The 57,671-nt window shown below is 41.7% G+C and carries 62 protein-coding genes and 1 other annotated feature (1 of these 63 running past the window's edge); of the genes, 7 read left to right on the forward strand and 55 right to left on the reverse strand.

Translation table 11 applies throughout. The features are described 5' to 3' along the window. The 4 genes from ACQKL6_RS06625 to ACQKL6_RS06640 all read right to left on the reverse strand — a co-directional run. Positions 1 to 535: transposase (locus ACQKL6_RS06625; RefSeq protein ID WP_427650877.1), on the reverse strand; the 535-nt coding region annotated here is incomplete at its 3' end. 134 nt (positions 536 to 669) lie between these two features. Continuing rightward, on the reverse strand, positions 670 to 1,092 hold the full coding sequence (locus tag ACQKL6_RS06630; RefSeq protein WP_402869538.1) for a Fur family transcriptional regulator: 423 nt from the start codon (positions 1,090 to 1,092) through the stop codon (positions 670 to 672). Between the two features lie 13 nt (positions 1,093 to 1,105). Next, positions 1,106 to 1,939, reverse strand: coding sequence for a metal ABC transporter permease (locus ACQKL6_RS06635; RefSeq protein WP_402869540.1), 834 nt, complete (start codon positions 1,937 to 1,939; stop codon positions 1,106 to 1,108). Between the two features lie 21 nt (positions 1,940 to 1,960). After that, on the reverse strand, positions 1,961 to 2,725 hold the full coding sequence (locus tag ACQKL6_RS06640) for a metal ABC transporter ATP-binding protein (protein WP_402869541.1): 765 nt from the start codon (positions 2,723 to 2,725) through the stop codon (positions 1,961 to 1,963). Positions 2,726 to 2,931: 206 nt separating this feature from the next. Between ACQKL6_RS06640 and ACQKL6_RS06645 the strand changes: the two genes are divergently transcribed. Further along, positions 2,932 to 3,192 (forward strand): DUF2624 family protein, encoded by a 261-nt coding sequence (locus tag ACQKL6_RS06645; protein WP_402869544.1) that lies wholly within the window; start codon positions 2,932 to 2,934, stop codon positions 3,190 to 3,192. Between the two features lie 81 nt (positions 3,193 to 3,273). On the opposite strand, the gene ACQKL6_RS06650 is transcribed toward ACQKL6_RS06645, so the two are convergent. After that, positions 3,274 to 4,170 carry a deoxyribonuclease IV gene (locus tag ACQKL6_RS06650; RefSeq protein WP_402958431.1) on the reverse strand — a complete coding sequence of 299 codons (897 nt, stop codon included), beginning with the start codon at positions 4,168 to 4,170 and terminating at the stop codon, positions 3,274 to 3,276. 14 nt (positions 4,171 to 4,184) lie between these two features. Next, entirely contained in the window at positions 4,185 to 5,498 is a 1,314-nt protein-coding gene (locus ACQKL6_RS06655) for a DEAD/DEAH box helicase (protein ID WP_402869550.1), read from the reverse strand. A gap of 421 nt (positions 5,499 to 5,919) precedes the next feature. Between ACQKL6_RS06655 and vrrA the strand changes: the two genes are divergently transcribed. Both vrrA and ACQKL6_RS06665 read left to right on the forward strand, forming a co-directional pair. Beyond that, entirely contained in the window at positions 5,920 to 6,615 is a 696-nt protein-coding gene (gene vrrA, locus ACQKL6_RS06660) for a VrrA/YqfQ family protein (protein ID WP_427650878.1), read from the forward strand. A gap of 123 nt (positions 6,616 to 6,738) precedes the next feature. Next, positions 6,739 to 7,686 carry a 4-hydroxy-3-methylbut-2-enyl diphosphate reductase gene (locus ACQKL6_RS06665; RefSeq protein ID WP_402869554.1) on the forward strand — a complete coding sequence of 316 codons (948 nt, stop codon included), beginning with the start codon at positions 6,739 to 6,741 and terminating at the stop codon, positions 7,684 to 7,686. A gap of 45 nt (positions 7,687 to 7,731) precedes the next feature. On the opposite strand, the gene ACQKL6_RS06670 is transcribed toward ACQKL6_RS06665, so the two are convergent. From ACQKL6_RS06670 to rpsU, 26 genes are all read right to left on the reverse strand, one after another. Next, the gene (locus tag ACQKL6_RS06670; protein WP_403121958.1) at positions 7,732 to 8,850 is read right to left on the reverse strand and encodes a Nif3-like dinuclear metal center hexameric protein; all 1,119 of its coding nucleotides are present in this window, start codon (positions 8,848 to 8,850) and stop codon (positions 7,732 to 7,734) included. Beyond that, positions 8,847 to 9,554, reverse strand: coding sequence for a tRNA (adenine(22)-N(1))-methyltransferase (locus ACQKL6_RS06675; protein WP_427650879.1), 708 nt, complete (start codon positions 9,552 to 9,554; stop codon positions 8,847 to 8,849). Before ACQKL6_RS06675 ends, ACQKL6_RS06670 begins: the two co-directional genes overlap by 4 nt. Positions 9,555 to 9,746: 192 nt before the next feature. After that, positions 9,747 to 10,115: a cytochrome c550 gene (gene cccA, locus ACQKL6_RS06680; protein ID WP_402869559.1), complete on the reverse strand. Its 369-nt coding sequence runs from the start codon at positions 10,113 to 10,115 to the stop codon at positions 9,747 to 9,749. A 234-nt stretch (positions 10,116 to 10,349) separates the two neighbouring features. Then, on the reverse strand, positions 10,350 to 10,880 hold the full coding sequence (locus ACQKL6_RS06685; RefSeq protein ID WP_427650880.1) for a hypothetical protein: 531 nt from the start codon (positions 10,878 to 10,880) through the stop codon (positions 10,350 to 10,352). Positions 10,881 to 11,047: 167 nt separating this feature from the next. Beyond that, complete coding sequence (gene rpoD / locus ACQKL6_RS06690) at positions 11,048 to 12,181, reverse strand: RNA polymerase sigma factor RpoD (RefSeq protein ID WP_402869563.1); 1,134 nt, start codon at positions 12,179 to 12,181, stop codon at positions 11,048 to 11,050. 35 nt (positions 12,182 to 12,216) lie between these two features. Then, a complete protein-coding gene (gene dnaG, locus ACQKL6_RS06695; RefSeq protein ID WP_402986291.1) occupies positions 12,217 to 14,025 on the reverse strand; it encodes a DNA primase in 1,809 nt (602 codons plus the stop codon). 31 nt (positions 14,026 to 14,056) lie between these two features. Then, a complete protein-coding gene (locus tag ACQKL6_RS06700) occupies positions 14,057 to 14,530 on the reverse strand; it encodes a YaiI/YqxD family protein (protein WP_402987336.1) in 474 nt (157 codons plus the stop codon). 490 nt (positions 14,531 to 15,020) lie between these two features. Next, complete coding sequence (locus ACQKL6_RS06705) at positions 15,021 to 15,842, reverse strand: pyruvate, water dikinase regulatory protein (RefSeq protein ID WP_402869568.1); 822 nt, start codon at positions 15,840 to 15,842, stop codon at positions 15,021 to 15,023. 16 nt (positions 15,843 to 15,858) lie between these two features. Next, a complete protein-coding gene (locus ACQKL6_RS06710) occupies positions 15,859 to 16,497 on the reverse strand; it encodes a helix-turn-helix transcriptional regulator (RefSeq protein ID WP_402869892.1) in 639 nt (212 codons plus the stop codon). Positions 16,498 to 16,641: 144 nt separating this feature from the next. Next, on the reverse strand, positions 16,642 to 18,711 hold the full coding sequence (gene glyS, locus ACQKL6_RS06715) for a glycine--tRNA ligase subunit beta (RefSeq protein ID WP_402986293.1): 2,070 nt from the start codon (positions 18,709 to 18,711) through the stop codon (positions 16,642 to 16,644). Further along, positions 18,698 to 19,594 carry a glycine--tRNA ligase subunit alpha gene (gene glyQ / locus ACQKL6_RS06720; protein ID WP_402869572.1) on the reverse strand — a complete coding sequence of 299 codons (897 nt, stop codon included), beginning with the start codon at positions 19,592 to 19,594 and terminating at the stop codon, positions 18,698 to 18,700. The genes glyS and glyQ overlap by 14 nt, the downstream gene beginning before the upstream one ends. 116 nt (positions 19,595 to 19,710) lie before the next feature. Beyond that, positions 19,711 to 19,886: a binding site (T-box leader), on the reverse strand. A gap of 57 nt (positions 19,887 to 19,943) precedes the next feature. Next, entirely contained in the window at positions 19,944 to 20,696 is a 753-nt protein-coding gene (gene recO, locus ACQKL6_RS06725) for a DNA repair protein RecO (RefSeq protein WP_402958417.1), read from the reverse strand. A gap of 34 nt (positions 20,697 to 20,730) precedes the next feature. Beyond that, a complete protein-coding gene (locus ACQKL6_RS06730; protein WP_402869576.1) occupies positions 20,731 to 20,874 on the reverse strand; it encodes a YqzL family protein in 144 nt (47 codons plus the stop codon). Positions 20,875 to 20,978: 104 nt separating this feature from the next. Then, positions 20,979 to 21,908 carry a GTPase Era gene (era, locus tag ACQKL6_RS06735; RefSeq protein ID WP_402869578.1) on the reverse strand — a complete coding sequence of 310 codons (930 nt, stop codon included), beginning with the start codon at positions 21,906 to 21,908 and terminating at the stop codon, positions 20,979 to 20,981. Then, positions 21,901 to 22,299: a cytidine deaminase gene (locus ACQKL6_RS06740; RefSeq protein ID WP_402869580.1), complete on the reverse strand. Its 399-nt coding sequence runs from the start codon at positions 22,297 to 22,299 to the stop codon at positions 21,901 to 21,903. Before ACQKL6_RS06740 ends, era begins: the two co-directional genes overlap by 8 nt. Positions 22,300 to 22,337: 38 nt before the next feature. Further along, positions 22,338 to 22,715, reverse strand: a complete 378-nt coding sequence (locus ACQKL6_RS06745; protein ID WP_402958411.1) for a diacylglycerol kinase family protein — start codon at positions 22,713 to 22,715, stop codon at positions 22,338 to 22,340. Beyond that, complete coding sequence (gene ybeY, locus ACQKL6_RS06750; RefSeq protein WP_402986295.1) at positions 22,693 to 23,169, reverse strand: rRNA maturation RNase YbeY; 477 nt, start codon at positions 23,167 to 23,169, stop codon at positions 22,693 to 22,695. The genes ACQKL6_RS06745 and ybeY overlap by 23 nt, the downstream gene beginning before the upstream one ends. Beyond that, complete coding sequence (locus tag ACQKL6_RS06755) at positions 23,166 to 25,316, reverse strand: HD family phosphohydrolase (protein WP_402986297.1); 2,151 nt, start codon at positions 25,314 to 25,316, stop codon at positions 23,166 to 23,168. The genes ybeY and ACQKL6_RS06755 overlap by 4 nt, the downstream gene beginning before the upstream one ends. Positions 25,317 to 25,496: 180 nt before the next feature. Then, entirely contained in the window at positions 25,497 to 26,459 is a 963-nt protein-coding gene (locus ACQKL6_RS06760) for a PhoH family protein (protein WP_402869587.1), read from the reverse strand. A 3-nt stretch (positions 26,460 to 26,462) separates the two neighbouring features. Further along, a complete protein-coding gene (gene yqfD, locus ACQKL6_RS06765) occupies positions 26,463 to 27,650 on the reverse strand; it encodes a sporulation protein YqfD (protein WP_402958405.1) in 1,188 nt (395 codons plus the stop codon). 15 nt (positions 27,651 to 27,665) lie between these two features. Then, positions 27,666 to 27,950, reverse strand: a complete 285-nt coding sequence (yqfC, locus tag ACQKL6_RS06770; protein ID WP_402869591.1) for a sporulation protein YqfC — start codon at positions 27,948 to 27,950, stop codon at positions 27,666 to 27,668. 123 nt (positions 27,951 to 28,073) lie between these two features. Then, complete coding sequence (locus ACQKL6_RS06775; protein ID WP_402986299.1) at positions 28,074 to 28,574, reverse strand: hypothetical protein; 501 nt, start codon at positions 28,572 to 28,574, stop codon at positions 28,074 to 28,076. Between the two features lie 22 nt (positions 28,575 to 28,596). Next, positions 28,597 to 29,574: a flotillin-like protein FloA gene (gene floA / locus ACQKL6_RS06780; protein WP_402869894.1), complete on the reverse strand. Its 978-nt coding sequence runs from the start codon at positions 29,572 to 29,574 to the stop codon at positions 28,597 to 28,599. Between the two features lie 41 nt (positions 29,575 to 29,615). Continuing rightward, entirely contained in the window at positions 29,616 to 30,941 is a 1,326-nt protein-coding gene (locus ACQKL6_RS06785; protein ID WP_402986301.1) for an NfeD family protein, read from the reverse strand. A 271-nt stretch (positions 30,942 to 31,212) separates the two neighbouring features. Then, on the reverse strand, positions 31,213 to 31,656 hold the full coding sequence (locus ACQKL6_RS06790; protein ID WP_402869597.1) for a GatB/YqeY domain-containing protein: 444 nt from the start codon (positions 31,654 to 31,656) through the stop codon (positions 31,213 to 31,215). A 14-nt stretch (positions 31,657 to 31,670) separates the two neighbouring features. Then, entirely contained in the window at positions 31,671 to 31,844 is a 174-nt protein-coding gene (gene rpsU / locus ACQKL6_RS06795) for a 30S ribosomal protein S21 (RefSeq protein WP_028391853.1), read from the reverse strand. A gap of 223 nt (positions 31,845 to 32,067) precedes the next feature. Between rpsU and ACQKL6_RS06800 the strand changes: the two genes are divergently transcribed. After that, positions 32,068 to 32,997: a Na/Pi symporter gene (locus ACQKL6_RS06800; protein ID WP_402958399.1), complete on the forward strand. Its 930-nt coding sequence runs from the start codon at positions 32,068 to 32,070 to the stop codon at positions 32,995 to 32,997. 30 nt (positions 32,998 to 33,027) lie between these two features. Here the strand turns inward: ACQKL6_RS06800 and deoC are convergent, their stop codons facing one another. The 13 genes from deoC to gpr all read right to left on the reverse strand — a co-directional run bounded on the left by deoC (position 33,028) and on the right by gpr (position 48,194). After that, positions 33,028 to 33,699, reverse strand: a complete 672-nt coding sequence (gene deoC, locus ACQKL6_RS06805; protein WP_402986302.1) for a deoxyribose-phosphate aldolase — start codon at positions 33,697 to 33,699, stop codon at positions 33,028 to 33,030. Positions 33,700 to 33,853: 154 nt separating this feature from the next. Continuing rightward, positions 33,854 to 35,191, reverse strand: coding sequence for a tRNA (N(6)-L-threonylcarbamoyladenosine(37)-C(2))-methylthiotransferase MtaB (gene mtaB, locus ACQKL6_RS06810; protein ID WP_402869602.1), 1,338 nt, complete (start codon positions 35,189 to 35,191; stop codon positions 33,854 to 33,856). Positions 35,192 to 35,197: 6 nt separating this feature from the next. Continuing rightward, the gene (locus ACQKL6_RS06815) at positions 35,198 to 35,950 is read right to left on the reverse strand and encodes a 16S rRNA (uracil(1498)-N(3))-methyltransferase (protein ID WP_402869896.1); all 753 of its coding nucleotides are present in this window, start codon (positions 35,948 to 35,950) and stop codon (positions 35,198 to 35,200) included. A gap of 149 nt (positions 35,951 to 36,099) precedes the next feature. Beyond that, on the reverse strand, positions 36,100 to 37,041 hold the full coding sequence (prmA, locus tag ACQKL6_RS06820) for a 50S ribosomal protein L11 methyltransferase (RefSeq protein ID WP_402869603.1): 942 nt from the start codon (positions 37,039 to 37,041) through the stop codon (positions 36,100 to 36,102). Between the two features lie 36 nt (positions 37,042 to 37,077). Beyond that, positions 37,078 to 38,199, reverse strand: a complete 1,122-nt coding sequence (dnaJ, locus tag ACQKL6_RS06825) for a molecular chaperone DnaJ (protein WP_402869605.1) — start codon at positions 38,197 to 38,199, stop codon at positions 37,078 to 37,080. Positions 38,200 to 38,471: 272 nt separating this feature from the next. Beyond that, on the reverse strand, positions 38,472 to 40,313 hold the full coding sequence (gene dnaK, locus ACQKL6_RS06830) for a molecular chaperone DnaK (RefSeq protein ID WP_427650881.1): 1,842 nt from the start codon (positions 40,311 to 40,313) through the stop codon (positions 38,472 to 38,474). A 39-nt stretch (positions 40,314 to 40,352) separates the two neighbouring features. Next, entirely contained in the window at positions 40,353 to 40,949 is a 597-nt protein-coding gene (gene grpE / locus ACQKL6_RS06835; RefSeq protein WP_402869898.1) for a nucleotide exchange factor GrpE, read from the reverse strand. Positions 40,950 to 41,043: 94 nt separating this feature from the next. Continuing rightward, positions 41,044 to 42,072 (reverse strand): heat-inducible transcriptional repressor HrcA, encoded by a 1,029-nt coding sequence (gene hrcA, locus ACQKL6_RS06840; protein ID WP_402869608.1) that lies wholly within the window; start codon positions 42,070 to 42,072, stop codon positions 41,044 to 41,046. A gap of 125 nt (positions 42,073 to 42,197) precedes the next feature. Next, complete coding sequence (gene hemW / locus ACQKL6_RS06845) at positions 42,198 to 43,349, reverse strand: radical SAM family heme chaperone HemW (protein WP_427650882.1); 1,152 nt, start codon at positions 43,347 to 43,349, stop codon at positions 42,198 to 42,200. A gap of 82 nt (positions 43,350 to 43,431) precedes the next feature. Continuing rightward, positions 43,432 to 45,267 (reverse strand): translation elongation factor 4, encoded by a 1,836-nt coding sequence (gene lepA / locus ACQKL6_RS06850; RefSeq protein ID WP_402869612.1) that lies wholly within the window; start codon positions 45,265 to 45,267, stop codon positions 43,432 to 43,434. 177 nt (positions 45,268 to 45,444) lie between these two features. Beyond that, entirely contained in the window at positions 45,445 to 45,768 is a 324-nt protein-coding gene (locus ACQKL6_RS06855; RefSeq protein ID WP_402986315.1) for a YqxA family protein, read from the reverse strand. A 19-nt stretch (positions 45,769 to 45,787) separates the two neighbouring features. Then, positions 45,788 to 46,990: a stage II sporulation protein P gene (spoIIP, locus tag ACQKL6_RS06860; RefSeq protein WP_402958387.1), complete on the reverse strand. Its 1,203-nt coding sequence runs from the start codon at positions 46,988 to 46,990 to the stop codon at positions 45,788 to 45,790. A gap of 85 nt (positions 46,991 to 47,075) precedes the next feature. Beyond that, on the reverse strand, positions 47,076 to 48,194 hold the full coding sequence (gpr, locus tag ACQKL6_RS06865) for a GPR endopeptidase (RefSeq protein WP_402869619.1): 1,119 nt from the start codon (positions 48,192 to 48,194) through the stop codon (positions 47,076 to 47,078). Between the two features lie 271 nt (positions 48,195 to 48,465). On the opposite strand from gpr, the gene rpsT reads away from it, so the two are divergent. Beyond that, positions 48,466 to 48,732, forward strand: a complete 267-nt coding sequence (gene rpsT / locus ACQKL6_RS06870; protein ID WP_402869621.1) for a 30S ribosomal protein S20 — start codon at positions 48,466 to 48,468, stop codon at positions 48,730 to 48,732. 83 nt (positions 48,733 to 48,815) lie between these two features. Here the strand turns inward: rpsT and holA are convergent, their stop codons facing one another. Next, positions 48,816 to 49,829: a DNA polymerase III subunit delta gene (gene holA, locus ACQKL6_RS06875; protein WP_427650883.1), complete on the reverse strand. Its 1,014-nt coding sequence runs from the start codon at positions 49,827 to 49,829 to the stop codon at positions 48,816 to 48,818. Between the two features lie 324 nt (positions 49,830 to 50,153). Here holA and ACQKL6_RS06880 point away from each other — a divergent pair, with 324 nt between their 5' ends. Further along, a complete protein-coding gene (locus ACQKL6_RS06880) occupies positions 50,154 to 50,288 on the forward strand; it encodes a YqzM family protein (RefSeq protein WP_402869625.1) in 135 nt (44 codons plus the stop codon). Positions 50,289 to 50,356: 68 nt separating this feature from the next. Here ACQKL6_RS06880 and ACQKL6_RS06885 read toward each other — a convergent pair whose 3' ends face one another. The 3 genes from ACQKL6_RS06885 to ACQKL6_RS06895 all read right to left on the reverse strand — a co-directional run bounded on the left by ACQKL6_RS06885 (position 50,357) and on the right by ACQKL6_RS06895 (position 53,970). Continuing rightward, positions 50,357 to 52,663 (reverse strand): DNA internalization-related competence protein ComEC/Rec2, encoded by a 2,307-nt coding sequence (locus ACQKL6_RS06885; RefSeq protein WP_427650884.1) that lies wholly within the window; start codon positions 52,661 to 52,663, stop codon positions 50,357 to 50,359. A gap of 21 nt (positions 52,664 to 52,684) precedes the next feature. Further along, a complete protein-coding gene (locus tag ACQKL6_RS06890; RefSeq protein WP_402869629.1) occupies positions 52,685 to 53,242 on the reverse strand; it encodes a ComE operon protein 2 in 558 nt (185 codons plus the stop codon). A gap of 83 nt (positions 53,243 to 53,325) precedes the next feature. After that, positions 53,326 to 53,970, reverse strand: coding sequence for a helix-hairpin-helix domain-containing protein (locus ACQKL6_RS06895; protein WP_427650885.1), 645 nt, complete (start codon positions 53,968 to 53,970; stop codon positions 53,326 to 53,328). 109 nt (positions 53,971 to 54,079) lie between these two features. Here ACQKL6_RS06895 and comER point away from each other — a divergent pair, with 109 nt between their 5' ends. After that, positions 54,080 to 54,910 carry a late competence protein ComER gene (comER, locus tag ACQKL6_RS06900; RefSeq protein WP_407408692.1) on the forward strand — a complete coding sequence of 277 codons (831 nt, stop codon included), beginning with the start codon at positions 54,080 to 54,082 and terminating at the stop codon, positions 54,908 to 54,910. A 112-nt stretch (positions 54,911 to 55,022) separates the two neighbouring features. Here comER and ACQKL6_RS06905 read toward each other — a convergent pair whose 3' ends face one another. The 6 genes in view from ACQKL6_RS06905 to aroE are tightly spaced (at most 16 nt apart) and all read right to left on the reverse strand, a layout consistent with a single transcriptional unit that may run on beyond the window. Then, complete coding sequence (locus ACQKL6_RS06905; protein ID WP_427650886.1) at positions 55,023 to 55,766, reverse strand: class I SAM-dependent DNA methyltransferase; 744 nt, start codon at positions 55,764 to 55,766, stop codon at positions 55,023 to 55,025. Next, positions 55,763 to 56,119, reverse strand: a complete 357-nt coding sequence (rsfS, locus tag ACQKL6_RS06910) for a ribosome silencing factor (RefSeq protein ID WP_402869637.1) — start codon at positions 56,117 to 56,119, stop codon at positions 55,763 to 55,765. The genes ACQKL6_RS06905 and rsfS overlap by 4 nt, the downstream gene beginning before the upstream one ends. Further along, the gene (yqeK, locus tag ACQKL6_RS06915; RefSeq protein WP_427650887.1) at positions 56,119 to 56,691 is read right to left on the reverse strand and encodes a bis(5'-nucleosyl)-tetraphosphatase (symmetrical) YqeK; all 573 of its coding nucleotides are present in this window, start codon (positions 56,689 to 56,691) and stop codon (positions 56,119 to 56,121) included. The genes rsfS and yqeK overlap by 1 nt, the downstream gene beginning before the upstream one ends. After that, a complete protein-coding gene (locus ACQKL6_RS06920; RefSeq protein ID WP_402869641.1) occupies positions 56,681 to 57,250 on the reverse strand; it encodes a nicotinate-nucleotide adenylyltransferase in 570 nt (189 codons plus the stop codon). The genes yqeK and ACQKL6_RS06920 overlap by 11 nt, the downstream gene beginning before the upstream one ends. Positions 57,251 to 57,266: 16 nt before the next feature. Further along, the gene (gene yhbY / locus ACQKL6_RS06925) at positions 57,267 to 57,557 is read right to left on the reverse strand and encodes a ribosome assembly RNA-binding protein YhbY (RefSeq protein ID WP_402869643.1); all 291 of its coding nucleotides are present in this window, start codon (positions 57,555 to 57,557) and stop codon (positions 57,267 to 57,269) included. Beyond that, positions 57,551 to 57,671, reverse strand: partial view of a shikimate dehydrogenase gene (aroE, locus tag ACQKL6_RS06930; RefSeq protein WP_402958370.1) — the end only. Its footprint extends 722 nt past the window's final position; only the last 121 of its 843 coding nucleotides appear in the window; its start codon lies beyond the right edge, outside the window; the stop codon is at positions 57,551 to 57,553. Before aroE ends, yhbY begins: the two co-directional genes overlap by 7 nt.

Consider the following 57,671-nt stretch of genomic DNA (forward strand, 5'->3'; position numbering starts at 1 on the left):
CTTCAATCTTTGTTCCGTCTAGAAAATAGTTCTCCATTGTGACGTGCTTTTCTTCTATTAGTTGATGGATCATTTCTTCAAATAGCTTCGGAAGGAGCTTATCCATTTGTTGTGTGCGAAATCGATTAATCGTTCGATAATCCGGTTTTTGCAAGGCAGCCAGCCACATTGTTGGGATATTTTCTTTAACCAGTTTGGCGATTTCACGACAGGAATAGACTTTTTGAGAATAGGCATACAAAATGACTTTCGTCATCATTTTAGGATGGTAAGAGCTACGTCCGCCACCATTATAGTGCTCAAAAAAGACATTATCTTCTACTGATTCAATCATTTGATCAATCACACGCGCCACGTGGTGAACCGGAATGAGATCCTGAATGTCAAAAATAACAGTGGTTTGTTGGTTATCATAGGGAATAAAAGTAGGTGTAGAATTTCGTTTTTGAGGAACGGTAGTTTCCTCTTGAATGGTGAGTGGTAGTATAGTTTGTTCCATGTTATAATTTTCTGTAGTGATCTTTGGATTGCTCATAAAAAATCGTCCTTTCGTAAATGGTGTGTGGTAACTTCATTTTACTAAAAAGGGCGATTTTTTTGTGCATAAATTTCATAAAAAAAGGGTTGCCCTAAAAGTCATTTTCCTGACTTTTGGGACAGCCCCTTTTTTTACGATCCTACCGATATACAGACGGGACAACGACCATAAATTTCGAATTTATGACCTGAAACCTCATAGTCCTTCAAACTTTCCTGAAGCTCCTGCATCGGGCATACTTCGATTTCCTTTGTCTTACCACAATTCAAACAAATGAAATGGTGATGATGGGAAGAATGTCCACAAGTGAAGCGAAAATGCTTTTCACCTTCCAATTCAGTTGTCTCAAAGATTCCAAGCTCGACAAACAAGGAAAGATTTCGATAAATTGTATCGAAGCTTAAGCCAGGATAATCTCGCTTCATATTCTCCAGTACATCTTTAGCCGTTAAATATTTATCACTTGAAGAAAAAAGAGCCAGCATTTCCTCTCTTTTTCCTGTATGTTTAAACCCTTTATCTTTAAGTAATTGCATGGCAGTTGTTACGTTCAAAAAATCACCCCACCTATCGATTTTTCCACTTATCCAATAAAATTGATAAGACAAGTATTAGCACTGCGATGATCACGATCGTTCCTCCTGGAGCAAGATCCATATTATAGGATATGAATAGTCCTCCCACGACAGAAATTTCCCCGAATATGACGGAAAAGGCAATCATCTGCTTAAAGCCTTTTGCAAAGCGAAGGCTTGCTGCCACAGGCAATGTCATAAGTGAAGATACCAGTAATATCCCGATAATCTTCATCGATGCAGCAATCACCAATGCCACCATCACGATAAAAATAAAATGAATGGCTTGATATGGGATACCTGAAGCCTTGGCATGTTCTTCATCAAAGGATAGTAAAAATAATTCTTTATATAACAAGGCTAACATCAAAGCGACTGCAATGCCCACTCCCATGATGAGATACAAGTCTGTACGGCTTACTGCACTGACACTTCCGAATAAATAACTGTATAAGTCCGTATTAAAACCATCTGCAACGGAAATGAAAATGACGCTAAGCCCCATGCCGCCAGCCATGATGATGGGTATGGCAAGCTCTTGATAATGCTTGTACACCCCTCTTAACTTTTCAATGAATAACGATCCTCCAACAGAAAAGGCCATCCCTATATAAAGCGGATTCAATCCGGCAAGAGAAAGAAAACTTTTCTGAAGCAATAAACTGAATGCAATTCCTGCTAGCGCTACATGACTAAGTGCATCGGAAATCATCGACATCCGTCTTACCACGACAAAAACGCCTACAAGTGGCGCAATCGCTCCGATGATGATCCCAGTCAAAAAAGCGTTCTGCAGAAATTCAAATTGCAATATCCCCGATATCATTGGGCTATCCTCCAAAACTTATTAATGATTATGGTTTAAAAACTGAACGCCATGTCCGTAAATGGAAGACAATTCTTCCTCATTCAGGCCATTGTATTCGACGGCATCGCCATGAAAATGAAGCACCTTGTTCAAACAGGCAACATGTGTGACTTTATCGGTCACAGTGCCGACATCATGTGTAACCAATATTAGGGTAATCCCCAATTTTTTATTTAGCATCTCAAGCATTTCGTAAAACTGATGGACATTTTTTGAATCAACACCAACAGTTGGTTCGTCCAAAATCAACAATTCAGGCTCACTGACAATTGACCGCGCAATAAACACCCTCTGCTGTTGACCTCCGGATAATTCACCGATGTTTCGGTTTTGATACTCGAGCATATCCACTGATTCCAGAGCATCCTTCACCTTTTTCTTGTCTTCTTTGCTTGCAAATTTGAACAGGCCGATTTTTTTTGTCAAACCGCTTTGAACCACTTCAAAAACGGTAGCAGGAAAACCGGAATTGAAGGAATTTGCCTTTTGAGAAACAAACCCTATCTTTTGCCAATCCCTAAAGCGTCGGATATCTTCCCCAAATAAATTAATTTTTCCTTTTTGGAGTTTAAATACACCAAGTAACAACTTCAACAGAGTGGATTTACCGGATCCATTCGGACCGACGATAGCTAAAAAGGCCCCTTTAGGTATTTCAAGTGATACATGCTCCAGCACTAAATCTTTTGTATATTTGTAAGATATATCTTCTAATTTAACGATGGGGTTGATTACATTGTCCAAAACTATCACCTTTTTTTTAAGAATCATTACGATTAACAAAGGTTAGTATAAATCAAAGATGTTCAGAAGTAAAGAATTCGCTCCAGACTTCACATGGTCTAACTGTTTAACAAAAACCATACATCCGTAAATTTCCAACAATCCGTGAACTTTCGAGTTCACATACCCTATCTTTCTTCATATGTTTTAAAGGAGGAGGAGATCGTATGAAATTATTCGAAATGATGGTCAACCATAAAATAAATCAGATACGCCCGGATGAACTACTTTCCCTTGCTAAACAACATCAGATTAGTCTAACACAAAAACAGGCAAGTGATATTACTGCACTGCTGGCCGGTAGAAACATCAATATATTCGATATTCGCCAAAGGCAAAACGTTCTTGGTCAAATCACCCAAGTGGCAGGAGCGAATACGGCCCGGGCAATCGAAACCCTTTTCAACAACCTTACAGCCAATATGTAAACAAGGGTAGCCGGTATCATCTAATTTCCTATGTAAAATAAGGGACGATTCATCGACATGCCGATGGATCGTCCCTTCTACTTACATTTGCAACATGATTTTTTCCAGTACACCCTCGTCGAATTGCTGGTTCTTAAGCATATCGATTTCGAATTTATACGGAGCCTTTTTATCCTTCTTGTCTTCTCCTACATAAGGAGTTTCCAGGATTTTTGGAACTTCGCTTAACTGTGGATGATGGACAATGTAATTCAACGCTTTAAAGCCGATATGTCCAAAACCAATATTCTCATGACGGTCCTTATGCGCACCACGGACATTTTTGCTGTCGTTGATATGGAGCACCTTGATCCGTTCAACGCCGATCAACTTATCAAATTCATTCAGGACTCCATCGAAATCTTCGACGATATTGTATCCAGCATCATGTGTATGACACGTATCGAAACATACAGATAGCTTATCGTTATGGATTACACCATCCATGATCATTGCCAATTCTTCGAAAGAACGGCCACATTCCGTACCTTTCCCTGCCATCGTTTCAAGGGCAATTTGCACTTTGTCATCTGTAGAAAGAACCTCATTTAAACCTTCAATGATTCTTTTAATTCCGATTTCAGTGCCTGCACCGACATGGGCACCAGGATGAAGGACGATCTGACCCGAACCGATTGCTTCCGTCCGATCGATTTCACTGCGCAAAAAATTGATTCCCAAGTCGAAAGTAGCTGGATTTGTGGTATTGGCAATATTGATTATATATGGAGCATGTACAACAATATCCGTTATCCCATTCTCCTCCATATGCAGTCTACCTGCTTCAATATTCAAATCCTCTATTTTCTTGCGTCTTGTATTTTGCGGGGCTCCTGTATAAACCATGAATGTATTGGAACCATATAAAGCCGCTTCCTGACTCGCAGCAAGTAGCATATTTTTCCCGCTCATTGAAACATGCGACCCAATCTTCAGCATCCAATTACTCCCTTTTATTTCTTTCTTTGTATGCGGCGTTCGCGTTTTTTAAAGTTTTCCACGTCACGTTGAATTTTCTTCTTGTAACCAGGTTTAACTTTAGACGGCTTCTTAACATGCCTACTTGCCTTTACATCTATCTCTGATTTTTGTTTCTTACGATTTTTCCGTTTGTTACGTTCGTCTATATCTACCCAATCGCCATTTTGAATATCGGCATCATGGAATTCAATCCCCATCTTTTCAAGGCGGTTCAATGCATCTTCATCAGATGTACCATATATCGTTGCTGCAATTCCTGAGTATCCGGCGCGGGCAGTTCTTCCCGTTCTATGAATGTAGAAGTCCAGGTCCGTCGGTAATTCATAGTTAATGATATGACTGACACCTTCAATATCAATTCCACGAGAAGCCAAATCAGTAGCGACAATGAATTGATACTCCAGATCATTGATTTGCTTCATCATTTTCTTACGATCACGAGGCGATAAATCTCCATGGATCCGGCCCACTTTCAATCCCTTTTCAATCAGGGAGTTGGCTACATGATCCGCCATTTTTTTCGTATTGGTGAAAACGATAGCCAAATACGGATTATAACGAACGATGATATCATGTAATAACTGCTCCCTGTTACGGTGACGAAGAGGTATCAGAACATGTTCAATCTTTGCGGCTGTCGCCTGTTTCGGATTAACTTGAACATATTTCGGGTTTTCCATATATTTATTCAAGAATGGCTTTAACTTTTCCGGAATGGTTGCCGAGAAAACAAGCATTTGAATTTTTTCCGCCATACGGGAAGCAAATTGGTCAACATCTTCAAGGAAGCCCATATCGAGCATAAGGTCCGCTTCATCAACAACAAGCATTGTAGCCGTATATACCTGAAGGGCTTGAGCCTCAACCAAATCCTTGATTCTTCCTGGAGTCCCAATGACCAACTGTGGCTGGGTCTTCAATTTATCGATCATACGCTGTTTATCGGTACCACCGATATAGCAACGTACTTGAATTTGCTCATCTTCAGGGAAATGGTCCGCAATTTTCAAAGCTTCTTTGTAGATTTGATTCGCTAACTCACGGGTTGGTGCGGAAATAATCGCTTGAACTTCATTTTTCCCAGCATCAAGCTTGTTCATAATCGGCAGCAAATAGGAATGAGTCTTCCCTGTACCTGTCTGCGACTGTCCAATTAAGCTACTTCCCTTTAAAAGCGACGGGAGCACGCGTTCCTGTATTTCCGTCGGCTTATCGAACCCTAAAGTACGAACTGCATCTAGAATGTAGCTTTTCAAATTAAATCGTTCAAATTGGTTTTGTTTCATCAAATATCTCCTTTATTCTTGTCTTTCATTAGACACGTCTTATTATTATAATAAATTTCATACAAAAAGCGCAAGCGTCTTGGTAGCTCGTGAAGAAAATAGGGATTGGCCCATAAGGCGTTTTTTGCCTTATGTGGTCCGTCGTCTTTTTCACAGCGAGCTAGACGCTGGAGCTGGATTATACAAAAAGCGCAAGCGCCTTGGTCAGTTCTCTTAATGGACTCTTGCAAATGAAAAGCACCTGTCCTGGTCATAGCGTATCCCCCGCAGACATGGAGCAAAAAGACTACCGTTACCATCTTACCTTCTTTCCGACCACTTCACAACATTCCATCTATCCTTTCCTCAAACCTTTTTTACCATGCTGCATAATTTATAGGGAAGAACACATCAATACCTAAACCATAAAGAGGTGAAACCTATGTTCCAAGATAGAAACCGTTCCCCCGGTCCTGGATTCCAGCAACCTAATAATGGCCCAAGGATGCAGCAACCTAGACCCTTCAGGGGACCACAGTACCCAAACAGCAACCCTTTTCAGCCAATGAGGCCGCCTCAAGGAGGACCACAAGGACCACCGGGACCCCAACAAGGCTTCCGGGGAGGAGCCCCCTTCAATCAACAACAAAGACCAGAACAGCAACTTCCTAAGAAAGAAGGGATTTTAGCCAAGTTTCTAGGTAGGTCCAAACAACAAAATGCCGCTCCCCCAAACTTATTCGCACCAGCCAATTCCACTACCACTAGTTCTTCAAGAAGTAGTGGCGGCGGCATTCTGGAGAACTTAACCAAACCCGATTCACTCAACAATATGCTAAACAACACCCAAAAGGTATTGCAAGCGGCCGAGCAATTCACGCCAATGGTGCAGCAGTATGGGCCAGTAATTAAAAACCTCCCCTCCATGTGGAAGGTGTTCCGCAGCATATCATCAAGTGAAGAAACGGAAAAACCAGCAGAAGAAAACACCAATTTAACCACTTCTCCCAAGATTCAGGAACCCGAACCCGCTGTGAATAGCGATAAGCCAAAAATCGAATTAAACGTAGAACCGGCTGCCGAGGCTCTCCCCAAAAAGACAAGGAATCGATCATCCGGACCTAAACTTTATATTTAAACCATTATAAAATTGCGCCCGTGGCATCATTCATGAAATACGATATTTTGTAAAATCATCTATGGTCTTATATAATAGAAGGGAATACGCGTAAGTTTCTTGCCTTTGAAGGAGGACACATAGATGAAAGTAAATAAAATCTCCCCGCGGGGCTATTGCTATGGAGTAGTTGATGCCATGGTTATTGCCAGGAATGCGGCTTTAGATAAAACCTTGCCACGCCCTATTTACATTTTGGGAATGATCGTTCATAACAAGCACGTTACCGATGCTTTTGAAGAAGAGGGGATCATAACGCTAGATGGCAGTAACCGAAATGAAATCATCAATCAGGTGGAAACGGGAACTGTCATCTTTACCGCTCACGGCGTTTCCCCTGAGATTCGGAAGATTGCGAAGGAAAAAGGCCTTGTCACCCTTGATGCTACTTGTCCTGACGTTACCGCTACACATGACTTGATCAGGGAAAAAGAATCGGAAGGGTATCAAATCATCTATATCGGCAAAAAAGGACATCCTGAGCCAGAGGGAGCAGTTGGTGTAGCCCCTGATGTCGTTCACCTCGTGCAAAATGCTGAAGATGTCGAAGCCTTATCATTGAATAGTGAAAAGATCATTGTGACCAATCAAACGACAATGAGTCAATGGGATGTCCTGGACATCATGGAGAAGGTGAAGGAAAAGTTCCCCCATTCTGAGGTCCATAAAGAAATCTGTTTAGCCACACAGGTCCGTCAAGAGGCCGTAGCCCAACAAGCTGGAGAAGCGGATGTCCTTATCGTCGTCGGTGACCCAAAAAGCAATAACTCCAATCGGCTTGCACAAGTATCCGAAGAAATTGCAGGAACCACGGCTTATCGCATAGCCGATATTTCCGAGCTGAACCTCGAATGGTTAAAAGATGCCAAAACGGTGGCTGTCACTTCGGGAGCTTCCACGCCTACTCCTATAACGAAAGAGGTCATTAGATTCCTTGAACAATATGAACCTACTGACGAATCGACATGGGATACGGAAAAGAAAACACCCTTGCATAAAATCTTACCTAAAATCAAAGTAAAGAAAGCCTGAAAAAAAGGCAGCCACAAATGGTAGTGGCTGCCTTTTTCTGTCCTTTTATATAAATGTAAAAGGATCTGTATTGAGCTCAGAAGGTATGAATTCTACATCCAAATTTTTATTGACGCACATCTCATTCAAGATTCGAGCTACACCTTTTTTCATCACTTTCTCAACATTATGGCCCGGATCCACGATATTCAATCCAATCATCATGGCGTCGTGAGCCGTATGATAATACATATCACCCGTTACATACACATCGGCACCTTTAAACTTAGCGGTCGTGAAGTATTTATTTCCATCACCGCCAAGAACGGCAACTTTTTTTATGGTACTGTTCAGGTCTCCAACTACACGGACATTCTCCACTTCGAGAGTCTCTTTAACATGCTCGGCAAATTGTCCAAGGGACATTTCTTCTGCAAGAACCCCGATTTTGCCTAGCCCCAAGGATTCGCCTTTGTTTTCCAACTTATAAATATCATAAGCCACTTCTTCATATGGATGGGCTTTGATCATCGCAGAAAGTATTTTTTTTTCAATGGGTTCGGGGAATATGGTTTCAATTCGCACTTCTGAAACCCTTTCAATCTTGCCTCGTTTACCAATCGACGGTTCACTGCCTTCCCCGGGTAAAAACCTGCCTGTACCCTCAACTGTAAACGAACAGTAGCTGTAATTCCCTAGCGAACCGGCTCCTGCCTTACCCAAGGCATCCCTTACCTTTTGTTCGTCCTCTTTTGGTACATACACCACTAATTTTCTTAGAGGGATTTCATGGGTAGGGACAAGGACCTCTGTATTTTGTAATTGCAATGCATCAGCAAGTAAATCATTTACACCGCCCTTGGCTACGTCCAAGTTAGTATGTGCGGCATAAACGGCAATATCATGCTTGATCAATTTCTCGATGATTCGGCCACTAGCCTTAGCTGTATCTATTTTCTTCAACGGCCGATAAATCAAGGGATGATGGGCAATGATCAGTTCGACACCTTTTTCTATCGCTTCATCCACCACTTCTTCCAGGACATCAAGTGCAATCATCACTTTTGAAACGGGCTTATTCAATTCCCCGACATGTAGTCCAATTGGATCCCCCTCCATTGCGTATCGTTTCGGAGAGAACTGTTCGAACATTTCAATAATCTGCATACCATTAGCTGTTTTCATCGTTTAAGCACCTCCTCAATGAATGAAATTTGCACTTCCATTTCCTTGCGCTTCGTTTCTAAGCCACTTCGGCCACTCGCATCCAATTGCTCAATGATTCTTTCGAAGTGCGCCTTCTCATGTTGCCATTTCTTTATGAAAGTATCACTGAATTTCTTTAACAGGAATGGCCCGAACATAAGCCCAACTTGCTTATTTTCATGATAGGGCTGAAGAGGGTCCCCTTTTTTCGCAATCAAGATTTCATAGATCTTTCCATCTTCCTCCAGAATATCTTCATCGATTAATTCCCAACCGTTATCGATTAGCCAATTACGAACGTTTAGGGCTCCTACATTGGGCTGAAGAATGAGTCTCTCCACCTTCTCCAACTTTTTTTTCCCATTTTCCAATATACTAGCGATTAATGTACCGCCCATTCCTGCGATAGTAACACATGTAGCTTCATCCGGTTTTAATACCTCAAGCCCATCGCCTTTACGGACTTCTATGAGGTCCTCTAATCCCGTTCCCTTCACTTGTTTAAGGGCAGACTGATAGGGACCTTCCACAACTTCACCCGCTATCGCACGGTCACAGAGCCCATTGGCTACAGCATAGCAAGGCAGGTAAGCATGATCGGAACCGATATCGGCCAGAATGCTCCCTTTCGGTATATGTAACGCGACATGTTCTAATCTCTTTGATAATTTCTCGTGATTCATTATACTATCAACTCTCTTATTTCAAATTCATATTTATATCATTTCATTTCCCATTCGATTATAACAAGTTCCAAGGAAAAATTACAGAACGAGGACAACATGGGGGGATCCATCAGGGAAAAGGAGGAGAATACCGAAGATAAAAGAAAAGCTGATTCAAAAACGAATGTACGTTTTGAATCAGCTTCCTGCTTATTTTAATCCGTGAATATACTTTGCCATGGCATCGAGATTCGATTCGTCAACTAAACCAGCAGGCATAGCTCCTCGTCCATTAGCGATGACTTCTTTGACTTCATCTTCGGATAAACGGTCGGCAACACCCTTAAGGGCAGGTCCGACTCCACCTTGATAGGCATCACCATGACATGAAATGCAATTCTGTTTATAAATGTCTTCAGGTGAGGATGAGGCACTTTCCGTTTCCTCTGTTTTTTCTCCGCCTTCTTTTTCTTTAGCAAGATCTTTGGCATCTCCTAAACCTTTGAATGAAAGTAAAAACATAAGTCCAATACCAAAAACCATGATAATAATAAAAGGCATAACTGGATTGCGATTCATAGTATTTCCTCCTCTATGTAGAACCTAAACTTACCATATTTAATATTATATACAAATTACTATATATTATTTTACTTGAAAAGAGTTTCAAGTAAAACCCCAAAAATAGAAGATATTATATTTTTTCTCAAATTTGTCAAAAATTTATGTATATTTACGAACAATTTTGACTTTTCTTGGATTTTTTCCATAATACCCCTATTCATGATAAAACAAACAAGCATCTGTTTTTAATTATATCAATAAAAAGTAAGCTATTACAACTAATCCCAAAATTCCAGATATCGAAAAATAGAGCAGCTTATATTTTTGGCCAATCCATAACCATAACCCACAGTTGAAAAATAAGCCTATATACAGGATACTCCTCTTTCCAGCGGCGATTAGCTCGGTTACTTGCACTGTTTCCACTAACACTAACAATAACAATCCTATTAAAGATAATGGTAAAAGGAGTTTCGTGTTCTTGAAGCGTCGAAGAAAGAAAAGAAAAGCAAGGATGGAGAAAGTTGTCACGACTATTTGCATTGTGTTGGATATTTCAGTAAAATAATTCAAAAATATATTAATTAAAAAAAGAGCACCCATTGCAATCCCATTAATCCATTCTTTTTTACGGCTTTTGCTTTTCTGAGGGGTAACAGGTTGTGCCTCCCCCTGGCTATATAAGACTAGTAAGTAATTGCAATATTGTTCTGGGAGCATGCGACTTTGCTTCCAAGAGTTAATTTCTTGAATGATGATTTTCTTTCTTGTTTCATCCATGAATACACTTCCTCATGCGTACTGTGCTTTTTTATTTTTCGGTTAATCCTGCCTGTCGGATTTGGTGTTGATTTCCTTTAAAGGATTATTCTCCACACCAATGGCTGAAAAAAAGAGCCACTCCCGAACGCTGGGCATTCAAAGAGGGCTCTGTAAAGGGCGTTATTCTATTCTAGGAAATCTTTCAAGCGTTTACTGCGGCTTGGATGTCTAAGCTTTCGTAGTGCCTTAGCTTCGATTTGACGGATACGCTCGCGGGTTACGCCAAACACCTTACCTACCTCTTCAAGAGTGCGTGTACGACCATCATCAAGTCCGAAGCGAAGTCTCAAGACATTCTCTTCACGATCAGTCAGTGTATCTAACACATCTTCAAGTTGTTCTTTCAACAATTCGTATGCAGCATGTTCAGATGGAGAAGTCGCATCTTGGTCTTCAATGAAATCACCTAAGTGTGAATCATCTTCTTCACCAATTGGGGTTTCCAATGAAACAGGCTCCTGAGCAATCTTCAAGATTTCACGAACCTTTTCCGGAGTTAAATCCATATCCTCTGCAATTTCCTCTGGAGATGGTTCACGTCCAAGATCTTGAAGAAGCTGTCTTTGTACCCTGATTAATTTATTGATGGTCTCAACCATATGCACCGGTATCCTGATCGTTCTTGCTTGGTCAGCAATCGCACGAGTGATGGCCTGACGAATCCACCAAGTTGCATAGGTACTGAACTTGTACCCTTTGCGGTAATCGAATTTCTCTACCGCTTTGATAAGACCCATATTTCCTTCTTGAATCAAGTCAAGGAAAAGCATACCGCGTCCTACGTAACGTTTGGCTATGCTGACTACCAGACGTAGATTGGCTTCGGCTAGACGGCGTTTTGCCTCTTCGTCCCCTTCCTCGATTCGCATCGCTAAAGAGATTTCCTCTTCTGCAGATAAAAGGTCGACCCGACCGATCTCTTTCAAGTACATCCGGACAGGATCATTAATCTTAACACCAGGAGGAACACTTAAGTCATTTAAGTCAAACTCTTCTTCTTTAGCAAGTTTTTTGGAATCCGGATCATCTTCATCCTCTTCTTCCTCACCATCCGTGAGAATCTCGATTCCATTTTCAGCTAGCACCTCATAGAACTCATCCATTTGATCGGAATCTAATTCGAAACCGCCAATTTTTTCGGCAATTTTTTCTAAGGTCAAAGAGCCTCTTTTCTTACCTAGCTCTATTAATTTTTCTTTAACCTGCTCAAGGCTAAATTCATTATCAACTTGTTTGGAACGTGCTGGTTTTTCAGCCATTAGTTCCCCTCCTTCCAGGTCTTACACCTAAACAACTACAACATTTTGCGCAACTTAATGATTTCCATTGCAATTCTGGCGGCAGCTTTAGGATCGCTGCGTCTCACTGCATCTTTTTCTTCTGCCTGTTTTTCTTTTATCTTTAACATCTTTTCATATTTCAACACTTGATTTATACAATCAGTCAGTTCTTTATCGGAAACTTCCTCATTAACTGACATCATTTCTATTTCCGAAACGATCCTTCTCAAGTTTGGATCCGGCAAATAAGTAAGGAAAAAGCTTGGATCAGGCTCGTGTCCATCTTCATAGAAAGCATATAAATAGGTGATGATGGCCTGATGTTCATCTACATGAAAGAGTGTTTGTCCAAGCAACTGTTGAATCTTATAAGTCATTTCCCTGCTTTTCAGCATATGGGCCATCAACTTAATTTCAGCATTGTGATGAGCAGGTTTTAATTTATGCTCATACTGAAGGGTCATTTTCTTTTGAGCAGCAGGTTGTGGCAGTGTACCCTTTTTACGTTCCGCAAAAAATACCTGTCGTTGCTGCTGTTCAAGCGCATCCAACGAAAGTGTAAACTCGGAGGATAGCTGCCTAAGATAATGATCCCGCTCCACTGCACTTGGCAAACGAGAAATTTCTTTAAGGACTTCTTCGATATATTGAATTCGATCTCCTTCATTATTTACATTTTTTCCTCGACGTAAATAATGCATCTTGAATGCCATGTAGGTTAAACTGGCCCCTATTACCTCAGAAACAAAGCTTTTCTCACCAAATTCCTTTATGTAGTCATCGGGGTCCATATTATCAGGCATAAGTGCTACCTTAACGGTAAAATCCGTTTCCTGTAGCATGTTAACTGCGCGGTTAGCTGCATTCAAACCAGCCGAATCCGAATCATAACAGATTAAAACCTGGTCCGTATTTCTTTTTAAAAGTTGAATGTGCTGATCGGTTAGAGCGGTCCCCATCGTAGCAACCGAATTCTCCACTCCGGCACGGACTGCGGAAATACAGTCGGCAAAACCTTCGAAAATTACAACTTGTTCCTTCTTGCGAATGTGCGGTCTTGCTTGATGGAAATTATATAAAGTTTTACTTTTATTAAAGATTGGGGTCTCGGGGCTATTCAAGTATTTGGGCTCATCGTCCCCCATTGCTCTACCCGAAAACGCAATCGTATTCCCTTGATGATCCATAATTGGAAACATGACTCTATTTCTAAAACGGTCAAAGTATGACTCATCTTTTTCCCTGTAAATAATCAACCCAGCCTGCTCCATAAATTCTGGCGGGAAACCCCTTTTTAAAAGAAACTTGGAAACAAAATCCCAAGAATCCAGTGAGTAACCAATTTGGAACTTTTCAATCGTTTCTTCGGTAAATCCTCTATTAAGGAGATACTCCAAAGCTTCTTGGCCTTCCTTGGTATTTACAAGAAGATGATGGTAAAACTTTCGAAGCAAGTCATGGGCTTCAAGCATCTGTTGAGAACCAGCCGGCATATTAGACCGTTGGGAGTCCTTATTTATTTCAATGTCCAAAGGTATATTCCCTTTTTCAGCCAGGACCTTTGCAGATTCCACAAAATTATACCCTTCGATATCCATTAAGAAAGTGAAAATATTTCCGCCTGCACCACAGCCGAAACAATGGAAAATCTGCTTCTCTGCGGAAACAGAAAATGATGGTGAGTTTTCACCATGGAAAGGACAAAGCCCGAAATAATTCCGTCCTTGCTTCTTCAGCTGGACATATTCTCCAATCAAGTCGACGATGTCCACTGCTTCTCGGATCTGATTTATCTTTTCATCTTCTATACGACCATTTGTCATTTTTTCACCTTGCGATTTTGGTGATAGTTTTTTAATTCGATATTGAATTCTGATTCCCTGCAAAATTCGACAAAATTTTCAAAAGTTTATTTGTAAAACATATTTTGTCATCCTTTGTAAAGGCTTTCGGTCCTTTCGTATGCTTCCCCTGCCTGCGAAGTTTCGCTGACTGGTAGCGCATATCGAGAAGCATGAAAATATTCTCATTTGTATATTCTTTTCCCCTCGGAGATAGAACATAAACGCTTTTAGGAAGCAGGGTACCAGCTAATCCAATATCAGCAGTAATAACAATATCACCCTTTTTTACAGAATTCACTATATAAAGATCTGCTGCTTCTTTATCTGCATCGACGTATACCCATTTGCCTTCAGGGTTGTTCATCATATTTTTATATGATGCAACAAAACAGACATCGACATCGCATTGTCTTGCACAATGAAGAATCTCATCTTTCACCGGACATGCATCGGCGTCAACATGTATTATTGGTTTATTTATCATACCTTTTAATTCTACATCATTCTGCATAATCCTTTTTTCTCCCCTAAACTTTATCGAGATATAATGAAACTTCCAAACACTTATCCTGAAGTCATTCGCAAGAATATACAAACGGTATCCTCTAAACAAGTGTTACACCCTATTTTGCCTCATCAATTATACTGAATGTGTCGAATTTTTTTATGATAAAAAACTTGACTTCTTATAATCCTTAGTTTATTCCTTAATAACCAAGTCTAAACCTCAAGATTACTTTTTTCTCACAATTTTTTATTATAATCTATTTTTTAAAAAGATGCTACCAATTAGATTCTGAATTTCAAACATCTAAAAAGTGGGTTGTGAATTGTTTAACAAAAGAGGAATTATGTAAGTGTCATCCATGTTTTACATTTAAAACCCAATAAACCTTGAGCATGAAAATGTGAGCCGACACTAAAAGTGTCCAGCTCACATTTTGATTAATCTCAATTTTAAGAATAAGAGAAATCTACCGATTTTTATTTTGAAGAATATTCATAATTAAGTTGGCCGTTTCTTCGACAGCTTTATTCGTAACATCAATGATTGGGCAGTCGAGCCTTGAAATAATTTTATCAAAGTATGTCAACTCTTCTTTGATTCGTTCCACATTCGCATATATAGCATGATCATTGAGTCCAAGTGACTTCAATCGCTCTTTCCGAATATGATTTAACTTTTCAGGACTTATTTTCAACCCAATGCATTTTTCAGGCGGGACCAGGAATAGTTCTTCTGGCGGCTCTACCTCTGGTACTAAAGGAACATTGGCCACTTTATAGCGTTTATGAGCTAAATATTGGGACAAAGGTGTTTTGGACGTGCGAGAAACACCAACCAACACGATATCCGCACGTAAAATCCCACGTGGATCCCGTCCATCGTCGTATTTTACAGCAAATTCAATGGCTTCCACACGTTTGAAATAATCATCGTCAAGTTTTCTTACGAGCCCCGGCTCATTAAGAGGTCCTTTAGATGTTCTTTCCTGAAGGATATCCATGAGCGGTCCTAAAATGTCATAAGCAGACAGGTTTTCTTTTTCCACCTGTGCTTTCATGTAGTCTCTAATAGCAGGCTTCACAAGAGTGTAGGCGATGATTGCCCCATCTAATTTGGCCAGTGAAATTACTTCATCCACGTTATGTTCATCTTCAATATACGGAATTCGTTTAATAGTAAAAGCGGAACTAGAAAACTGACTAGCCGCAGCTTTAGTAACTAACTCCGCTGTTTCCCCAACTGAATCCGATACAACATATATAATAGAACCGTTCATATTCTCCGTCATTCCTTTGCAAGCCCCCCTAATAGCCTTCATCAGCTAAAGCTACGAATGCTTTTGTTATATTGGTTTTCGTCACTCTTCCAATTACCTCATAGCCTTTTTCTGTTTCTTTGACGACAGGTAATGAATCAATTTGTTTCTCAATCAATTTTTTGGCAACATCGATCAATAAATCTTCTTTAGTACACATTGTAATGTTAGGCATCCTTGTCATGATGATATTGACCGGGATGGAATTCAGTTCTTGTTTCCCAATACTTGCACGGAGCAAGTCTTTTCTGGACAGTACCCCTACGAGTAAAGCATGCTTATCCACTACGAACATAGTGCCGACATCTTCTAAAAACATCATGACAATCGCATCGTAAACAGATATACCCTCGTCCACAACGACAGGGATCGATTGATGGTCCCGAACATACAGATGGTTCAGACTATCTGTCAATAGCTGTGTACCCGAGCGACCTGTATAGAAATACCCGACACGTGGACGTGCATCTAGAAAACCGGCCATCGTTAAGATAGCCAAATCCGGACGAAGCGTCGCCCTCGTTAAGCTTAACCTATCTGCAATATGCTCTCCAGTAATCGGTCCATTCTCTTTAACAATTTGTAAAATCTGTTCCTGACGTTTATTCAATTGAATTGTAATCACCACCCTACTGCTTTTCGCAGAGTAAAGTAACAAAGGATCTTCATATAACGATTATATACTATATCATTTGATAAAAGCAGTTTTCATCTCTATTAGTTGTAATAATCGGAAACCCTTCATAAAAAGGGTCCCGATCATTTCATTGGATTAAGAAAGGATTATTTTGTTCACAGCCCCAAAGCTGGAAACTAAATCACTAATTTCTTTCATAAGGGATAAACGATTATTACGTACGGCTTCATCTTCCGCCATGACCATTGTATGCTCGAAATAAGCCTCTATTTCGCTTTGAAGCGATATAAGCTGTTCGAAATGCTCCATCTCATCATTCGTTTCGGCATAGGCTGAAGCAACCGTTCCAAATTTCTCATACAACGCTTTTTCTTCTACATTTTCAAAAGCAGCCGGGTTCACTGTCACCTTATTATCGCATTTCCCAGCGATATTCATGACACGGCTTAACGCCTCAAGACTTTCTTTAAAGCCGGCTTCCTCTTTCTTTGCTTCTAATACCTGAGAGCGTTCAACAACAGAATGGATATAACCAATTTCATTAACCAAAACAGCATCGATTAAATCATAGCGAATGTGTAGTTCCTGAAGCAAATGCTTCACACGGGCTTTAAAGAATGTATGCATATCCGCTTTTACATCATCCATATCACGTTTCAAGAGGCCTTTTGCTTCAAGTCCTTTAAGACCCAAAGTGATAAGTTCCTCCAGTGTGATATCCCACTTTTTCTCCGCTAGAATTTGAACGACTCCACTTGCTTGTCTTCTTAAAGCATATGGATCCTGAGAACCGGTAGGGATCACTCCGATGGCGAAGAATGATGCCAGTGTATCAATTTTTTCCGCTACGCTCACAAGTGCCCCGATTAAGGATGGAGGTACATCGTCATCTGCATGTCGTGGCATATAATGTTCATTGATCGCTGTCGCCACTTCTTTCGCTTCACCTTTTAGAAGGGCATACTTTTCACCCATGTACCCTTGTAATTCAGGGAACTCATAAACCATATGACTCACTAAATCAAACTTGGCTATTTTTGCAGCACGTAGCGCCAATTCTTTATCCACTTTCAGTTTCAAGGCATCCACCAATGCTCCGGTTACCTCTGTTACACGTTCAGTTTTCTCGGCTAGAGTACCGATTTCTTCATGGTAAACGATGCTATCCAGCTTTTTCAAAGCATCAGCAATCTCTTTTTTCTGATCTTCTTTGTAGAAGAAAGCTGCATCCGATAAACGGGCACGCAATACTTTTTCGTTCCCTTTCGATACCATATCCAGGTGACGGTCATCCCCATTTCGAACAGTCACGAAGAAAGGAAGCAACTCTCCATCTTGATCTTTTACAGGGAAATACCGTTGATGTTCCTTCATCGATGTAATCAGCACCTGAGAAGGCAATTCAAGGAATTCTTCTTCAAAACGGCCAAATAACACCGTTGGATATTCAACCAAGTTATTTACCTCTTCCAGAAGATTTTCATCGACCGGGATGATCCAGCCATTCTCCTGTTCCAGGTTTTTGATTTGATCTAAGATCACGGTACGGCGTTTGTCTGGATTGACCATGACAAATTGTTCGTTAAGTGACTTTTCATACTGGTCAGGAGTTTCGATAACTGTACTTTCACCTAAAAAGCGATGACCTTTCGTTTCTCGGCCTGTTTCTACTTCAGCTATGGTAAAAGGTACTACTTCTTTACCGAACAAAGCAATTAACCATTTAATCGGACGGACGAAGCGAAGGTCCTGGTTGGCCCAACGCATATTTTTCGGGAAGGTCATGCCAGTTATGATCTCTTGTAGCTCCGCCAATAACTGAGCTGTCGGTTGCCCCTTGATGAATTTATTCACATGGACATATTCCACACCTTTAAGTTCTTTGAAATAAATATCCTCAGCCGTCATGCCTTGTCCTCTTACAAAACCTAACGCTGCTTTAGACCAGTTACCTTCGGCGTCCAAAGCGATCTTCTTAGCCGGTCCTTTTGCTTCTTCTTCAATGTCCTTTTGTGATTCCGCAACATCTTTTACCAATATCGCCAAACGTCTTGGTGTTGAAAATGCTTCGACTTCACCAAATTCAATCGCTTTTTGTGTCAACCACTTTTGTACTTTGTCGGATAACTGTTTCATAGAAGCTGTAACAAATCGAGCCGGTAGCTCCTCCAACCCAATTTCCAATAACAAATCACGCTTGCTCATTTGTTTTCTCCCCTTTCACTTTCAGGATTGGGAAGCCTAATTTTTCCCGCTCTTCATAAAAAGTTTTGGCAACCTTACGCGCTAAATTACGACAACGGGCAATATAACCCGTTCTTTCCGTTACTGAAATGGCACCTCTGGCATCCAGCAGATTGAACGTATGGGAACACTTCAATACATAGTCATAAGCAGGATGCACAAGACCTTCCTCCATTTGACGATGCGCTTCCTTTTCATACATCGTGAAAAGCTCGAACAGCATATCAAGGTTGGATGTCTCGAATGTATATTTCGAATGCTCGTATTCCGGTTGACCAAAGATGTCACGAACAGTAAATCCATCCGTCCATTCAAGTTCAAAGACATTTTCTTTGTCTTGGATGTAAGAAGCCAAACGTTCAATTCCGTATGTAATTTCGACGGAGACTGGTTTACACTCTAGTCCACCAACTTGTTGGAAATAGGTGAATTGGGTAATCTCCATTCCATCCAACCATACTTCCCATCCTAGACCCGCACAGCCAAGGGATGGATTTTCCCAGTTATCCTCAACAAAGCGAATGTCGTGCTCCAATGGATTGATGCCTAGCTTCCGTAATGACTCCAAATAAAGTTCTTGAATATTATCCGGAGAAGGCTTCATGATCACTTGAAATTGATGATGTTGATAAAGACGGTTAGGATTCTCTCCATACCGGCCGTCTGCAGGACGTCTTGAAGGCTCCACGTAAGCAACACTCCAGGGTTCTGGCCCAATTGCTCTAAGGAAGGTATAAGGACTCATCGTCCCGGCACCTTTTTCGACATCATAAGCATTCATTAAGATACAGCCTTGCTCAGACCAATGCTTTTGCAAAGTTAAAATCATATTTTGAATATTCATCGTACACCTCCAGATTATTTAAAGCGGCTTACTAAATTTCAGATTCAGGGGCGGGAAGCATCTTTTGCCTAGGATTCCTCAAGGCAAACAAAAAACTCCCGTCCCTATGCGTAATGCATAGGGACGAGAGTTTACCCGCGGTTCCACCCTAATTGCCGTTATGAAACGGCCTCTTTTCAAACCTAATCATGCTCCGGAACGCCCTTCCCTGTGTCTTCATATCCCGGCTTGCACCATCCCGGGTTCGCTTTTATGAATTAAAACAGGTACTCTCTTCCATCGACGCATTCTTCTTATTTTGATGATTAAAATTTTATACAAACAAAACCAGAATGTCAATAGTTCGAACCTAAAACATATCTTTCATCGAATCAATCTGTTTGAGAAACTTTTTGGACTTCAGATGTAATCCTGAATATTCCTCATAATAGGCATCAATGATTTTTGACAATTCCCTTTTAGTTTCCGGTTTAACAGATATGTTACCAAGCCTGGATAAATCAAAATAATAAAAGATCCTCAGAAGTTTCACCGCAGAAGGAGAAATTTTATAATGATAAGGGTCCTTGTCCAAACATCGGTGACAAATAAACCCGGCTTCCCTTAGGGAGAAAGCAAATTCCCCTTCGGTCTCCCCACAAACGGCACATTGGTTCAAAACCGGGTTGATTCCATTTACAGGAAGCATTTTCATTTCAAAAATGAATTTCAAAACCTCAGTGTCGTATTCTTCATTTATGTAATGTAAAGTTTGTGAAAGCAATTCAAACAGATATGGATTTGGTTTTTTATCGTCCACACTCTTATCGAGCAATTCGACGATATAGGAAGCATAGGCAGTGGCGAAAAGATCCTCCCTGATAAAACGAAGCGAGTCAACCATTTCCCCCTGCTGAAGGCTTCCAAGTCCACTAGATGTCGAAACAAGGAAATACCCGGAGCAAAAAAGCTGGGTCACGGCGGCAAGCCTGCTATTTGGCTTGCTCGCACCTCTAGCCATGACCCCTATTTTCCCTAGCTCTCGGGTATAAATCGTTATAATTTTATTGTTTTCTCCATATGCCGTCCTTCTAATGACAATGCCTTCACATTTCTGAAGCATAAAAGACACCACCCATACTCGCCTTAGCTAATCCTTAAGAAACAGGAAAATCAATATCAGCTAGCTCTTCATTCGATACTAATGGTCTTTCCTGCCTTTCGACTTCTATCTCCTTATAAAGTAAATAGGTGTCCACATTACCTGTCTCACTAAATAACTCCCAGGTAAAATCCAACATATAAAGCCCACCCTTCATTATGACTAGCAATATCAGATAAATATCCGTCCTTAATGATTAGCTTGACCGTTTTTCACACTTTCATGAAGCGTAAAATTTGTTAATTAATATTCTTTCTCATCAAATCCAAAATCACGTAGCTGACTAGCTTTATTACGCCAATCTTTCTGGACCTTGACCCATAGCTCAAGGAAAACCTTAGAGCCCAATAGGTTCTCAATGTCTACTCTCGCGCGACTACCGACTTCTTTCAGCATTTTCCCTTGCTTACCGATGACAATTCCTTTTTGGGAATCTCTCTCGACAATGATGGTCGCCATAACATTGATCGTGTCACTGTTATCCATTTTTTTGATCGAGTCAATCACAACAGCCACGGAATGTGGAATCTCTTCACGAGTCAAGTGCAGAACCTTTTCGCGGACCAATTCAGAAATGATGAAACGCTCCGGATGATCCGTTACTTGATCGGCTGGGTAAAACTGTGGCCCTTCAGGAAGATGTTCCTTGATTTGGGCAAGCAATGTATCGACATTATTACCTTCAAGAGCTGAAATAGGCACCACCGCTGCAAAAGGATACAGTTTTTGGTACTTTTCAATGATGGGCAGAAGGTCATCAGGATGCATCGTATCAATTTTATTGACTACAAGGAAAACGGGTGTATTAACCGATTGTAGCTTTTCAATGATGAACTCATCTCCACGACCGTAGCCTTCTTCAGCATTAATCATGAATAGAATCAGGTCGACCTCTTTCAAGGTATTCGTCGCAACCTTCATCATAAAGTCCCCAAGCTTATGCTTAGGTTTATGAATGCCCGGTGTATCAATGAAGATCATTTGTGAATCATTTTGTGTAAGTACACCTTGAACTTTATTTCTTGTCGTTTGAGGCTTGTCGCTCATGATTGCGATTTTTTGACCAATTACACGGTTCAAAAACGTGCTCTTGCCGACATTAGGACGGCCGATGATGGATATAAATCCTGATTTATATCCTTTTACCTGTGTATCGCTAACTAATTTATTCATTTAAATCCTCCGGTGAAAAAGCTCCTGGAAGCAATTCCTGTACTGTTAATTCTTTAGTATCACCATTCAAGTTGGTTAAAACAACCATCATATCCGGTTCACATAGTTCTGAAATGACTTGTCTGCAGGCTCCGCAAGGGGATACCGGTCGGTCCGTGTCCGCTACTACCGCAAGTTTGCTAAACTTCTTGTCATTATGTGCATATGCACTGAATAATGCCGTTCTTTCCGCGCAGTTACACATGCTGTAAGCTGCATTTTCAATATTACAGCCATGATATACCTTACCATCGGCAGTCAATAAAGCAGCTCCCACTTTAAACTTTGAATAAGGGACATAAGCCTTTTCCCTAGCTTTTTTAGCTTCTTCAATCAATTCATTCGTATTCATTATACAATTCCCCCTCTACATTGGATGAATAAAAGAACCTACATACCCAACTTTGGTAAAAAAATAATCAATCCAACTATTATAGAAAATATAGCATATATGAATACAGCCCCGGCTGCAATATCTTTTGCCTGCTTGGCAAGAGGATGGATTTGGTCTGTCACTAAATCAACAACCCGTTCAATGGCCGAATTCACTAGTTCTAATGCAATCGTACCAGCAATTGCCGTCAAAATAAACAACCATTCCATTCCGTTCAATGAAAAATACCAACCAAAGAACACGACGGCTGCCATCACCACGAAATGGATCTGTATGTTTCGCTCGGTCCGTACCGCTTCCAAAATCCCTTGACAAGCAAATGAAAAGCTTTTTACGAGTGGATACCTTGGCTTACCCTTCTCTCGAGAGCCCATATTCCCCCAATATCTCCTTTTGTCTAGAAAACATCACTTTTTCATCTTCTTCAGTCATATGGTCATAGCCTAGCAAATGAAGAAAACCATGTAGGGCTAAAAAGCCAAGTTCACGGTCAAAAGAGTGTCCATACTCCTCGGCCTGCTCTTTTGTGCGTTCAATTGAAATGATGATATCACCAAGCATGCGAGGCATTTCCGCCCCGATAATCTCGACTTCTTCCTCCCCCATCTCTTCCAGTGCAAAAGAAATGACATCGGTAGCCGAATCCTTATTACGGTATTCTTTATTAATCTCCTGAATCCTTTTGTTGTCGACAAAAGTGACGGATAGTTCCGTACCTTCTTCGATCTTCTCTTTATTGGCGGCAAATTGCAAAATGCTTTCAACAAGCTGCTGCCCTTTTTCCGTCACTTCGTTCGTTTCATCGATTAAATCCATTGTTAAAATCATTTTTTCACCTTCTGTCCTAATTTATCCATGTCAGGATACTCGATCCTTGAGTGGAAGATACCATTCAGCGATTCACAAAGCGAATGCTTTACGATACTTAATTCTCTCATAGTAATGTCACATTCATCAAATTGACCGTCTTGAATCCGGTCACTGATTATGAAACTTACCAGTTCTTCGATCTTCTCGGGTGTAGGATGCTTCATCGACCTGACTGCAGCCTCAACACTATCTGCAATTCCAATGACGGCCACTTCCTTCATTTTCGCCATGGGCCCTGGATACCGGTAGTCGACTTCGCGTGTCGCTTCATCTTCCTTACATGCCTTATGATAGAAAAATTTCAATAAAGTCGTCCCATGATGTTGTTCCGCTATATCCACAATTTCCTTCGGGAACTTATGGTTGCGAAGCATCTCTCCGCCATCAACGGCATGGGCAATGATAATGTCCTTGCTCGTTACCGGTTGTAGCCTATCATGCGGATTTTCCTCATTTAACTGGTTCTCGATGAAAAAGTGCGGCCGCTTTGTCTTGCCTATATCGTGGTAATAAGATCCGACTCTTGCAAGTAACCCATTCGAGCCAATTGCTTCACATGCAGATTCCGCTAAATTGGCAACCATTACGCTATGGTGGTAGGTACCAGGTGCCTCAATCAAGATTTTTCGCAATAAAGGGTGATTGGGATTGGAAAGCTCGATCAACTTCATTGAAGATAAAATCCCGAATCCCGCCTCGAAAAATGGAAGCAGCCCCATCGTCAATACAGCAGAACCAAGCCCAGATCCTATAGCCGCTCCCGCATAATATAGATACTCCACTTTTGTGTAATGGCCATCCATAATGAAAATGAGCGAATAGACGAAAGCGATATTGATCACTGACATCATGAGACCCGCTACCAGTACTCTTGATTTGAAGTTGGAACGCGATAATATTATGATGGCCATCAATCCGCTAAAAATGATATAAAGCCCCATAGAGAAGTCAAGATTTCCTGGCGTATCGCCATTAAATATTATCGTACCATAAGATCCTAATAAAATTGTCATGGCAACAGCCAATTTATCATTTAATAATATCTTAATAAGCATCGCTGCCATGGCAGCAGGGAAAATATATTCCAAATTCGAATCTTTCAGTTCAGCGAATATGCTGACTGTTTTCATCGTTGCCATTGCAAAAATAAAAACAAGGCTGAAAACCAACAACTGATTGTACTTATTATCCCGTTTCGTTATGGAATAGTAAAAAAAGTAATAAAAAGCCGTAAAAGTTAAAAAGATATAAAGTAGGAGACCCACATATGGAAAGATTGTGGACTCAGTACTTAAAAACCCAGCCAATTCAAGCTGCCTGTACACGTCCCGATCCACTAATTGATTTTCTTCGACGATAATCTGCCCCTGTAGAATCCTGACTGGTTCCACACTTTCCACTGCTTTTCGGCGTTGTTCCTCCGTTTTATCTTTATCAAAAAAAACATTTTGAATAATCGCCGAACGGGCAAGTGATATGGAGACCTTCTTCATATCACTATTTATACTCATGTAGCTCAGTTCATCTACCACTTTTTTCTTTGCATTTTCAACATCGCTGGCCGAAATCCGCTCACTCATCACATTATTCACAGCGGTTATCGTGGAGTCCCTCGCTATCTCCAGTTCATCTTCATCCGCCTGAATCAATGCCATGAAAACAGATTCTTCTATATCTTTATTGACCTCATCCGTCAATTTTTCTTTCAAGATGGAAACCTTTTGGCCATCCGTCTTTTTAATTCCTTTTTTACCGCCTTTATTAGGATCTGTTTCTTTGTTCACTTCAATCGCAGAATCAAAAATTGAAGAGATCAAATCGACTTTATTTTTGGCATATTCCTTTTTTAATGTATAAACATCCGCCACCTGTTTTGAAATTTCTTCTTTTTCTTTCGTAGTCTTATATGTATCTTCTATAGTCTTGGTGGATCGTATCGTTTGTTCCGCTGGCTTAAAAAGCTCCACTTGGATCTTTTCAGGCTTAACGTTGGATAGCATTAACCCATATGCAAACAAACCAAGTACGACGAACAAGAGTACTTGAAAAAAGCGATGGACCAGCAGGCCTTTTATTTTGGTGAAAAATTTTTGGATACGGTTCAAAGAAGGTCCTCCTAAAAAAAGATGGTTAATATGCTAGATATGTAAAATGATAACAGTTTTCCCTCTACTTTTCATCATGTTATGATAAAACCCTTGCTTTTCACCACAATTTCACATTCCATTCATGATGGGCAAGCGAATCACCATGAAAAAATCCGCCATTTCATTGGCGGATTCCCTCTATTCTTTTGCCTGTTCATATGCGCTGATAATTTTGGCGACGAGCGGATGCCTGACTACATCACTCTGTTCAAAATACACAAATGAAAGGCCTTTGACATTCTTGAGAATCTCCTCAACCCGAATCAAACCTGACTTCATCCCTTTTGGAAGGTCGATTTGGGTACGATCTCCCGTAATGACCATTTTCGATCCAAAACCGAGCCTCGTTAAAAACATCTTCATTTGGGCTTCGGTAGTATTCTGTGCCTCATCCAAGATTACAAAGGCATCCTCGAGCGTACGTCCCCTCATATAGGCCAAGGGAGCGATTTCAATCGTCCCGCGTTCAATCATCCTTTGGGTCTGTTCCATCCCCAGTAGGTCATGAAGAGCGTCATATAACGGACGTAGGTACGGGTCTACCTTTTCTTTTAAGTCCCCAGGAAGGAATCCCAAACTTTCGCCAGCTTCAACGGCAGGTCTCGTCAAGATAATTCGTTTAACCTGTCCGTTTTTCAAGGCATTGATTGCCATCACTACAGCTAGATAGGTCTTCCCGGTCCCAGCAGGACCAATCCCGAATACTAAATCGAGCTTCTTTATGGCCTGAATATAATATCGCTGGCCAATTGTTTTGACCTTAATCGATTTACCTTTAGCCGTTTTAGCAATTTCTTCTTCATATAATTCTCCGAAATATTCCAATGTTCCCTTGCGAGCCAATTCTATAGCATACATTACATCCCTAGAACTTATCGTAATCCCTTTTCTGATCACAGATAACAGCGCCTTCAGGATATCCTGTCCCATCGTCACCCGCTCTAATTCACCGGCAACGCTTATACCTTCCCCGCGGGTGATGACCGAAATGCCCAGCTCGTCTTCAAGCACTTTTACATTAGAATCTCCATTGCCCAATAAAGCGACCGCTTCATTAGGTGATTCAATTTCCAACTTAATAACCTTCACTTCATCTGCCATTCGCTAGTCTCCTTGAATGATTGGTTGTCCTACAGCAATATCTTCAATAACTTGGTAATGTATAGATAATTTCACTTTACCATTCTCCATGCTTTCGTGCAAAACTTTTTCCCCTATAATTTGGTCTTCTTCTTCAAGAAGCTTCCGTAAGTCGGCCTGGGCCATCTTCTTCCCTTCCTTAATCGCTTCTTCCTTCGTATAACTCCGGACGATATCGTCTTTACTCCTTAATGTCTCGACTTTATAGGAAATGGGCAGTTCCCATTGCAGAAAATGAAACGGCCGATCAGTCGATTCTTTTTCCTGCTTTTTATAGCCCGGATCCTTAAACCCCCATATAGGTATAGATAAGCTGCTCACTTTTATATAATGCTTACTGGTTTCATTACCATTGTAGACGGAAAAATTGGTTTTCAGAGGGACTTCCACATTCGCCTTGTACCAAGTTTGCCCCATTACTTTCCCCTGCGCCGAAACAATTTCTGGTTTATCTTCCTTCCCAATCAACCCTGACACAAGAAGTTGTCCTTTACTTACATAATCATGCACATTGACTTTAGGTTGGCCTTTTTCAATGAACATATTGGTGATGACCGCCTTTTTTGAAGCAACCAAATTTTGTGAGGAGGTTTTCTCTATTTCCTTCGGCTGCCGTTTTTCCACCACCTGGAAATGGTAGGTTGTCCCCTTAAGCTCCACACCAACCCAGGTTAGGGCACCGATGCGATCAGAGAGCTTTCGCTGTATCGTATCCACATCGTCCACTAGAAATTGCACCTTTCCAATTTTCACGCCCATTTTGTCCAATTCTTTACGGATGGCATGTTCGGTTTCCGGTTTTGCCCCTTTAACTTCTATCCCCCACACCATATTGGAAAGTACAAAAATGCAAATAAGGAAGGCAATCAAACCCGCCAAGAATCCACTATTTTTCATCACCCGCTTCATGAGAAACGGAAACCCCCTGCCTTGGAGGAATTTCACTTTACAGTCGCTTTTTCGCAGGACCTGACGCAATTTTGAAATTTCCCTGAAATCCATATGGAAAATCAGGGATTCACTTCCTACACGCTTCACATCCCAGATATGAAGCCCTCTCCTTGTCAACATATTGATTAGCCTTTCGGTTCCTCTTCCATATGCCTTCACTTTTACATAGCCTGTATAATAGTTTGTCCATTGGTTTTTCATGGAAACCTCCCGGGATCATTCATTGATAAAATATACTTTGTCAATTTTGCCCTCTAACATGATTTCCTCCGGCAAGATGGTCTTGATGACAAAGCCAGTTCCCTTTATTAGCAGCTGGCCATTTTTAAGCATTAACCTCACTTCACTGTCAGTAAAGGCCAACAAGCCACGATGATTTTCAATATATATATGTAATTGTCCGATCATGGTAATTCGCGGCAGGTCCATCATGACATCTTGCGGAAGGTCCATTGTTTTGGTCATAAGCTGTTTCACTTTTTTTCCCCAATTGCGAGCCATAAAAAAGAACCCCCTTTCATCTCAATGTATGAAATGAAAGAGGGTTCTAGCACAAAATTATAAAGGTTCAATTTCTATTTTTTCATGTTGAACGAATGAACGCGGGATACAAGTTCTTCCGAATTATCTCCTTGACCTTTGCAAGCTACGCTTAGCCCTTGGAGGTCCGAGCACCTCAGACATAATGATTCCATCAATCAACTGTTTCTTAGTGAAGGAAGGACCTTTATGATAGACGGGACTGCTATCGTCAGAAATGGCTGTAGTAATTCGATCTGCCTTTTCTTTTTGTTCCACACGCTCTTGCTCATATTTCTGCTGCAGCCTTCTTAGTTCAGCAATCCTTTTTTCAGCCTGTGCTTTCGTTTCATCCACAGGCCCAGCAGAGTGTACGACACGCTTCTCTGCTTTTTGGGCAGATGCCGGAACAGGGGTTTGCCGTTGTTCCTTTTGTGGCATCTCGCCTTGAAGCTCCTGCATGATTTCCTGCCATTTCTTTTTCGGCGGGTTGTTTGGATTGTTTTGTTGCGGCTGTTTTTTCCTGCCGAACATGGATGTTGCAACAGCTATCAAGATAATCAGAAGGAATGGATTACTGAGAAAGAATTGAATGAGATCTCCCATTTAAAGGCCTCCCTTCTGGGAATTAATTGTTATCCTTGTCCTTTGGGTTATCCGATATCTTACTGATGGAATCCCGCATATCCGTATCCGCCGTGATATTTTGGATATTCATGTAGTCCATTACCCCTAGATTTCCGCTCTTCAGCGCTTCAGCCATAGCCAATGGCACTTCTGCCTCGGATTCTACAACCTTCGCTCTCATTTCTTGGACACGGGCTACCATTTCCTGTTCCAAGGCAACAGCCATCGCGCGACGTTCTTCCGCTTTTGCTTGGGCGATTTTCTTATCCGCTTCAGCCTGGTCAGTCTGTAGGATAGCCCCGATATTCTTCCCGATATCCACATCAGCGATATCAATCGATAGAATTTCAAATGCTGTACCTGAATCGAGACCTTTCGATAAAACGGTTCTAGAAATTAAATCCGGGTTTTCAAGGACATCCGTATGCCTTTTAGAAGCCCCGATTGTCGAAACAATCCCTTCACCTACACGCGCGATGATCGTTTCTTCCCCAGCACCACCGACTAATCGTTCGATATTGGCACGAACGGTGATTCTTGCCTTTGCTTGCACTTCAATCCCATTCATCGCTACACCGGAGATGAATGGCGTTTCGATCACTTTAGGGTTAACGCTCATTTGAACCGCTTCCAGTACATCACGTCCTGCAAGATCGATGGCTGCCCCTCTTTCAAATGGCAATGCGATATTCGCACGTTCTGCTGCAATCAGTGCATTGACGACACGGTCAACATTCCCTCCTGCAAGGTAATGGCTCTCCAATTGATTCGTCGATACATTGATTCCCGCTTTGTGGGCTTTAATGAGCGGGTTAACTACCCTGCTTGGTATAACACGACGAAGCCTCATTCCCACTAATGTAAAGATACTGATTTTGACTCCAGCCGCTAAAGCTGAGATCCATAACATAACTGGTACAAATGTGAAAAATACCGATAAGATGATGATGGCCGCAATTACAGCCAACACGATAAATATTGTTCCTGAAGTTATCACCTAAACATTCACCCTTCCTATTTTCATTGATTTGATTCCGGAATTTGCCGAACGACTACTCTCGACCCTTCAGCTTTCACGACTTTGATGGATGTCCCTTTGGAAATAAAGCTTCCTTCTGTCACAACATCGACCCGTTCATCATTAATTAAAGCCGTTCCAGATGGCCTTAAATCTGTCATTGCCTTACCTTCAACACCTAATAATTCCAAGCGATTCGGAGAACTGACATACCCTTGCTCTGTTTTTGTTGCATCGGTTAATATCATTTTTCTAAAAAAGTTCATTTTTTTACCAAGCACCTTTACAAATAGGATAGAAACCAAAATGGATGCGGTAATCGCAATTAACAAAGAAATGGTCATATGGACCGGATCTTCTGAAGCGAGAAATAAACTGCCTATAATTGCACTAAAGCCAAGCACCCCGATAATTCCTCCAGGGAGGAAAAACTCCAAGAGCACAAGGATGACTCCTAAGATGAATAGCGCTAACGACTCATAGCCCGTGATGCCTGCGACCAAATGTCCATAAAAGAACAATACGAGGCCAGTGATTCCAATAAAACCAGGAATGCCAAAACCAGGCGAAAACAACTCTACCACAATCCCGATGCCTGCTATCGTCAATAAGATGGGAATCACAAAAGGATTGGTCAAAAAGCGAGCTAACTTTTCTGGAAAGCTTTCCTCTATGGTTCGAATATCCGCATCTTCCACCCCGAGTATACTATATAACTCAGCTTTCCCCGAAACGGTCCCTTCACTGTAGCCGGCCTTTTTTGCCTGATCAGCAGTGAATGTCAGTAATTTTCCTTTTTCGGCTCCGTATTTTGGAAGGTCGATATCCTCATCAGCCATCGCTTGTGCATAAATGGGATCGCGTCCATTCTGTTCGGCTGCCGTTTTCATTGCAGCCAACCAATAAGATTCCGCTTTTTTTCCCGCTGCATTTCCCGAAGAGTCAATCACCGCAGCTGAACCCATTGTAGCACTGGGGACCATATAAATTTCATCGGCACTGAGCGAAATATAGGCACCCGCAGATAAAGCACGATTATTGACGTAAGCCACTGTTTTTACTGAGGAATTAGACAGTAACTTGGCTATCTCCCCTGCCGCATCTACGGCACCACCTGGGGTATTCACCTCGAAAATTACAAGATCTGCGTTATTCACTTCTGCAATCGATAGTGCCCGTTGCAAAAAGGCGGCCAAACCCTTTTCCACCGTTTCTTGAATGGGAACCTGGTAAACAATCTTCTCCTTTGCAGAAGCACCCGGCACCAAGAAAGACACTATAAGCAGCAATCCGAATAAGAGAACAGATAGACCACGCCATATTTTCAATGGAACGCCTCCTTTCCCGTATTAAGCGCCTGTAAGCCGGCCTTTCCATTACCTAAAAGGCATATTTCACCCTTGCTAATCGAATCCACTTATTATCGTCACTTACTTAGTTAATACGTATGTATATGAAAAAGGTTTCATTTAAAAAGCAATTAATTTATATAAAACCAATCGGCTGCCCTTTCACTAGTTACTATACGTCTAAAAGAGGCGAAATAATCACGTAAACACACAAAAACCACAGGCTAATGCCTGCGGTTAGGTTTCGAGTTTAAGATAGATGTTGTTGTACTAACTTGTTTACTAGAGAACCATCTGCTTTACCTTTAACTTTAGGCATTAAAGCTCCCATAACTCTCCCCATATCTGCTTTGGATGTTGCATTGACTTCCTCAATTGTTGATTTAACAATTTCAGAAATCTCTTCTTCTGATAGTTGCTCAGGCATATATGCCTCTACGTATCCCAATTCGGTGCGGACTTTATCCACGAGATCGGAACGACCTGCGTTTTCAAACTCCTGGAGGGAGTCTTTGCGTTGTTTTAATTCGCGAGAGAGCACTGTCAATTCTTCATCATCTGTTAAATCTTGTCTCTGTTTTAGGGCTTCGTTTTGAAGCGAAGCTTTCAACATACGAATAACAGATAGTTTGTCCTTTTCCTTGTTCTTCATCGCTTGTTTCATATCATTATTTAAACGCTCGAGAAGACTCATCTTTCCACCCTCTCTTAGAATTTACGTTTTCTTGCAGCTTCAGACTTTTTCTTACGTTTTACGCTTGGCTTTTCATAAAATTCACGCTTCCTAGCTTCCTGAAGCGATCCTGCTTTAGATACAGTACGTTTGAAACGACGAAGAGCATCTTCAAGCGATTCGTTTTTACGAACGACGGTTTTAGACATCTCTTTCCCTCCCTCCGAAAACAACACACTAACTCAAGTTGTCAACATGTTATACATGTACTAAACAATTATAATATATCATCTTTGACAGGTCAACCAATAAAACGAAACTTATTTGAAATATTATCATGTTGTTACCATATTTTTTTCTAATTGCAACTTTGAAGCTTTTTATAGCATGTCTCTCCCCTATGGGCCATAGACTGTTCAAGAGGTGTTGGTCATGTACGAGTTACTTTTATTCCTTTTATTCATCACTTTATTTTTAGCGGGTATGGCCGTTTTACGCATCGGCTTATTCAACCTGTCCGGCGCTAAATTAAAATCCTTTCTTTCTAAGGTGACCGATAAACCATGGAAAGGTTTTTTTGCAGGTACGATTTTCACAGGCATCCTTCAAAGCAGCTCGGCGGTCATGGTCATGACTGTGGGTCTCGTTTCCGCCGGCAGTTTATCCTTTCCACAGACGATTGGCATCATTTTAGGAACGAATATCGGTTCGACCTTTACAGCTGAATTCATGACCTTTTCATTGGACCGTTGGATCATTCCAGGAGTCTTATGCGGTGCCGCTCTTTGCTTTATGCCCAAAATCGCATTAAAAAGCGCCGGAATGTCCCTTATAGGCATCTCTGCCATTTTCGCGGCGATGAGCGGTTTTAAGATGCTCTCCAAGCCCATCGCTGCCTATCCATCGGTTCAGCATGTACTCAGTGGCATAGAAAGCCATCTTAGTTATGCTTTGTTGGCAGGTATCCTGTTAACGGCGCTGATTCACTCTAGCTCCGCGACCATCGGAATCGCCATGAGTTTTTTAATGAGTGGGGAGCTATCCGTCTCTTCTTCCATCATCATGATGCTCGGTTCTAATATCGGTACGTGTATCACAGGCTATATGGCTAGCATCGGTTCAGGTAGACAAGCTGCCTTTACAGCATATGCACATATATGGCTGAATGTGATTGGTGTGGCTGCCTTCCTTCCTCTTGTGGACGTTCTAGAACGAACGGCTGCCTTTTTCACTGAAAATAAAGCGACCCAGCTTGCACATGCTAGTGTCATTTTTAATATTACGACTTCTTTGATCGTTTTACCTTTCGCAAGCCAATTTTCCAACTTCATTTTAATGCTGCATCGTCCTCAAAAAAAATAAGCCGCATTCCTAAGAATGCGGCCATGAAAATTAATAATCAGAATCAGCTGTTAAGCCTTTTACAATGGATACACCAGCACTTGCACCAATTCTAGATGCTCCTGCTTCAATGATTTTCTCAGCATCGCTCGTGTTACGAACCCCACCTGAAGCTTTAACGCCGATATTCGGTCCAACCGTTTTTCTCATAAGCGCTACATCTTCAACCGTAGCACCACCTGTTGAGAATCCTGTTGAAGTTTTAACAAAATCCGTTCCCGCTTTAACAGCTATTTCGCAAGCACGCACTTTTTCTTCCTCTGACAATAATGATGTTTCAATAATGACCTTTGAAAGGGCCTTACCAGTCGCTGCAGCGACAACGGCACGAATGTCCCGCTCAACCAATTCATCATCCTTGTCCTTCAAAGCACCGATGTTGACTACCATATCAACTTCATGCGCACCGTTGCTGATGGCATCTTTTGTTTCGAAGGCTTTAGTTTCAGGAGTGGACGCTCCTAGAGGGAAACCTATTACCGTACAAACCTTTACCTCTGAACCTTCCAATAACTCACTAGCATACTTCACCCAAGTTGGGTTCACGCATACTGATGCGAATTTATATTCTCTTGCTTCTTCACATAAAACTTTTATTTGTTCTTTCGTTGCATCCGCTTTTAATAAAGTGTGATCGATTAAACCTGCTACATTTTGTGTCATTTAGTAATCCTCCTTAATATTCATAAAAAAACTAGTTGTCCGTACCTCTCATGATACCATAATAATTTCAAAATGACGATATATATAAACTATACCCTTATGTTCCGTTATCACTCTAAAAAGAAGAAAAAAAAGACAGCGATAAATCGCCGTCTTAAAGATTAGCTGCTTGTTGTAATGGAAGATCTTTCACAATAGTAACAAACTGTCCTTCACTATGTGGATAGCCGGATTGTGTAATTTTCACTTTTACGATTTCTCCAACCATTTCTTCAGTAGCAGGGAAAATAACCTTCATATAATTATCGGAGTACCCCTCATAAAGCCCATTTTCCAATGGTGTTTCAGGAATCACTTCCAGTACTTCTCCTTCGAATTGAGAAGCATACTCTTTTGCCAGCTGATCGGACAAAGAGATCAGGCGATGAACACGTTCGTTTTTCACATCTTCATCCACTTGATCATCCATGCGTGCCGCTGGGGTCCCTGTACGTTTCGAGTATGGGAATACATGTAATTCAGAGAACTTATATTTCTTGATGAAATTATATGTCTCCATGAATTCCTCTTCGGTTTCTCCAGGGAAACCTACAATGACATCAGAAGTAACGGCAAGGCCGGGAAGTGCCACTTTTAATTTTTCGATACGGTCCCCGAAGAAATCCATCGTATATTTACGTCTCATCCGTTTTAACACAGTATCTGATCCTGATTGAATCGGAATATGCAAATGGCGAACCACTTTTTTGGACTTCGTAAGCACTTCAATGATTTCATCCGTTATTTGACTCGCTTCAATGGAAGATATGCGGATCCGTTTAAGTCCCTCGACCTTTTCCAAATCACGCAAGAGCATCGCCAAATTATAATCCTTCAAGTCGTCACCATAACCACCTGTATGAATGCCAGTCAACACAAGTTCCTTATACCCTGCTTCGACAAGCTGTTCAGCTTGATGGACGACTTCCTTTGGATCACGGGAACGCATTAAACCACGTGCCCATGGAATGATGCAGAACGTGCAGAAGTTGTTACAACCTTCCTGGATCTTTAAAGAAGCTCGGGTTCTGTCCGTAAAAGCTGGTACATCCAATTCTTCGTATACACGGTTTTTCATAATGTTTCCTACTGCATTAATCGGTTCGCGTTCCACCTTGAATTGTTCGATGTATGCTAACAGTTTTCCCCTGTCCTGTGTGCCCACCACGATATCGACGCCCGGGATTGCCATGATTTCAGCAGGCGACGTCTGTGCGTAACATCCTGTTACTGCAATGACGGCATTCGGGTTTTTACGGATAGCACGACGGATGACCTGGCGGCTTTTCTTATCGCCCGTATTCGTTACGGTACACGTATTGATGACATACACATCCGATGTGTTTTCGAATTCAACACGGTCATATCCTTCTGTCTTAAATAATTGCCAAATAGCTTCTGTTTCATAATGGTTTACTTTACAGCCTAATGTATGGAAAGCGACCGTTGCCATTTTTCATCACCTCAAAAGTTCTACATGATAAGAAACAGCGGAAAGTGCATATAAAGGTGCTGTTTCAGTTCTTAATATTCTAGGTCCAAGTCCACATGCTACAAAACCGGAAGATGTTAATTTCTCGATTTCTTTTTCCGCTAGGCCCCCTTCAGGCCCAAAAACGAAAAGAATCGACTGTCCAGCCCTGATGTTTTCCAACACCGACGCTAGCACGGATGTTTCACCGCGCTTTGCCTCTTCTTCAAATGCGATTAACGAATGATCGTATTCAGAAGCAAGCTCCGTTAGTTGAGCGATTGACATCGGTTCGGTCACGGAAGGGACAACTGTACGGTGGGACTGCTCGGCCGCCTCCTTAGAAATCTTTTGGAGTCTTTCTAGTTTCTTGCCGACCTTTTTGTGGTCCCATTTTACCACCGAACGAGCCGCAATAAAAGGGATAAACTTGTAAGCGCCCAATTCCGTCCCCTTTTGAACGATATACTCCAGCTTATCCCCTTTAGGCAGACCGCTCGCTATCGTCACCTGGACGGGAAGCTCTTTTTCTTCATTCTTCCATTCCAAAATGTTTCCTATAACTGTATCACTCGTAATTTCCGAGATTTCCGTGACTGCAGCCATGCCACTGCCCTTTACAGTTATGATTCGCTCTCCAGGTTCCATTCTCATGACTCTGGCAATATGGTGAAAATCATCACCTGTAATGGTCACGGTTTGTCCCTGAAAGTCCATTTCATTAAGAAAATATCGTTGCACAGTGCCACCTACTCCGTCTAGTCTAGAAAAACTCACAGGCTAGCAGTCAAAGGCATCTTCCCTTGAATGCTTTGTGCCTTGCCAAGGTTTGAGCGTAAAAAAAGGTACTCTGATTACCTGTGGATAAGATAATCAGAGTAACTCATCATTCAATCATTTCTTTTAGCAATGAACGCAACCCAATCTTCCATCTGGATGGTTTCCACAATTATGAATCCGGAAGCTTGAATCGCTTCCTTCACATCTTGTTTTTTAGGTTGAATGATTCCAGAGGCAATGAAATGCCCACCAGGTTTCACGATTTTCGCAACATCGTCCGTAAAGCGCATAATCACTTCGGCCAAAATATTGGCTACTACGACATCCGCCCGTTCATCTACTCCATCCAATAAGTTACCTTGCGAAACAGAGACCTTTTCCTGAACATTGTTCAGTTCAACATTTTGAATGGCCGACCGAACAGCCACTTCATCCAAATCAAGTGCCTGAACTCGTTTTGCATCCAACAATGCGGACGCTATGCTCAAGACTCCAGAACCCGTTCCAACATCCACCACAAGATCACCCGGTACAACAGTACGTTCGAGGGCTTGGATACACATGACGGTTGTCGGGTGGGTACCCGTCCCGAATGCCATGCCCGGATCCAGTTCTATGATCAATTCATCACTGCTTACTGGCGTATAGTCTTCCCAAGTAGGGACAATGGTGAATCGCTCGGATATCTTGACTGGATTATAATATTTCTTCCAGGCAGTTGCCCATTCTTCCTCATTCACTTCACTGATTGAAACAAGGTTCTTCCCTAGGTCTATTTCAAATTGCAGTAGATTATTGATGGATTCCTTAATAGCATCAACCGTTTCACCAAGAAAGCTATTAACCGGCAAGTACGCCTTGATCAAAACACCTTCGTCCGGATAATCATCTGGGTTCAGGTGGTAGATTTCGCCAAAGACATTTTCACGTTCTTTGACTAATTCAAGAGGATCCTCAATGACAACACCGCTTGCACCTGCCTCATGAAGGATATTTGAAACAGGTTCAACCGCTTCATTTGTTGTGTGGATTGCAAATTCAGACCACTTCATAACCTACCAACTCCCGATCTCTTCTTTTACTTTTAGTCATCTATCTTTAAAAGCACGCTTTACCTTCGAGAAAAAGCCATCTTCTTGTTCATCAATGCCTGATTGGCCACTGATTTCGCTGAACTCACGAAGAAGTTCTTTTTGTTTTTCCGTCAATTTCTTTGGAGTGACCACCAATACGATTACATGCTGGTCGCCTTGTCCATAGCCCCTGACATTCGAAACGCCTTTTCCTTTTAAACGGAAACGCGTACCAGTTTGTGTACCGGCAGGAATCTTCAATTTAACTTTGCCATGCAAGGTTGGGACTTCAATTTCGTCTCCTAACGCAGATTGGGCAAATGTAATCGGCATTTCGCAATAAATATCATCGCCATCCCGTTCAAAGAATTCATGAGTACGGACATGGAAGACTACATATAGATCTCCGGATGGGCCACCATTGATTCCAGGCTCCCCTTGACCGGAAACTCGAAGCTGTTGTCCGTCATCGATACCTGCAGGTACTTTGATTTGAATTTTTTTACGTTTTTGAACTTTTCCTTCACCTTTACACGTTGAACATTTATTCGGAATGATTTTACCTGTTCCTTGACAATGGTGACAAGCTCTCCGGTTAACGATACGCCCGAAAGCTGTATTTTGTTCAACATTTAACTGACCAGTTCCGTGACAGTGTGAACAGTTTTCGACTTTTGTACCAGGCTTTGCACCTGAGCCCTTACATGTATCACAATTCTCTTCACGTGGAATTTCAATCTCTGTATCTTTCCCAAATGCGGCTTCTTCAAAAGAAAGCGTCATCGTATATTGCAGATCGGCCCCTTGACGAGGTGCATTAGGATCTCTTCTACGACCTCCACCACCAAAGAAACTACTGAAAATATCTTCGAATCCGCCAAAACCACCAAAGTCTTGACCACCACCGAAGCCTTGATTCGGATCCGTATGCCCAAATTGATCATAATGGGCTTTTTTCTGTTCATCGCTTAATACTTCGTAAGCTTCCTTAATTTCCTTGAATTTATCCGCAGCATCGTCTGCTTTATTAATATCAGGGTGATATTGTTTGGAGAGCTTTCGATACGCTTTCTTGATTTCATCCTTCGAAGCACTCTTCGAAAGGCCTAACACCTCATAATAATCGCGTTTACTCATATCTAAATCCACTCCCGATTCGATTCACATAAAGATTATATTATCACTGTAGGAAGATAATAATCAACTAGAAAAGCACAAACAGTTTGAACACCCATCCATAAAAGAAGTGGGAATGTCCCCTCAAACTGTCATTTCATCTCTTTATAGCCCTATCATTCCTATATTTAGCTCCATCCATTGTAAAAAAAGCCAAAGCCAAGATAACCTGACTTTGACTTTTCTACTTCAGGCAGCATTTCACTACCCACTATTTCAGCATCCCAAAAGGGTTACTTTTTATTTTTTTCGTCTTCGTTCACTTCTGTAAATTCTGCATCAACGACGTTATCGTCTTGAGCTCCAGCTTCACCAGCACCCTCTTGGGCAGCTTGCTGTGCTTTAGCCGCTTCTTCGTAAAGCTTCATAGTTAAAGCTTGAACGATTTCGTTTAGAGCATCTTTTTTCGTACGGATTTCTTCAAGCTCATCTTTCTCGATTGCAGCTTTCAGTTCATCCTTCGCTTCGTTCGCTTTTGTTACTTCCACTTCGTCTACTTTACCTTCTAGATCTTTAAGCGTTTTTTCCGTTTGGAAGACAAGTTGGTCGGCTTCATTACGAAGTTCCACTTCTTCTTTACGTTGTTTATCAGCATCGGCATTTTCTTCTGCTTCGCGTACCATACGCTCGATTTCTTCATCAGAAAGACCTGAAGATGATTTGATTGTGATGGCTTGCTCTTTGTTTGTACCAAGATCTTTTGCACGAACATTAACAATACCGTTTTTATCAATATCGAATGTTACTTCTACTTGAGGAATTCCACGTGGTGCAGGTGGAATATCGCTTAATTGGAAACGGCCAAGCGTTTTATTATCCGCTGACATTGGACGTTCACCTTGAAGAACATGGATATCCACAGCTGTTTGGTTATCTGCTGCTGTTGAGAACACTTGAGATTTACTTGTCGGAATCGTTGTATTACGGTCGATTAACTTAGTGAATACACCGCCCATTGTTTCAATTCCAAGTGAAAGTGGAGTTACGTCTAAAAGAACCACGTCTTTAACGTCTCCAGTTAACACGCCACCTTGAATGGCAGCACCCATCGCTACTACTTCATCAGGGTTAACACCTTTGCTAGGTTCTTGACCGATTTCCTTTTTGATTGCTTCCACTACTGCAGGAATACGAGTAGATCCACCAACAAGGATGACTTTATCGATTTCTGAAGCTGAAAGTCCAGCATCTTTCAATGCTTGACGAGTAGGTCCCATCGTACGTTCAACAAGACTTGATGATAGCTCATCAAATTTAGCTCTAGTCATCGTTACGTCCAAGTGAAGTGGGCCAGCATCCCCAGCTGTGATGAAAGGTAATGAAATTTGAGTTGAAGTTACACCTGAAAGGTCTTTTTTCGCTTTTTCAGCTGCATCTTTCAAACGTTGAACAGCCATTTTGTCTTTAGAAAGATCGATGCCATTCTCTTTTTTGAATGCTTCTACTAAATAATCAATGATTACTTGGTCGAAGTCGTCTCCACCTAGGCGGTTGTCACCAGCTGTTGAACGTACTTCGAATACTCCGTCTCCAAGTTCCATGATGGATACGTCAAATGTACCGCCACCAAGGTCGAATACAAGGATGGTTTGGTCTTCTTCCGTTTTATCCAATCCGTAAGCAAGTGCTGCAGCTGTAGGTTCATTGATAATACGTTCCACTTCAAGACCAGCAATTTGACCAGCGTCTTTAGTTGCTTGACGTTCAGCGTCATTAAAGTAAGCAGGCACGGTGATAACCGCTTTTGTTACTTTTTCTCCAAGATATTCTTCAGCATAAGATTTCAAGTATTGAAGGATGATTGCAGATACTTCCTGCGGTGAATATTCTTTTCCATCAATTACTTCCTTATGGTTAGTACCCATATGACGTTTAATGGAAATGATTGTGTTCGGGTTCGTAATTGCTTGGCGTTTGGCCACTTCCCCTACTTGACGTTCCCCATTTTTAAATGCCACAACAGAAGGTGTTGTACGGTTTCCTTCTGGATTCGGGATAACTTTTGGTTCCCCGCCTTCAAGTACAGATACGCAAGAGTTTGTAGTACCTAAGTCAATACCAATAATTTTGCTCATTGTTACACTACCTCCCAATATTTATATGTAATGATTTCTTTATTCGTTTACCTTTACCATGGCCGGGCGAATCACTCGGTCCTTAAGAAGATATCCTTTTTGGAATTCTTCCACAACGATGTTCGAACCGAAGTTCTCATCTTGAACTTGCATGACGGCTTGATGCAAACGCGGATCGAATTCTTCACCGACAGAATTGATCGGTTCGATGCCTTCTTTCGCCAATGCACCAATAATGCCTTTATAGACCATTTCCATGCCTTGAAGAAGGGACTTTGTTTGCTCATTATCCGCTTCGATTTTAGTCGCTCTTTCAAAGTTATCAAGAGCCTCGACCAAATTCCCAGCAATATCTTGCACTCTATATTTTTGAGCCGCTTCCATATCAAGCTTTGCACGGCGTCTAGAATTATCGAAATCAGCTTGCAAACGAAGGTAACGGTTATCCATTTCTTCGATTTTAGCTTCTAGTTCCTGAATCTTTTCTTGAGCCAACTGTAGCTCATCTTTTTCTACCGGAGTTTCCTCCTGAGTTTCTTCCGATGAATTCACTTCTTCAGCAAAAACCGCTTCTTCCGTGCTTTCCTCGATTGTTTCATTATTTAATGTCTGTTCATTGTTTTTATTTTCCACAATCTCACCTCCCCTAAAGGATTATACAAATTTATGCTTAAGTAATAGGTTGGGCGGTGGTAACCCTTTTACCGCCACCTTACTATTACCTTTGCTCCTATTTTTGATACAGCTTTGTCATCAACGTCGTTAAATCCTTCGAGAAAAAAGAAAGGAGACTGATTACTCTCGAATATTCCATTCGAGTTGGACCCAATATTGCCAAGGTGCCCACTTGTTCCTGCCCGATTGAATACGTCGCGGTAATCAAACTACAATCCTCAAGGACTGTATTTTGATTTTCACGGCCAATCTTGACATGAATGCCAGATGGGTTTTTCGTAATGAGATCATAAAATCCTTGTTCCTGTTCGATCATGGATAAAAGTGTGCTGACTTTTGCAATGTCATGGAACTCAGGCTGCCTCAAGATATTCGTTTTACCACCGAAAAATATTTTTTCCGGTTTCGTATCCGTGAGGGTGTCCGCAAGAACGGAAACGACCGATCCATAATTATGGATGTGATGGCTCAATAAGACCGCCACTTCCTTATAGATCTTATCCTTCAGCTCGACAAGCGGTACATCCACTAACCGGGCATTTAAAATATTGACTACCTTCTCGATTTCATTGATATCGAAAGAAGGAGGCAGGGAAATCATTCGATTTTCAACATGGCCTGTGTCAGTGATGATGATCGCAATTGCCGTTTCAGGACTCAATGGAATGATTTGAATCTTTTTCAGCTTATGTTCATTGACTTTGGGGCCAAGAACGATTGCCGTGTAATTCGTCAATTCAGAGAGTATCTTAGCTGACTTTTGGACAATCTTTTCCAGTTCATAAATGCGCTCCACGAACACGGATTTCAACAATTTCATTTCATTCTTTTTTGGAGCTTGAGGAGAAAGTAAATGATCCACATAATATCTATACCCTTTTTCAGAAGGAACCCTTCCTGAAGATGTATGAGTTTTTTCTAAAAAACCCAATTCTTCAAGATCAGACATTTCATTGCGAATAGTGGCCGAGCTGAACGTAATTTCATCTTTCTTCGACAAGCTTCGCGACCCGACAGGCTGGGCTGAATGGATAAAATCCTCGATTATCACTTGCAGAATCAATAATTGACGATCAGTTAGCATGTATGATCACCTCTGTTAGCACTCTAACTTCCTGAGTGCTAATATACTAATAAATTATCAAATGAAGCTGATGATGTCAATAATGAAAACCGCTAAATTACCGTTTATAGGACAAGAGATTTCCATCAATCCGTATCAACCACTCCCAAAAACGATTGAAACACTTCATTACCAAGCAATTTGCCACGCTCAGTCAGGCTTACGAACCCGTCCTCAATCGTGAGTAACCCCTTTTTCATTTGTTCTTCGAGCGATTCCCCGAAAATCTCGTTCATTTCTACAGAAAATTTGCTTTTGAATGTTTCTAGGGAGACGCCTTTTGTTTTCCGGAGCCCCAAAAACATCTCTTCTTCCATTTTTTCATAGAGCGGCACAGGATGTTCATCTAAAACAGGCAATTCACCTTTTAGCAAAGGAGTGATGTATTTTTTTACCGGACCATGATTGGCCACTCTTTTGCCGCCCGTATATCCATGAGCTCCAGCACCGATGCCATAATACTCTTTATTGTCCCAGTATGTCAGATTATGCTTACTTTCAAAACCGGGGCGAGCAAAATTACTGATTTCATATTGATGCATTCCATGCCTCTCCATCTCTTCCATCAGCCGCTCATACATGGAAGCCTCTAGTTCCTGTGGAGGGAGATTCAATGTGCCTTTACGCATTTGATTGTAAAAGACCGTCTTTGGTTCGACGATCAAGGAATAACTGGAATAGTGAGGAAGTTGCAGGGCAAGGGCTTTCGCGAGTGTATCCTCGAAATCTTCCATAGTTTGCCCCGGTAATCCATAAATCAAGTCAATCGTAATATTGGTGAAGCCCACATCCTGAGCCAACTGAATGGTTTCATACACCTCGGATGCCCGATGTGTTCGGCCGATGCGCTTCAATAATTCGTCATTAAAGCTTTGTACCCCAAAACTTAGCCTATTCACGCCTGCTTGAAAGAGGATTTCAAGCTTTTCTCTCGAAAGGTCCCCGGGATTGGCTTCAAACGTATACTCAGCCTGTTTGGCATCGAAAGGGAGGGTCTCATTGATGGCCTCACAAAGGAAGGATAGCTGCTTTTCATCAAGTGAGGTGGGTGTTCCCCCACCAACAAAGACCGTATCCAGTTCCGTTGTCGGATATTTAGCAAGTTGCATTTTCATTTCCCTTTTCATCATCCGTAAATATTCATCAACGGGCTGCCCTTGTAAGAAAACTTTATTAAAATCACAATAGTGGCAAATATGTTCACAAAACGGGATATGCAGGTAAGCACTTTTAATCATTAAGTTCACAACCTTTATTTAATCGAATGGACCGATAGAAAAAGAGGCTAGATCCTGTCTACCCTCTTTTTTCTACTATCATTTATTTTTTTGGAGTCGTGTCATCCATTTTCAGGACAGCCATGAAGGCTTCTTGTGGCACTTCAACGGAACCCACTTGTTTCATCCGCTTTTTACCTTGTTTTTGTTTTTCAAGCAATTTACGTTTACGGGAAATATCGCCACCGTAACATTTAGCCAATACGTTTTTACGCATGGCACTAATGGAAGAACGGGCCACGATTTTTTGTCCGATAGCCGCTTGGATCGGCACTTCGAATTGCTGTCTTGGAATCAATTTCTTCAATTTTTCAACGATGATTTTTCCACGTTCATAAGCAAAGTCCTTATGGACGATGAAACTTAATGCATCGACCGTTTCGCCATTCAACAAGATATCCATTTTGACAAGTTTGGATGGCTTATATCCGATCAACTCATAATCGAATGAAGCATACCCTCTTGTATTGGATTTCAATTGATCAAAGAAATCATAGACGATTTCTGACAACGGAATCTCATAATGGATACTTACGCGCGTTTCATCCACGTATTCCATATCGATGAAATTCCCACGTTTGTTTTGGCAGATTTCCATGATGGTTCCCGTAAATTCTGTTGGTGCCATCATGGTCGCCTTAACATAAGGTTCTTCGACGTTTTCGATTTTTTGTGGATCCGGCATATTGGATGGATTATCCACCTTTATGGACGTTCCATCTGTAAGGATAACGTCATATATAACACTTGGTGCTGTCGTGATCAAATCGATTTTGAATTCACGCTCGATACGTTCTTGAATGATTTCCATATGAAGAAGGCCAAGGAAGCCACAACGGAAACCAAATCCTAACGCTTGAGAAGACTCTGCCTCGAATTGCAACGCTGAATCATTCAACTCCAGTTTTTCTAAAGCATCACGTAAATCATTGAATTTAGATGCATCAATCGGGTATAAACCGCAATAAACCATCGGATTCATCTTCCGGTAACCAGGCAAGGCTTCTGTCGCGGGATTATTGGCACTCGTAATCGTATCCCCTACAGTCGTATCACTGACATTCTTAATGGCTGCGGTCAGGAAACCTACATCCCCCACTGTCAGTTCATCAAGCATTTGGACTTTCGGATTGAAGACGCCCAATTCGGTCACATCAAATTCCTTACCAGTGGACATCATCTTGATTTTATCACCCACTTTTATAGAACCCTCAACAACCCGGATGTAAGCTACTACACCGCGATAAGCATCAAATACGGAGTCAAAAATAAGTGCTTTAAACGGTCCGTCCGGATCACCCTGAGGTGCCGGAACCAATTCTACGACCTGTTCTAAAATATCCTCAATTCCAATTCCAGCTTTAGCTGAGCATAAAACGGCATCAGATGCATCAAGACCGATTACATCCTCGATTTCACCACGGACCCGCTCAGGGTCGGCACTTGGCAAGTCAATCTTATTGATGACAGGTAAAATTTCCAGGTTATTGTCCAATGCTAAATAAACATTGGCAAGCGTCTGGGCCTCGATGCCTTGAGCAGCATCCACGACAAGGACTGCACCTTCACACGCAGCAAGGCTTCGTGAAACCTCGTAAGTGAAATCTACGTGCCCCGGTGTATCGATAAGATGGAAGATATATTCTTCGCCATCTTTCGCCTTATATTTCAATTGAATCGCATTCAATTTAATCGTAATTCCACGCTCACGCTCTAAGTCCATAGAATCTAACAATTGACTCTTCATTTCACGTTGAGTCATGGCGTTCGTCTTTTCTATGATACGATCCGCCAATGTTGATTTACCATGATCAATATGAGCGATGATGGAAAAGTTACGAATCTTTGATTGTCTTTTTAATTTCTCTTCTCTATTCATAACGTTCACTCCCAATAGTCGACACAATACACTATTTTTCATTATATCAATAGAAAATGCAAGATTCAACAGAATAGTTACAAGGACAGTCCATTATGAAGAAGGAGATAGCAAAAAAGGCTGCATTCAATTTGAATGGAGCCTTTTTCTAGAACTTTCTACCGGCTTATCCTACTACTAAATCATATTAAAAAGTGCGTTAAAAGCTGCTGATACGGTTTCACCCAGACTCTTGCCAAGGGAGGAGAAAAAATTATAAGCTTTCATTTCCTCCAGCTTTTCTTTTTTCGTCTCTATATCATGACTCGTCACTTTTTGCCCAAGGATATCCGCTTCCATTTCTCCCTGCTCCGATTGGTTAATGGTGAAAGCACTATTTAAAGCGGGGTCTTCATACCCTTTCATTTTTTTCATGCCGTCGTTTGCCTGCTGCATCCCGATAAGTACACCTAAAAACAAAATAAGTAAAACGCCCGTGCATTTCAACCAAAATCGAACCATGATAGAGGCTCCTTCCAAATTACTTTGCTTCCGATTCTCCCTTGATGCCATCCACAGCCTTAGCATCCCAATACAATTCGCTGAACACATCAGTGAATGCGTCGACCGTTAAATACATTTCCTCGAATGTATTATCGACGCCTCCAATTTCCAAAAGCATTGCATTACCCGTCAAATCTTGATTGTAAACTCCATTATTTCTTGCCCCGCCCTGTTTCATGACCCCACGCGAGATACCAGGGTATTTTTTTTCTAACGCTTTATGCATTTTATTGGCAAGTGCCGCATTTTTTTCATAATTCGGGTTGTCCCCTCCCACAACAAAAGCTATCTTGGCGTATTGTTTGCCATTAATGGTGATCGTCGTATGTTTTTTCCTTTTGGAATCACGATGGATATCGATGAGATATTCTATATCCTTATTATTCGCCATTGCCGTCTGAACGGTTTTACGCGATTCCTGGTACGCTTTTGCAAAATTCAAGCCCTTGCTATTCAAGTTCCCCATCACATCCGTTTTATTTAGAGAGGCTCCTATACCTTTATCCGCGAGATCGGCGGTCATCCGTGTTCCGAGTTTTGTAATATTGATTTCAGAATGATACGCAAGATCTGGGTCGGTGACACCCTTTAGATAAGGCAGGTACGACTCCCGATTATGGCTATGATATATTTCTACCACCTTGCGGCCATTGGTCGTTTGCTTGGGTTGATTGGGCGTTGTCTTCTTATCAGGTTCTTCTATTTCATCCAGATTTTGCAGAGATGCATCTCTTTCATCATTCATCACCTCTAAAGGTGGTGGAGATTCATACGGCATATTCGTATAGTTCGTTCCTTCACCTGCGACAAGGATCTCGTTATCAAAAATCGAGAACCCTGGTAATTCCCGACCTAGCAAACTACGGGGATCCTCCATTGAGATGTTGGTCGAAAGCTTTACTAACTGCTCCATGACAATCGATTGTTCTTTTCCTTCAGGCAAGGCACTGAAGAAGTAATGGTTTTCATTGGCCAGCATTGAAAATAGCATTTTACCTGAAAATTGGTTAGCGACAGTATGTACGGAATTCGAGGTAATGCGATATTCCGGCCGTAATGAAGTCATGACCCCGCTGACGGAAAAAACAAAAAGAAGCAAGGCTAGGATACCTAGAAACGTTTTTACAATCGTTGATCCGTGAATAGCTGTAATAATACCTGGAGATTTTCTCCTTTTCATCCGTCCACCCTCTCTATAGCTTGTCTACTAATACTTATGACTTTGCTAGAGAGGGTAGAACACCATTTTTGGGCACTAATGCCGTTTAGCGGGTGTAGAAGCCCGCATTACCTTGATTGATTGATTCATGTAAAGCCGCATTCAAACCGTTGGCTATCAGATTGGCCATATCTTCAATGAATACATCGACTTCCTTTGGTGTAACCATTAAATTATGACCTAGTGGCGAGAGCACTTCATAAATCAATTTACGCTTCTCTTCATCCGGAAGCACACCGACCATTCCCAAGAAAGTTTCCCGTTCCTTCTCGCCTGGCATATCCTCATCTTTTAGCTTTTTCCTTTTTCCGAAGCTGAATCCAGCGGGGGCCAAGGCGCGTGAAGGCCGACCTCCTTCTTTCAGTTCCTTGCCAAAATGCTTCAAGATATAATCGATTGTGTCGCTCGTGATCGATACGGCATCGACGACAGTAGGGATCCCAATGGCGATAACAGGGACGCCTAATGTTTCCTGGCTCAATTCTTTGCGTTTGTTCCCTACCCCTGAACCGGGATGGATGCCCGTATCCGTTATTTGAATGGTTGAATTCACCCGGTCAATGGAACGGGCCGCCAAGGCATCTACAATGATAAGGAAATCCGGCTTGCTTTTTTCAATGACGCCTTTGATGATGTCACTCGTCTCGATCCCTGTGATCCCCATCACCCCGGGAGAAATTGCACTGACCGGACGATATCCTTCCTTTACCGACTCCGGCTGCAGCTCGAATAAATGTCTCGTAACGACCAAGTTTTCGATGACAGCCGGTCCGAGTGCATCAGGGGTGACATTCCAGTTACCCAGACCAACGACTAAGCAACCGCTTTCCTTTGTGAGCTTGTTCCTTTTCAAAAAATACGCTAACTCGTTGGCGAATACCTTTTCCACCCGTTGCTGTGTATCCGTATCCTGTTGGCGGATCCCTTGGACCTCTATCGTTAGGTAACTCCCCTCTTTCTTGCCAATCTCCTTTTCCCCTTCCGCCGTGACCTCAACTAGGGAAATCTTCAAATCATCCACTTCTTTTTCTTTAATGATCACACCTTCAATATGGGAGACATCCTTCTCTTCGACGACACCTTTCATTTCAAGGGCAATTTCTTTCGCTTCAATTGCCAGATCTGTCCGAATACTATAATTACTTAGGTCCAAATGTTTCACCATAGCGCCTCCTGCTGTTTATATGAGTCAAATCTAGTATTTTAATCATCTCTCTTAAACATTCTTTCATTTTAGCTTTTGTATTATTCATTTTTTTGGTACAATACATTATGACGAGATGAATTAATTTCAGAAATTATAATTACTTTTCGATTCTCAATCTGGAGTATTGCATAATCTTAAGCAGTCTGATAGAATATCATTTGTGCTATTTGATATGGATTTGAAAAGTCGAGTTCATATAATCTCGATTTCTTTGTAGGAGGTGAACGGAATGCCAAACATTAAATCTGCTATTAAACGTGTGAAAACTAACGACACAAAACGCGTTCATAACATTACAGTTCGATCTACTATGCGTACTACAGTGAAAAACGCTGAAGTTGCTTTAGCTGGAGAAAACGTTGAAGCTGCTAAAGAAGCTCTTTTAACAGCTGCTGTAAAATTAGACAAAGCTGCATCTAAAGGATTAATCCATAAAAATGCGGCAGCCCGTAAAAAATCTCGTTTAGCGAAAAGACTTAACGCTCTTAACGCTTAATGAAAACGAAACGACCTTCCGGGTCGTTTTTTTTTATGCCCAAAAAGGGGAAAGAATCATTCCATCCCCTCCCCTTTAAGCCTTCATCTGAATTTCAGTAGTAGTAATTCTAAAGTGATTGCTTTATCAGCCAGACCAGTTTTCATCCGATAATCCGCCTCAGCCAAGTCATCTATAATGCTAAGCAGCTCTTTCTCCTGAAATTTGCCTGTCTTTTCAAGGGCCAGTTTCACCCTGTATGGATGTACCCTCAATTGTCCCGCAATTTTTTGCTGACTATACCCTTGTCGAGATAGTTCCTTCACTTGATACATGAGCCTCACTTGTCCAGCCATCACACTCAAAATTTTAATGGGCTCTTCATTTTGCCGAAGTAAATCATGGAGAATGGTCATGGCACTTTCCATTTTTCGTTGCAAGACCGAATCAACCAGGGTAAAGATATTCTGTTCAAGCGATTTAGCCACTAACTTTTCGACAACTTCCGTCGTTATCCGCTTCTCATCTTCTACATACAATGCCATTTTATCCAGTTCGTTCGTCAGCATCATCAAGTTTGTACCCGCAAGCTCCAATAGGAGTTCCGTGGCTTGATCATCGATCTGCACCTGATATTCTGCGACCCGTTCTTTGACCCATACCTTAAGCTCACGGTCGCCCAGCTTCTTCGCCTCAATGAGGACGGCCTTACGCTTCAGTTCCTTGGTGATTTTTTTCCGCTCGTCCAGCTTCTCGTAAGGGGCCGTCAAGACCACAATGGAATAAGGAACAGGGTCCGACAGGTAGGCTTCTAATCTTTTCACATTATGTTCTACCTTGGACTTTGATTTTTCCGCTGTCAGGAAAAATGGGTTCTGCATGAAAACAAGACGCCTTTCCCCAATGAAAGGGAGGGTCTCCACGTCTTCAAGAGCCGTTTCGACTGGCGTCTCCTCTAAATCAAATTGAGAAAAGTTAAAATCCATTTCATCTTCATGAAGGACATGCTCTATCAAGAGTTGCTTCGTTTCATTAATTAAATAGGCTTCTGTTCCATATACCAAATATACGGGAGCGAATTGCCCTTTTTTTATATTCTTCCAAACGTCTAATACCAATAGAATCCGCCTCTTTTTTATGTATTCTTCTCTAATGGTATAGTGGGAGGAACCATTTGACAAGCTATAAAGGGAACTAGCCCCTAAGGTCTAGTTCCGGATCTATATGAACGCTCTCAAGAAAGGCCCTAGGAAAACTTCCTTGAAAACGATAACCATTCATGTAGAACAATTACGTGCTTGCTTTGTTTGTACTTTTATTTTGACCTCAATTAAGCAAACTATTTGTGACAACTCTTGTCAGTAAAGGAAATGAAGAATGTGACCTGTGGATTTTTTTTTGGTAATGTTTTATACTATTAGCAGAAATAGGAGGGGTAAACAATGAACGAATTCGAAAAGAATGTCCAATCGAAGACTGATGACGTCGCTGATTCCGCAATCGGATTCATCGCTTCATTTGTATTTTTCGCTGCCATGTTCACCATTGCTGTCGTCGTTAAAGCAGTAGGATCCTAATTTTCATGCACTTATTTTTCCCTGATGGAGGCTGCTGATGCAGTCTCTTTCTTTTGGATTTCTACATACTATGGAAGAATCTTCCGAAAGGTTCCTCCCTTTTTAGTATATTTGTAAATGACGGCTCCATCTTCGTCCGTCCTGAACACCATGATTTTATTTGCTTTCATCGACTCCAACACCTGGCCGTGTGGATGGCCATATCTATTCTCCTTTCCTACGGAAATGATGGCAGCTTTAGGGTGTAATTGCTCTAGGAAGGGGATCGAAGAAGATGTTTTACTTCCATGGTGGCCCACCTTCAAAATATCTGCCCGTAGTTGTGGAAATGCATCGATGAGCTCCATTTCCCCCGGTTCACCCATATCACCCGTGAAAACCCAGGAAAGCCCACCAATCTCGGCATACAAAACAACGGAGGCCTCATTAGTATTTTCTTCTTTCTTGTGGGGATTCAACACATAAAATTTAGCATCCGCAACGCTCCAAGAGTCGCCTCTTTTCACCATCTTGATTCTTATGCCCTTGTCTCGGGCTACAGGGATAAAGTCTTTATCCCGATATTGCTCCTCGCCCCAGCTACCAATAATTACTTCCTCCACCTTGAAATTCTCGATCAACTTTTTTGCACTTCCCATATGATCGGCATCCGCATGCGTTAAAATCAGCTTGTCCAAATGATGGATTCCTTTACTTTTCAATAGCGGGATTATGGTATCTTCTGCTGTATTATAGGTCTTACGCTTCTTCTTCCATTCCTCCAGTGGAAATGTGATTTGCCCCCCTGTATCAATTAAATAATTCCCGGCGTTAAACGGCAGGGTAATCAAAATCGAGTCACCCTGGCCAATATCAATGATCTGCACTTCACCGAAGGGAGATAGCTTTTGAATATTGAATTGAAGAAGTAAAAGTAAAATGAACATCCCCCACCAAGTTTTACTTGCGCGAAAAGAAGTCTCCCAATTCACAAACAAGCCCAAAATCGATACAAGTAGGAACAATAGCATGATAAAGCCTGGTTTACCAAACGAGACCGAGGCCAGGGGAAAATCAGAAGCCAAGTCGGCGGCACGATTGCAGAGCGTGAAGGTCACATTAAGGAGTGTTATGAGCGGGTGGCCGAGAGCTGGCACTAAAAGATTCAAAACGACCGTTATTAATGAAAATGGAAGCAATATCACGGAATAAAGAGGTACATACAAGACATTCAACAGGACACCCAGGAGGGAAACTTCGTAAAAGTGGAAAAGCAATATCGGGAGGGCCGCCAATTGACAGCTTGTGCTAATGATGAGGAGCTGCATGATCTTTTGGGGATAGTGCAAGAAGATGCCCGAGGACATGATGATGGAAAATGTGACAGCGAAGGACAGCTGAAAGCCAATGTTATAAAGCATGTTTGGCTGAAGAAATAACAAAACCAGATAAATGACGCCAATTGTGACACTCGCTGACAGCCTTTTTTTAAAGAGCATCAGGATAAAGAACAACATGGCCATCAAACAGGAACGCATGACAGAAGGACTTCCGCCGGATAATAGTGTATAAATCGGCAAAAAGACCAGGATGAGGATTATCATTCTTTCGCGGGTGATGCCGATACGAATTCCCAAATAAAATAACATGCCCGTTAACAGGCTTACATGAAGCCCCGAAATTGCCAAGAGATGCACCAAACCAAGCCGCTGGTAATTGGTAAGGTCCTCTTCATCGATTTCACTCTGATCTCCAAAAATCAGGGCTGTGACAAAGCCACTCGATTCTTTAGGAAAGTGTTTTTTGATGTAGGAAATCCCTTTCATCCGAAAATTGCGAATCGAGACGACAAGAGAAGCCTTTGACATTTTACATTTTGAAAAAGAGATCGAATCGGCTTTTACTATCCAGTGGGTGTTCTGACGGGAAAGATACTGCTGGTAATCGAAGCTGTTTTCATTACGGTGTGGCTCAGGGACCTGCAAACTTCCCTGTATCGGACAGGATATTCCCGTGCGCAAGTGCTGATTTAAACCTTCCTTTTCTTGTTCGGAAGCGATTGTATATCGTAAGAGGAGTTGTTCGCCTTGTTCACTTGTGACGAACCCTTTTAGCAAATTCCCATCGAGTTTTGGCTGGGAAGTAAATGTTACGAGGAAGTGACTTTCCGATCCATCATATATGGACTTGTTTCGAATTTCGGTTATGGAAGCGGAGCTTATAAAGATCCCCATGATGACAATATGAAGGATGAGGACCTTCCACTTTCCACCGCTCCAGTAAAAAAGAAAACATAAGAAAAACAAAATGCAGATTAAAAGCTTCATACTTAAATTCGAATGGGCCGTAACGCCCAATGTGGCAGAAACCGCTAAGAAAAGAAGGTGTCTGGTCATGCCCACCCTCCTTTTCATTTATTAATCAAATAACCGCTTGGCCTGCTTTTCCAGGTCCAAAACTACCTCTTTTCCGAGACCGGTTTGTTCTAGTTGACTCAACAAAGATAAAACAAAATCCTGCTTCTCTTTGCCATTCACGTCGATGGCCCCTTTTGCTTCAACCTTTTCCATCTTAACTCCGGCCTGTTCGAACAATTCAATAGCATAAGGATGGTTTTTGTAATCCTCTGCATAGTAAACAGCCTTGATCCCGGCCTGTATCAGCGATTTACAGCATTGTAAACACGGAAAATGCGTCACATAAATTTCTGCTCCCGCTGTCGGCACGCCAAATTTGGCACATTGTAAAAGCGCGTTCATTTCAGCATGAATCGTTCTGACACAATGATTATCGATGACATAACAGCCATCATCGATACAATGGGTGCCCCCCGCAATCGAGCCGTTGTACCCACCCGCAATAATCCGGTTATCCCGCACAATCGTTGCCCCCACAGTTAGACGAGTACACGTGCTTCTTAACGCTAACAAATGGCTTTGAGCCATGAAATATTGATCCCAGCTAATCCGATTCATGTGTTGTCGTCCCCTTTGACTCAGTAAATTTCTTTCTTCAATTTTACCTTCTTCCCGTCCTTTTGTGTACCCATTCTCATTATTTATTGAACCGTAATCGAATCCTTTAACTTTTCAAACGTTTTATCCCCGATACCAGAAACGTTCTTCAAATCCTCTACCTGCTTGAATTTCCCGATTGTCTCCCTATATTCAAGGATGGCTGTGGCTTTTGACGGACCGATTCCAGAAAGCGTTTCTAAGTCCGCTTGTGTGGCTGCATTCAAGTTCACTTGACCTCCTGTACCACCAGCTGCCCCTTCAGAAGCTATGGAACTAGTTGGAGCGGCAGCAACATTCGCAGGACCCTCTACATCTTCTTCGCCTATCTTCGGTACGTAAATGACCATTTGGTCCTCCACAAGCTGTGCCAGGTTTACTTTATCCTTATCCGCCTTATCCGTGAAACTGCCTGCTTCGGTAATCAAGTCAATTACCCTATCGCCAGCTTGTGCCGTAAATACACCAGGAGTCCGGACGGCCCCCTTCACATCGACTTTCATAATTCTGGGTTCCGATTCGGCTTCTGGCTTCGTTTCTTCTTCCATCTCTTCGTTTGCGGAAGCGGCAAAGATATCTTCTGTGCCAGCCGTTTCGTCTTCTGGTTGAAAAAAAAGATAAAAACCTATTACCACAATAACGATGGCAACGGCTACCAATGTTAGTTTCTTTTTGAGGATTGTCTCCATAATTAATTGAGCTCCTTCCGTATCATTTCATCATTCCATTGTCATAGGACAGGGTAAACGGCCATAGTGTTTATTGAGAAGTTGTGCTTCTTTGAAGGGAGTTGTAGTTATGAAGAAAATCGGTGTGATCGGTACCGGAAATATGGGGACGATTTTAATAGAGTCGTGGCTTGAAGCGGAGGTATTGAAGCCAAAGGATTTAATCATTACCAATCGAACGCTTTCCAAAGCCTCTGTACTGAAGGAAAAGCATCCTGGCATCCAATTGGCAGCAAGTGCAGTTGAAGTCGTCCATCAAGCTGATTTTATCTTTCTCTGCGTAAAACCTTTACAAATCCATAGCCTATTGCAGGGCATCAAACATCATATAAAAAAGGAACAATTACTCATATCCATTACAAGCCCTCTCTCTGTCTCTCAGCTCGAAGCAGAAGTTAAGGGTCCATGCGCACGCTTTATTCCCAGCATAACGAACCGTGTCGGTTCAGGGGTATCGTTACTGAGCTTCAGTGAAACGTGCAGCAAGGAGATGCAGGAGTCGCTACAGAAGCTTGCCTCATCCATCTCAGAGCCAACCATCATCGATAATGACATCACCCGTGTAGCCTCTGACATCGTCAGCTGTGGCCCTGCATTCTTTAGCTTTTTAGCACAGGCATTTATTGAAGGGGCAGTAGACACGACGAAAATCGATAAAAAAACGGCAACGATTTTAACGGAAAACATGTTGATAGGATTGGGAGAACTGCTGGGTAAAGGCATTTACACCTTACCGACCTTACAGGAAAAGGTGTGTGTAAAAGGCGGGATAACAGGTGAGGGAATCAAAGTTTTAGAAGCAGAAACCGGAGAGATGTTTCATCACCTTTTTCATGCAACACATGAAAAATTCGCAGAAGATCTTGAAGAAGTCGAAAAACAATTTGGCCATCCCTACTAACTATTCGAGAACCAAAATCAAAACTCCTTCCCAATAAAAAATAAAATAAGGGTCAGACCCCCTTTCGTGCATCGCCGTGCGAAAGGGGGTCTGACCCTTATTATTTCCCATATTATTTCCTGGCTACAAAAAGGATTCGTTCAGTTTCGTTAACGGGCGGTTTTTCTTCTAGGTCCGCCAGTATTTCGAGGGTTTCGAATCCTGCTTGCTGCAACCATTGTTTGTATTGTTGAATCGGATAGGTCCGCTGGTAATGTAATTCATCGAAACGGTCATATAAACCGCTTTGATCGTCCCTGACAAAAAAGCTAAGGTCATGCTCGACACTGTATGGTTCTTCCCCCGGGAAACTGTCCCAAATGTAGGAGACTTCTTCATCATTGACGGCAAACGTATTATTGTGGAAGATCTCTTCCATCTTATAAATCGAATGGACATCGAACATGAATAATCCGCCTTCCTTCAAATGATCATGAACCCGGCTGAAAGTTTTTACAATATCCGCTTCCTCGCGAAGGTAGTTCAGCGAATCACAAAAAATCGTGACACAGTCATATAGACCAAGCCCTTCAAGTTCTGCCATATCCTGCTGAAATAAAGGAATCGATAATCCTTGCTTCGCCGCTTTTTCATTGGCAACCATCAGCATTTCATCAGATAAGTCCACACCGGATACATCAAAACCATGCTGCGCCAGTTCAACGGTAATCTCACCGGTACCACAGGCCAAATCCAGTACTTTCTTTCCTTCTATCCCATATTGCTCTAGCTTCGCCGTCAGAATTAACAACCATTTTTCATAGGGAGCATCCTTCATTAATTCATCGTATACATAGGCAAAGCGTTCGTACGTCATTGAGTCAGTTCACCCTCAAGATCTTCGAAAGGTGCATCTCCCCATAGACGTTCAAGGTTATAATAGTTTCTTTCATCTTTATGGAAAACGTGTGCAACCACATCACCTAGGTCAACAAGTACCCATTTCGCTTCATCAAAACCTTCAAGGCGCTTAACATTGATGCCCGCTTCGTCCGCTTTGCTCTTCATTTCACGTGCGATGGCTTGTACTTGTTTTTCGGAATTACCATGACAAATCAAAAAGTAATCCGCCACCAAGGAAATTCCCTTCATATTTAAGGCAACGATATCTTCCGCTCTTTTATCGTCCGCCGCTTTTGCTGTAATTGTTAGAAGTTCACGTTCAGTCATTACATCTTCTCCTTCAAATTCATGATTAGATCATTATATGTCTTAAATGTATCAGGGTAAATGGCCTGATTTCTTTTCATTAAAAAGGCCACTGTATTTCGCAAAGCCTGTATGACAGCCTGATCCAGGTTTTCCTTGGCTGTCTGCCTCACTTCGTCGACCCCTGGGAAAGAACGCCCTGGTTCAATATAGTCGGCAAGATAGACGACCTTATCCAAAAGGCTCATTCCCACCCGGCCTGACGTGTGATAGGCGATTGCATCAAGTATTTCACGATCGGTGATCCCGGCCTCTTTTTCTACCAGGTAAGCACCAACCGGGGCATGCCAAAGCTCCATATTGTATTCCAATAGGTCCGGTGCCATTTTTTCAGAGATGATGATTTGCTCCATTTCCTCTTTTGGACGAAATTTTGCATAATCGTGAAAAATGGCTGCCAGTTCCGCCTTTTTGACGTCGGCACCATATCGTCCTGCAAGTTCAATCGCAGACTCGACCACGCCCAAAGTATGAATATATCTACGCTCGGTGATTTGTTTTCTGACAAGCGCTAATGCTTCCTCACGATTCATATAAGTCATTCCCTTTTATATACTTCACCACTGGATCGGCTAATAAGTATTTCACGGTTTTCCCTGTCCTTAACTTCCTTCGGATCATGGAGGAGGAGATGAACATCTGTGGGACTTGAACCATCGTAATAGGGTAGTCCGTTTTTTCGTTATAGCCCGGCCTTTTCACCCCGACAAAGTTCACAAGCTTGACTAGCTCGTCAATACGATGCCATTTAGGTAAATACTCGATCATATCCGCACCAATGATGAAAAAGAATTCTGTGTCAGGTTCACGCTCTTTCAGCAATTTCATTGTATCATGTGTATAGGATGTGCCTTTTCTTTCAATTTCAATACCTTCTATATAAAAAGAGGGATGCCCGGCTATAGCATCTTCAAGCATAGCCATCCTGTCCAAATCGGTAACTTCCTCCGTTTTTTCCTTATGGGGAGGAACATGATTGGGCATAAATCTGACTTCATCTAACTCTAGAGCATCTAGCACTTCATTAGCAATAATTAAATGTCCGATATGTGGAGGATTGAATGTACCGCCAAGAATTCCAATTTTTTTCATAAGATAGGTAGGTCCCTTACGGTAATTTAATTTGTTTGTTTTCTCTTGATTCTTTATATAATACGATTGTATTACCGATAATTTGAACCAATTCCGCTCTTGCACCTTTTGATAAAGCACGTCCTACTTCATTACGTTCCTCATCACAGTTTTGCAGGATGCTCACTTTAATCAATTCGCGTACTTCTAGCGCCTCACCAATTTGCTTGATGAGATTGTCATTGACCCCGCCTTTTCCAACTTGGAAAATTGGATTTAGATGATGGGCCTTTGAACGTAAAAATCTTTTCTGCTTTCCTGTTAACATGTGTTACCTCCTAGTTTGTTCAAGACAATATCTGTCATTCTTGTTGTGTCCGGCTTGATTCCGGTCCAAATCTCGAAAGCATACGCAGCTTGGTTGACGAACATGCCAAGTCCA

Source organism: Peribacillus sp. NPDC097197 (assembly GCF_050278025.1).
GTDB lineage: Bacteria > Bacillota > Bacilli > Bacillales > DSM-1321 > Peribacillus.

Coding starts and splice junctions, on each gene's coding strand:
- rpoD (WP_402869563.1), bottom strand. CDS start 12,181: ATGGCTGAAAAACCAGCACGTTCCAAACAAGTTGATAATGAATTTAGC.
- ACQKL6_RS06740 (WP_402869580.1), bottom strand. CDS start 22,299: ATGAATACGAATGAATTGATTGAAGAAGCTAAAAAAGCTAGGGAAAAG.
- ACQKL6_RS06880 (WP_402869625.1), top strand. CDS start 50,154: ATGAACGAATTCGAAAAGAATGTCCAATCGAAGACTGATGACGTCGCT.
- ACQKL6_RS06855 (WP_402986315.1), bottom strand. CDS start 45,768: ATGGTTCGATTTTGGTTGAAATGCACGGGCGTTTTACTTATTTTGTTT.
- ACQKL6_RS06890 (WP_402869629.1), bottom strand. CDS start 53,242: ATGAATCGGATTAGCTGGGATCAATATTTCATGGCTCAAAGCCATTTG.
- era (WP_402869578.1), bottom strand. CDS start 21,908: ATGAATAAATTAGTTAGCGATACACAGGTAAAAGGATATAAATCAGGA.
- hrcA (WP_402869608.1), bottom strand. CDS start 42,072: ATGCTAACTGATCGTCAATTATTGATTCTGCAAGTGATAATCGAGGAT.
- recO (WP_402958417.1), bottom strand. CDS start 20,696: ATGCTTCAGAAATGTGAAGGCATTGTCATTAGAAGGACGGCATATGGA.
- ACQKL6_RS06905 (WP_427650886.1), bottom strand. CDS start 55,766: ATGACGTACGAACGCTTTGCCTATGTATACGATGAATTAATGAAGGAT.
- yqeK (WP_427650887.1), bottom strand. CDS start 56,691: ATGAATCGTGAGGAAGCATTAGCGCTTGTCAGAAAACAAATCACCGAG.
- ACQKL6_RS06705 (WP_402869568.1), bottom strand. CDS start 15,842: ATGACGGAGAATATGAACGGTTCTATTATATATGTTGTATCGGATTCA.
- gpr (WP_402869619.1), bottom strand. CDS start 48,194: ATGGTGAAACATTTGGACCTAAGTAATTATAGTATTCGGACAGATCTG.
- ACQKL6_RS06895 (WP_427650885.1), bottom strand. CDS start 53,970: ATGGAGACAATCCTCAAAAAGAAACTAACATTGGTAGCCGTTGCCATC.
- ACQKL6_RS06670 (WP_403121958.1), bottom strand. CDS start 8,850: ATGAAAACAGCTAATGGTATGCAGATTATTGAAATGTTCGAACAGTTC.
- ACQKL6_RS06675 (WP_427650879.1), bottom strand. CDS start 9,554: ATGAATCACGAGAAATTATCAAAGAGATTAGAACATGTCGCGTTACAT.
- rpsT (WP_402869621.1), top strand. CDS start 48,466: ATGCCAAACATTAAATCTGCTATTAAACGTGTGAAAACTAACGACACA.
- deoC (WP_402986302.1), bottom strand. CDS start 33,699: ATGACACAAAATGTAGCAGGTTTAATCGATCACACTTTATTAAAAGCG.
- ACQKL6_RS06685 (WP_427650880.1), bottom strand. CDS start 10,880: ATGGATGAAACAAGAAAGAAAATCATCATTCAAGAAATTAACTCTTGG.
- hemW (WP_427650882.1), bottom strand. CDS start 43,349: ATGATTAAAAGTGCTTACCTGCATATCCCGTTTTGTGAACATATTTGC.
- ACQKL6_RS06655 (WP_402869550.1), bottom strand. CDS start 5,498: ATGAAACAAAACCAATTTGAACGATTTAATTTGAAAAGCTACATTCTA.
- ACQKL6_RS06790 (WP_402869597.1), bottom strand. CDS start 31,656: ATGAGTCTTCTCGAGCGTTTAAATAATGATATGAAACAAGCGATGAAG.
- lepA (WP_402869612.1), bottom strand. CDS start 45,267: ATGAATAGAGAAGAGAAATTAAAAAGACAATCAAAGATTCGTAACTTT.
- ACQKL6_RS06635 (WP_402869540.1), bottom strand. CDS start 1,939: ATGATATCGGGGATATTGCAATTTGAATTTCTGCAGAACGCTTTTTTG.
- rpsU (WP_028391853.1), bottom strand. CDS start 31,844: ATGTCTAAAACCGTCGTTCGTAAAAACGAATCGCTTGAAGATGCTCTT.
- dnaJ (WP_402869605.1), bottom strand. CDS start 38,199: ATGAGTAAACGCGATTATTATGAGGTGTTAGGCCTTTCGAAGAGTGCT.
- glyQ (WP_402869572.1), bottom strand. CDS start 19,594: ATGAATATTCAAAATATGATTTTAACTTTGCAAAAGCATTGGTCTGAG.
- ACQKL6_RS06645 (WP_402869544.1), top strand. CDS start 2,932: ATGAAATTATTCGAAATGATGGTCAACCATAAAATAAATCAGATACGC.
- ACQKL6_RS06760 (WP_402869587.1), bottom strand. CDS start 26,459: ATGGCAGATGAAGTGAAGGTTATTAAGTTGGAAATTGAATCACCTAAT.
- ACQKL6_RS06665 (WP_402869554.1), top strand. CDS start 6,739: ATGAAAGTAAATAAAATCTCCCCGCGGGGCTATTGCTATGGAGTAGTT.
- ybeY (WP_402986295.1), bottom strand. CDS start 23,169: ATGATTTTAACAATGGATTTAATCGATGAAACGAACGAAGTGACGGAA.
- ACQKL6_RS06745 (WP_402958411.1), bottom strand. CDS start 22,715: ATGGGCTCTCGAGAGAAGGGTAAGCCAAGGTATCCACTCGTAAAAAGC.
- spoIIP (WP_402958387.1), bottom strand. CDS start 46,990: ATGAAAAGGAGAAAATCTCCAGGTATTATTACAGCTATTCACGGATCA.
- glyS (WP_402986293.1), bottom strand. CDS start 18,711: ATGAGCAAGCGTGATTTGTTATTGGAAATTGGGTTGGAGGAGCTACCG.
- yhbY (WP_402869643.1), bottom strand. CDS start 57,557: ATGTTAACAGGAAAGCAGAAAAGATTTTTACGTTCAAAGGCCCATCAT.
- prmA (WP_402869603.1), bottom strand. CDS start 37,041: ATGAAGTGGTCTGAATTTGCAATCCACACAACAAATGAAGCGGTTGAA.
- vrrA (WP_427650878.1), top strand. CDS start 5,920: ATGTTCCAAGATAGAAACCGTTCCCCCGGTCCTGGATTCCAGCAACCT.
- ACQKL6_RS06730 (WP_402869576.1), bottom strand. CDS start 20,874: ATGTTGGATTTTACCTGGGAGTTATTTAGTGAGACAGGTAATGTGGAC.
- ACQKL6_RS06800 (WP_402958399.1), top strand. CDS start 32,068: ATGTACGAGTTACTTTTATTCCTTTTATTCATCACTTTATTTTTAGCG.
- comER (WP_407408692.1), top strand. CDS start 54,080: ATGAAGAAAATCGGTGTGATCGGTACCGGAAATATGGGGACGATTTTA.
- dnaG (WP_402986291.1), bottom strand. CDS start 14,025: ATGACAAATGGTCGTATAGAAGATGAAAAGATAAATCAGATCCGAGAA.
- dnaK (WP_427650881.1), bottom strand. CDS start 40,313: ATGAGCAAAATTATTGGTATTGACTTAGGTACTACAAACTCTTGCGTA.
- cccA (WP_402869559.1), bottom strand. CDS start 10,115: ATGAATCGCAATCCAGTTATGCCTTTTATTATTATCATGGTTTTTGGT.
- rsfS (WP_402869637.1), bottom strand. CDS start 56,119: ATGACTGAACGTGAACTTCTAACAATTACAGCAAAAGCGGCGGACGAT.
- ACQKL6_RS06885 (WP_427650884.1), bottom strand. CDS start 52,663: ATGACCAGACACCTTCTTTTCTTAGCGGTTTCTGCCACATTGGGCGTT.
- ACQKL6_RS06775 (WP_402986299.1), bottom strand. CDS start 28,574: ATGGGAGATCTCATTCAATTCTTTCTCAGTAATCCATTCCTTCTGATT.
- yqfC (WP_402869591.1), bottom strand. CDS start 27,950: ATGGCTCGCAATTGGGGAAAAAAAGTGAAACAGCTTATGACCAAAACA.
- yqfD (WP_402958405.1), bottom strand. CDS start 27,650: ATGAAAAACCAATGGACAAACTATTATACAGGCTATGTAAAAGTGAAG.
- mtaB (WP_402869602.1), bottom strand. CDS start 35,191: ATGGCAACGGTCGCTTTCCATACATTAGGCTGTAAAGTAAACCATTAT.
- ACQKL6_RS06920 (WP_402869641.1), bottom strand. CDS start 57,250: ATGAAAAAAATTGGAATTCTTGGCGGTACATTCAATCCTCCACATATC.
- ACQKL6_RS06650 (WP_402958431.1), bottom strand. CDS start 4,170: ATGCTGAAGATTGGGTCGCATGTTTCAATGAGCGGGAAAAATATGCTA.
- ACQKL6_RS06700 (WP_402987336.1), bottom strand. CDS start 14,530: ATGATAAATAAACCAATAATACATGTTGACGCCGATGCATGTCCGGTG.